The sequence below is a fragment of the Streptomyces sp. BBFR102 genome (genome assembly GCF_051397025.1).
Taxonomy (GTDB): Bacteria; Actinomycetota; Actinomycetes; order Streptomycetales; family Streptomycetaceae; genus Streptomyces.
In genome coordinates this window covers 1,512,029-1,569,398 of the sequence record NZ_CP195757.1, presented here as the reverse complement: position 1 = coordinate 1,569,398, position 57,370 = coordinate 1,512,029, and the positions used below count along the sequence as shown (strand labels likewise).

The following is a 57,370-nucleotide window of genomic DNA, read 5'->3' as shown; positions in this document are numbered from 1 at the left end:
TGCGCGAGTCGTCGCCCTGGTTCTGCTCGGCCGCGGGGGCCTGGGCCTGGGCCGGGAGGGCCACCTCGGCGGGGGCGTCCATCGGCTCGGGCACCGGGTACTTGGCGAGGGTGCGCTCGAAGTCCCGGGTGGAGAGCAGCAGCTTGTAGATGATGGCCAGCTCGAAGAGCATCAGCAGGACACCGCTGCCGATGGTGACGGGCAGGACCGAGCCGAAGAGCGGGCCGACGATGAAGACGCCCATCTGGAACTCGATGCCGCTGACGAGGTGGGCGCGGATGCGGTGGCGCAGCAGCAGGCTGCGGAACTTGCCGTACCAGGGGAAGCGGCTCTTGAACTCCTGGTGGAGGTCGACGACGACCTTCTCGCGGGCCGGGGCGGCCTCGCCGGCGGCGGTCTCCGGCTCGTCGGCCGTGGCGCTGACCTTGCCCGTGGCGACCTGCTCGGCCAGTTCGTCGTGGGTGTTGTCGATGTCGGCCGAGGGGTTGTCGCGGAGCAGGTCCTCCATGAAGTGCAGCTCGTCGCGCTGGTCCTGGCCGACGGCGTCGGGGTGCTGGTTCTCCATGCTGCGGCGGGCGGCGCGGGCGCGGGCCTTGATCTTCTTGCGCATGCTGTGGCGCACCTTGAAGATCTGGAGCGCGTCGATGTAGCGCAGCATGTCGAGGAAGACCACGACCAGGGCGAGCCACACGTAGACGACGTCACCGGTCTTGGAGTACTGGCCGCCCATCAGGGCGACGGCGCAGGCCAGTACGCGGATGCGGTCGAAGACGTAGTCCAGCCAGCCGCCGAACTCCGAGCCCCGGCCGGTGAGTCGGGCGAGCTTGCCGTCCATGCAGTCGAGGATGAAGCTGACGTGGTACAGGACGGCGCCGATGATCAGCCACATCCAGTCGGCCTGCGCGAAGCAGGCCGCCGCGCCGATTCCGAGGAAGAGGGCCGCCCAGGTGATCTGGTTGGGCGTCACCCAGCGGGCGTACTTGGCCGTCCAGCGGACCAGCGGGGTGGCGACCGGGTCGACCAGCAGCACCGTCCACCAGGCGTCGCGCTTCTTCTCGGTCAGGCGACGCACTTCGGAGAGCGGAGGTATTTCCATGAAGTCAGCAATCTTCCCGTGGGGTGGGTCCAGACGTGGCCGAGGGCCGTGGTCTTGCCGGAGGCCGTGCGGCTGCGGCGGACGGCGGCAGGGGCATCGGGACCGGCGGCGCTCAGTGGAGGAGGCCGCCGAAAGACTAGCCCAGCCGTGATCGAAGGCGTCGGCGCCGAGTTGACGCCCTTGGACCACTACGGATCTCGCCCGACAATTTATGAGGCTCTTTGTCCTGAATGGACTATTGGCTTCCGCTCAGGTTGCGTTTGGCCTTGGGTGACATAAGTCATATCCGAGATTGTTCACCGTCCTGACGGCGGGCGGAAGTGGACGCCTCCCCGCCGCTTGGGGTATTGGGGGCACTCGCGGGGCGTGCGGGGTCGTGGAAGAGCCAGTCCAGCTTCGGTTCCATCACGCACCGGAAGATCCGGCGGACCGGCGCGGTGGTGAGTACGACGGCGAGGGTGCCCGCCAGCGCGCTGATGGTGACCGCGCCGAGGACGGTTCCCGAGAAGGCGTTGTCGTACCAGCCCCAGAAGTGCGCGCCCTTCGCCAGGAAGCCGTGCAGCAGGTACGCGTAGAGGGTGCCGGCGCCGAGCGCGGTGAACCAGGTGCGGCGGCTGGGCACCAGGGCCAGGAAGGCGAAGCTGAGCAGGAGCGAGCAGACGAGCATGCCGACCGTCATCGAAACCCCGGCCCACCAGGGGGCGTTGAGGTCCTGGGCGGCGTCGCGGCGGTAGAACCAGTCCGGGTTCATGTGCAGCACGGCCCAGTACGCGACCAGCGCGCCGCCCGCGAGGACGGGGACGGCGGCGACCCGCACCCGGCGCTGCCGCAGCCGCGTGAAGTGCTCGGGGCGCATCTTCAGGCCGAGGACGAAGAACGGCAGGAACTGCAGGACCCGCTGGAGGCCGAGGTCCGGGCCGATGCCGGGGTCGATCGAGGCGAGCGCGGCGATGGCGGTGGAGAGCAGGACCGGGTGGCGGGCCAGCTGCCAGAGCGGCGCGGTCAGCCGCCAGATGAACAGGGCCATCAGGAACCAGGTCAGGTACCAGGGGTGGAGCAGGCTGATCTTCAGCTCCTCGCCGTCCGCCCAGGCCCGGAAGACGTTGAGGGCGATCTCGAAGACCGCGTACGGCACGAGGACGCTGCCGACCAGACGCTTGAGCTGGCGCGGCTCGTGGCGGAAGCTCCGCGAGAAGTAGCCGGATATGAGGGTGAAGGCAGGCATGTGGAAGGCGTAGAGCAGGAGGTAGCCGGCGGCCAGGGCGCGGCTGTCGTCGCGCAGCGCCTCCCAGGAGTGGCCGACCACGACCAGGACGATCGCGAGGAACTTGGCGTTGTCGAAGAAGGGGTCGCGGGGGGTGGCCGAGCGCTTCGGTGTGGGGGCGGTGCCGCCGGCCGGGGCGGTGGCGCCGGGGGCCGTGCCGAGGGAGTTGGGGGGCACGGGGGCTCCCTCCGTTCTGTTGTCGAGGGCCCGGCGCCGGATGCGCCGTCCGCGAGGACGTCAGTGTGGGCGGAGCTGCGGGGCCCTCGCAAATACGGCTGTCCTGTCCAGGCCGGGCCGAAGTTCCCCCGTGCGGCGGGAAGTCGGCCGGAGAAAACCCGGAGGGGCCCGGCGTTCACCGGGCCCCTCCGGGCGTGTGCAGTACGGCCTTTCGCTCAGCTCGGCGAGGGTGCCGTCCCCGCGGTGTCGGCGGTGTCGGCGGCCGCCGTGTGGTCGCGCTGGGTGGGGATGCCGGGGGCGGTGGCCTCCGGACGGGAGGCGCCGCGCAGCAGCACCTTCTGCTCCAGCGCCCGCGCCGCGTCCCGCAGCCGGCTGACCGACGGCGGGTCGGAGGGGCCGAGCAGGTGCAGCTTCAGCTCGGCCCGGTCCTTAACCAGGGTGTCCTGGGCGGGGTCGCGCACCGCGGCGAGCAGCGCCGGGACGCCGTCGGCGGCCGGGGTGAGGATGGTGGCCGCGCGCACCGTGGTGAAGGCGGTGCGGAACTCCTCCTCGCCCATTCCGCTGGTGTTGGCCACGGCGTACGGCTTCTCGCTGGCGAGCCAGTCGGAGACGACCGAGGAGACGTCGCTGATGAGGACGTCGGCCTGGTTGAAGCAGGAGAAGATGCCGGGGCGGGCGGCGGTGATGATCTGGTGCGCGGCCTCGTCGAAGGAGCCCCAGTAGGCGGCGTCCCAGGCGGCGGCGGCCCGCTCGACCTCGGCGGCCCGGCCGGAGTCGGGCCGGCCCTGGGCGAGCATGCGCTCCACATCGTCGGCGGCGGTGCGGAAGGCCGAGCTGGTGGCCTTTTCCAACTCTGCGGTGCGGCGGGCCAGTTCGGCACTGTCGACCACGGTCGCGCCGACCGGGCGGCGGCGGCCGGCCTCGCGGATCATGGCCTGGATGCGCTCGTTGGCGGCGCCGGCGCGCGGGTCGACCGAGCCGGTCATCGGGTGCGGCTTGTAGAGCAGCCGGACCTTGGGGTCGGCGAGCAGCGCGCGGACGATGTTCTCGCCCGCCAGGACCACCGAGGTGTTGCCCGGGTTGCCGTCCCAGCCCTCCCAGGTGGGCGCGTACAGCACGGTGGTGTACACGCCGGTGGGCGGGCCGGCGTAGGGCAGGACCGGGTCGAGCTGGGGGCGGCCGACCTCGACGATGTCGCGGTCGTCGATGCCGACGTCGGCGAGGGCGTACCGCTCGCGGGCGGCCGGGCCCGCCACCCAGACCTCGTCGTACGCCTTGGCGTAGGGGTTGCAGGAGGAGAGCTTGTCGCTCTCGCCGTGGTTGACGAAGGCGTGCTTGATGGTGGGCACGCGCAGGATCTGCGAGGTCTTCCCGGAGTTGGCCGGGTGGATCATCATCCGCAGGGTGGAGTGCTCCAGCCGCATCAAGGTGGCCACCTTCGGCAGGCAGATCACCGGGATGTCGGTGGCGGCGATCTTCTGCACCATGAAGCGCTCACGCAGCACGATCACCGGGCGTCCGTCCAGCGCGGCCAGCGGTTCCAGCCACATGTTCGCCTGGTACGCCGAGGTGGTACCGCCGGAGAAGTACATGCCGACGGTGGGCCGGTACTCCGCGAGCCAGGCGTCCAGCCACGCCAGCGCCTCCTCCTCGCGGACCGGGCGGCGCGAGGGCAGCAGCCGCAGCGTCAGGCTCACCAGGCCGACGGCCATCAGCGCCACCGAGACGCCCACGCCGACCGCGGCCGGCAGGCCGTCGTCGGCGATGGCGGTGATCAGCAGGCCGAGGGTGGCGGGCGCGCCGAAGGCGAGCAGCCGGTGTCCCGCGCGGCGGGTCAGCAGGCTCGGCGGGGCGGAGCTGAGGCGCAGGGCCGAGGCGTCGATGTTGCGGGTGACGAACGGCAGCGTGCGGCTCCGGCGGACCTTGACCGACACCGCCTGGACGGTGAAGTGCAGGGCGTAGAGGGCCAGCAGGCCGATCACCACGGGCAGGAAGACGGATTCCTGGCTCTGCCGCTCGATCCGCAGCAGGCCGACGACGAGGAGCAGGTCGCGCAGCAGCTGGCGGACGGTGACGTCGGCGTGGGCCTTCGCCAGCAGGGTCACCGTGCGGCGCTGCCACCGGTGCAGAGCGGCGTCGGTGGCCAGACCGACCGCGGTGGCGACGGCGAGCAGCAGGGTGTTGGGGAGCAGGGCTCCGACGACCTGGGCGACGAAGGCGCCGACCAGCACGGCGGGCGGCAGCAGCCGGGCCGACTTCCGCAGGGCTGCGGACGCGCGCGGGGCGGCGGGGGGGATCGTAGACAAGGTGCACTCTCTCCAGTCAGGTCCGGCACGCGACGGCTGAAGTGGGGGATGTCGGCGTGGCCTGGGCTTGCTGGTCAACGGCGAGGGTGAGTCCTCGGTAATGGGCTCGGTTCAGTCCACGCTACGGCCCGCGTGCGGCATACCTGTGCGTTATGCGTGAAGACGATGTGAGAGAAAGCTGACTGTTCGTGGCGGGTGTCGTGACCAGATCGTGTGCATGCCGTGGCGTGATCACGCTCTGTTGCGTGTGGGGGAGCTGATGTGGAGCGGCGTCACGGGATGGTTTGGGGGTGTTCTGGGGCTTCTGCCTGTGGCGCCGGTCACCCCGCGTCCGGTGGTGAGGTGAAGGGAGGGTGACGAAGGGTGGGTGAACGGCCGCCGCTCGGTGGCCGCGGAGCGCACGCGAAGGGTTGATGAAGATCACACCCGGTGGTGCCCCTGTGCGCCCAGGGTGTTCCGCCAGCCGGTCCGCGCGGTTCCGTCCTTCGGAACGCGAAGGCGGTGGCCCGTGGCTCTCGCGTAGATTGCCCACCGTCCGGGTGCCGGGCAGGTCAAGATCATTGGGGAAAGCGCGTGGCAGCGGCAAGGCAAGGTGTGGCTCAGGCCCGCAGGATCGTGGTGAAGGTCGGCTCCTCCTCGCTGACCACCGCGTCGGGAGGGCTCGACGCCGACCGCGTCGACGCCCTGGTGGACGTCCTCGCCAAGACCCGCTCCGGCGGCGCCCGCGAGATCGTCCTCGTCTCCTCCGGCGCCATCGCCGCCGGCCTCGCCCCGCTCGGCTTCCCACGCCGCCCCCGCGACCTCGCCCGCCAGCAGGCCGCCGCCAGCGTCGGACAGGGCCTCCTCGTCGCCCGCTACACCGCCTCCTTCGCCCGGTACGGCGTCCGTGTCGGCCAGGTGCTCCTCACCGGCGACGACACCAGCCGCCGCGCCCACTACCGCAACGCCTACCGCACCCTCGACCAGCTGCTGACCCTCGGCGCGCTCCCCGTCGTCAACGAGAACGACACCGTCGCCACCGACGAGATCCGCTTCGGCGACAACGACCGGCTCGCCGCCCTCGTCGCCCACCTGGTCCGCGCCGACCTGCTGGTCCTCCTCTCCGACGTGGACGGCCTCTACGACGGCGACCCGGCCCGCCCCACCAGCTCCCGCGTCCAGGACGTGTACGGACCCGAGGACCTCGAAGGCGTCGAGATCGGCAGCGCAGGCAAGGCCGGGGTCGGCACCGGCGGCATGGTCACCAAGGTCGAGGCGGCCCAGATCGCCGCCAACGCCGGCATCGACGTCGTCCTCACCTCCGCCAGCCAGGCCGCCGACGCCCTCGCCGGGCACCCCACCGGCACCCACTTCCACCAGCGCGGCCGCCGCTCCGCCGGCCGCCTCCTGTGGCTCCAGCACGCCTCCACGCCCAAGGGCGCGCTCACCCTCGACGGCGGAGCCGTCCGCGCCGTCGTCGAGCGGCGCACCTCGCTGCTGCCCGCCGGCGTCGTGGCGGTCGAGGGGGAGTTCACCGCCGGCGACCCCGTCGAGCTGCGCGACGGGACCGGACGCGCCGTCGCCCGCGGCCTCGTCAACTTCGACGCCTCCGAGATCCCCCGTCTGCTCGGCCGCTCCACCCGCGACCTCGGCCGTGAACTGGGGCCCGCCTACGAACGCGAGATCGTCCACCGCGACGACCTGGTCCTCCTCCAGCCCTGACGCGCTGACCTCCGCAGCCCCGCACGCCGGGGTGCGCCCCCGCGCCCGGCGTGCGCGGCGCACGCGCTCGACCGTACGGGAGGGCGGGGGCGGCCGAAACGCGTGCCCGCGCGCGGGGAGGTTCCGCAAAACCGCCACACGGGACCACCGCGCCTGTTCCACTTTGAAGCGGACAGACTCCGCGGCGGGCCGACACCGTCCCCAAAGCGGAGCGGAGAGCCGTCGGGACGTCGATGTGGCAGGAGGCCGCCGTGAGACGAGGGCGCCCGGGGCCGGGGTCCCGCGCGAACAGCACCTCCCCGCCCCGCCGGGGAGCCGGGGATCAGCGCGCGCTCAGCAGCGTCCGGCCCGGTGACCGCGCCGCTCCCGGCGCCGACGAGCAGGACGGCCGGCCGCGGCCCCGGCTCTGGCACGTCACTCTCAGCGCCGCCGGGGAGAGCACCCCGCTGGCCGAGGTGCGGGCCGGGCTCGAACAGCTCGCCCACGACCACCCCTTCCTGCTGACCAGCCGCTACGCCGAGGACCACGCCGAGATCCGGTACTGGGAGGAGGCGCGCGACCTCCACGACGCCGCCGCCGTCGCCCTGCGCCTGTGGGGCGAGCACCGGCAGACCGCCGGACTCCCGCCCTGGGAGATCGTCGGCCTGGAGGTCATCGACCGGGAGACCTACCACCAGCGGATCGCCGAGGGGTACGGCCCGCCCCCGGCCCGGCCGATCGGCGTCCACCCCTACTGAACACCGCCCCGCCCGGCCGCCGTCCAGGACGCCTCTCGCATCCTGAAACGTCCGGCGGGGCCGGCCTCGCGGCGACGTAGGCTCGCGGCCATGACGACGTATGACGCCACCAGCCCCGTCACACTCGCGGGGCGCCGCGCCCAGGAAGCCGCCGCCGGCCTCGCCACGCTGCCGCGCGCGGTCAAGGACGACGCCCTGCGCGCCGTCGCGGACGCCCTTGAGGCGCGGACCGAGGAGATCGTCCGGGCCAACGCGGGCGACGTGAAGCGCGCCGAGGAGGCCGGCACCGCCGCCTCCGTCGTGGACCGCCTCACCCTCACCGCCGACCGGGTCCGCGCCATCGCCGCCGACGTGCGCCACCTCGTCACCCTGCCCGACCCGGTCGGCGAGGTGGTCCGCGGTTCGACCCTCCCGAACGGGATCGACCTGCGCCAGGTCCGCGTGCCCCTCGGCGTGGTCGGCATCATCTACGAGGCCCGGCCCAACGTCACCGTCGACGCCGCCGCGCTCTGCCTCAAGTCCGGCAACGCGGTCCTGCTGCGCGGCTCCTCCTCCGCCAAGGAGTCCAACACCGCGCTGGTGGCCGTCCTGCGCGATGCCGTCGCCGCCGCCGGGCTGCCCGCCGACGCCGTGCAGCTCGTCCCCGGCGACACCCACGACTCGGTCCGCGAGCTGATGCGCGCCCGCGGTCTGGTCGACGTGCTGATCCCGCGCGGCGGCGCCGCCCTGATCCGCCGCACCGTCGAGGAGTCCACCGTCCCGGTCATCGAGACCGGCACCGGCAACTGCCACGTCTACGTCGACGCCGAGGCCGACCTGGACACCGCCGTCGACATCCTGGTCAACTCCAAGGCCCAGCGCCCCAGCGTCTGCAACAGCGCCGAGACCGTCCTGGTCCACCGCGACATCGCCGCCGCCTTCCTGCCCCGCGCCCTCGACGCCCTCGCCCGGGCGCAGGTCACCGTGCACGGCGACGCGCGCGTGCGGGCGCTCGCCGGGGACACCGAGGCCACCGTGGTCGAGGCCACCGACGAGGACTGGGCCACCGAGTACCTCAGCCACGACCTCGCCGCAGCCGTGGTCGACAGCCTCGACGAGGCCGTCGCCCACATCCGCCGCTGGAGTTCCGGCCACACCGAGGCGATCGTCACCACCTCGCAGGCGGCGGCCCGCCGGTTCACCCAGAGGGTCGATTCCACCACCGTCGCGGTGAACGCCTCCACCCGCTTCACCGACGGGGGTGAATTCGGCTTCGGCGCCGAGATCGGCATCTCCACGCAGAAGCTGCACGCCCGCGGCCCGATGGGCCTCCCCGAGCTGACCAGCACCAAGTACATCCTCACCGGGGACGGGCACATCCGCTGATGCCCTGACTTGCCCCACGGTCTGCCCAAAAGAGCCCTCCAGGTCTACTCTGGTCCCGTGCCGGAGGACGTGGGGGGCTCGCCGTTTCCGGACGGCCGACAGCCCGACGACGACCACGACCGCGGAGGCGCGGACGACGCGTTCGCCTCCGTGGTCTTCGACGAGGACTTCATCAGGGCCGCCGAGTTCCACGAAGCCACCGCCGTGGAGCGGCTCGTCGCCGCCGCCCACGCCCGGGCCGAGGCCGAGGCGCGCCGCGCCCGCACCAGGACCCGCGACGCCTACTACGAGGCCGCCCAGCCCTTCGGCCCCGACCCGGCGGTGAACGAGGACTACGACCCGAGCGAGGCCGACGACGCCGCGCTGCACCCCACCCGGGTCAGCTGGCACCGGCCCATCGCCTGGCTGCTCGCGCTGCTGATGGGCGTCGGCATGATCGCGCTCGCCTTCAGCGCCGTCTACCGGGGCTCCGCCGCCTCCGGCCAGGGCACCGCCCCGCCGCCCGCCACCACCGGCACCGACCCCGCGGCCGACACCGGGTTCACCCGTCCGGCGGCCTCGGTCGCGCCCCTGGACCCGTGACACGGGCGGCCGTACCGACGCGTGCCCCAACGGGGGCGTTTACGGTCGGCCGCCGCGACCCAACCTGAAGATATGAACAGGCCGGGGCAGCCTCCCGACGGACCCCCCGACAACCCCGGGGACGGCCCGTCCGGCAGCGACGACGACTACGGGTACGTCTTCGACGACTCCTTCGTCCGCGCCGCCCCGATCCAGGAGTACTCAGCCAGCGAACGCACCGCGAACCAGCACGCCCCCGCCGTCCGCGACCGCCCGCCGCAGGCCGCCGCCGAGCGCACCGGCCCCCGCCTCACCCGCCAGGTGCTCATTCTGGCCGCCCTGCTCGTCGTCGCCTTCCTGGCCGCCGTCTACCTCGGCATCAGCCCGCCCGGCCAGACCCGGTCCGGCCCGCCGCCCCGTCCCGCCCGGATGAGCCTGGTCCCGCTCGCCCCCGCGTACGCGGTCCGCCCCGCCGACCCCGACCGGCCCTTCGACGCCACCCCCGCCGCCCAGTACGCCACCGGCGCCGCCGGGATCAACCTGCCCGGCGCGCACGCCACCGCGCACTTCGACGAGGGGCAGGTCATCGCCGCCCTCAGCACCGCCAAGGAGTACCTGGTCCACTCCTCGCTCTCCCCGGAGGTCCTCGCCGGACGCGAGGAACGCGCCGTCCGCCTCCTGGTCGACCCCGCCCAGGCCGACCAGTTCGACGCCGCGCTGCGCCGCCCCGCCGCCGACGGACTGCACGCCGCCACCGGCTGGCTGGTCCGTCTCGACCCCGCCCACGCCGTGCTCGCCGCTCCCGACATCCGCGTCCAGGGCGTCCTGGACTACACCGAGACCGGCCCCGGCACCCTGGAGATCACCACCGACCACACCTTCGTCTACGCGGTCCGGCCCGCCGCCGCCCCCGAGGCCGACCCCTCGCTGCTGGTGGTCCGCCGGGCCCTGCGGTTCAGCTTCGACCGCGACGCCCTCCGCGCCCACCAGCTCGAACTGCTCAGCTCCCGCACCGAGGCCGGCCCCCTGCCGTGCGGCAGACCCGCCGCCGACCACCTCCGCCCCCTCCTCGCCGGCGAGAAGGCCCCCGCGGCCCGCCCGCCCGCCACCGACCCGTACGCCCGCGAGGGCGGCGGCGCCGTCTGCGGAACCCTCGCCGAGTCCCGGCCCGCCGGGAGCGGCGGAGCGGGGAGGCACGCGGACGCCTCGGGCGGACCGGCGCCAGGGGCCGCTGCCGGGGACCCGGGCGCGGTGCGCTGACCGGACGAGGCTCCCGGTGCCCGCGCACCGGGGGCCCTCGCCGTGGCCGGGGTCAGCCCCTGCCGTCACCCTCCGGCGAGCCGTCCGTACCGGTGGAGCCGTCCGGGCGGGGGCCGGGGTTCCCGTTCGGCCGCGTCCCGCCCGTGAAGCGGTCCCGGAGCTTGCCGCCGAGGTCGCCCGCGCCGCCGGCCAGGTCGCTCACCAGCTTCATCAGCGGGTCCTTGCTGGTCCTGACCTCCTCGGCATAGCCGGAGGCCGACTGCCGGAAGGACTCGCCGACCTTGGTCTCCTTGTCCTCCTCGCGCCGCGGGTAGTGGCCGTCCAGCAGGCGCTGGTGATCGCGGCTCTCGGACCACCGCTTCAGCTCGGCCGCCCGGACGGTGGTGAAGGGGTGGGTGCGCGGCAGCACGTTGAGGATCTTCAGCACCGAGTCGCGCAGGTCGCCCCCGGCCTCGTACTCCTCGGCCTGGGCGAGGAACGCGTCGGTGTTCATCTCGTGCAGGTGGTTGCCGCCCGCCAACTTCATCAGGCCGCGCAGCGAGGCCGAGAGGTCCTGCCCGACCAGCAGGCCGGCGCGGTCCGCGGACAGCTCCGACTTGCGGAACCACTCGCGCAGCGCCGTCACGATCGCCATGATCGCGACGTTCCCCAGCGGAACCCAGGCGACCTTCACGGCCAGGCCGGTCAGGAAGAGCAGCACCGTGCGGTAGACGGAGTGGCCGGAGAGGGCGTGCCCCACCTCGTGGCCGACGACCGCCCGCATCTCCTCCTCGTCCAGCAGCTCCACCAGTCCCGTGGTGAGCACGATGACCGGCTCGTCCAGGCCGACGCACATCGCGTTGGGAACCGGGTTCTGCGTGACGTACATCGGCGGGACCTTCTCCAGGTCCAGGATGTAGCAGGCGTCCACCAGCATCGTGTGCAGGTGGGCGAACTGCGCCTCGCAGACCCGCACCGAGTCCGAGAGGAAGAGCAGTCTGAGGCTCCGCTCGGGCAGCAGTCCGCTGAGCGCCTTGAAGACCGTGTCGAACCCGCTGAGCTTGCGCAGCGCCACCAGCGCCGAGCGGTCCGCCGGATGCTCGTACGCCCGCGAGGAGATCCCCGGGAAGCGGCGCCTGCTGCGTGCCGGCCGCTTCTCCGTCCCGTACGCGCCGTCCCTGTCCTGGTCGGTCATCCGACTCCTCCGCCTCGCCTCGTACCGGCCGTCCCCCGGGGACGGTGCGCGCTGGCCGCGACGGGGCCAGCCTACGGCCGCCCCTCTGAACAGGACCGTGGGCCGGGCTGGTTGGTTGCGTGGCCGTCCGCGCGGGCGGGGCGCCCCGGACGGGCGGGAGCGGCGGGCCTACAGTGGGACGGCACCGCAAGCAAGGAGCCTTCCCATGGACCACGCCGCCCACCTCGCCCTGCTGCTCGCGGCGGACCAGCCGCCCGCCAACGGCATCCCCTTCCGGGTCTTCATCGTCGTCTCGGTCGTCGGCGCCGTCCTCCTCGCCTGGTTCCTGCTGCGCGGCTACCGCGACAACGGCTGACCGCACGCCGCACGCCGCACCCCGCACCGCGCCCCGGCACCCGAACACCGAGTCGGCGTGGGCCTCCCGCACGCCCCCGCATACGATGTCGGCAGATCACCCGCCCGCCCCACCACCGGATAGGTCATGCCGACGATGAGCCTCCACAGCACCGCTGCCCAGCTGGTCACCCTCGCCTCCGAGGGCGGCGGGCACGAGAACCTCAACCCGTACCTCACCGGCGGCGGAGCGCTCGTCGTGCTGCTCGTGCTGCTCTGGATCACCACGCGCTTCAACCGCGACCGCTGAGTACCCCGCCCCACCACCGCACCGCGGTGACCAGCCCTCAGGGGCGTCCGTCAGGGGGTGTCCGGAGCGGGTCCGCCGGGCCAGTAGGCTCTGCTCGCATGGGAGAGCAGGACATGCCTACGGGCCCGGCCGCCGCGGCGGCACCCGAGCGTCCGCGCAGGCGTCTGGGCGTCATGGGCGGCACGTTCGACCCGATCCACCACGGCCACCTCGTCGCCGCCAGTGAGGTCGCCGCGCAGTTCCACCTCGACGAGGTGGTCTTCGTCCCGACCGGTGAGCCCTGGCAGAAGAGCCACAAAGAGGTCACCCCGGCCGAGGACCGCTATCTGATGACGGTCATCGCGACCGCCGAGAACCCGCAGTTCTCCGTCAGCCGCATCGACATCGACCGCGGCGGGCCCACCTACACCACGGACACCCTGCGCGACCTCGCCGTGCTCAACGCCGAGACGGACCTGTTCTTCATCACCGGCGCCGACGCGCTCGGACAGATCCTCACCTGGCGCCACACGGACGAGCTCTTCTCCCTCGCCCACTTCATCGGCGTCACCCGGCCCGGCCACACCCTGGCCAACCCCGGGCTGCCCGAAGGCCGGGTCTCCCTGGTCGAGGTCCCGGCGCTGGCCATCTCCTCCACGGACTGCCGCGCCCGGGTCGCCGAGGGAAACCCCGTCTGGTACCTGGTGCCTGACGGAGTGGTGCGTTACATCGACAAGCGCGAGCTGTACCGCGGCGACTGAGCCGAGAGGGGCACCGGTGAACGACCGACGACACGCGTCCGACCCGTACGGCGGGGAGTACGCGTCCGAGCAGTACGGCCCCGTGAGCTACGACGAGTACGGCCGGCCCATCCCGCAGCAGCAGGTCCCCCAGCAGCCCCCCCAGGGCTACGACCCGTACGCCGGCCGTCAGCAGGGCTACGCCTACGACCCGTACGGCCAGGGCGGTCCGGGCACGGGCCAGCAGCCGCCGGTGCCGGCCGATCCGTACGCGGGGCAGCAGCAGGGGTACGGGTACGAGCAGGGCTACGACCCCTACGGCCAAGGCGGCCCCGGCACGGGCCAGCAGCCGCCGGTGCCGGCCGATCCGTACGCGGGGCAGCAGCAGGGGTACGGGTACGAGCAGGGCTACGACCCCTACGGCCAGGGCGGCCCCGGCACCGGTCAGCAGCCGCGCGTGCCCCCGCAGCAGCCGCACCAGGACGACGGCGGCGGTGAAGGCGGTGAGGGCGCTCCCGACTACAAGACCGAGCAGTTCTCCTTCATCGAGGAGCCGGACGAGGAGTCCGAGGACGTCATCGACTGGCTCGCCTTCACGGAGAGCCGCACCGAGCGCCGCGAGGAGGCCAAGCGGCGCGGCCGCAGCCGGATGATCGCGCTGGTCGTCGTCGTGGCCGTCCTGCTGGCCGGCGGCGTCGGCTACCTCTGGTACGCCGGGAAGCTGCCCGGCACCTCCTCCGCCGGCTCCTCCGGCGGCGCGGCGGACACGGCCGGGCCGCAGAAGCGCGACGTGGTCATGGTCCACCTGCACGACACCCGGACCGAGCACACCTCCACCCTGCTCCTGGTCGACAACACCACCAGTAAGCGCGGCGCCACCGTGCTGCTGCCCAACTCCCTGGCCCTGACCGGCGAGGACGGCAACGCCACCACTCTGGACAAGTCCGTGGACGACGACGGCTCCACCGGCACCCGGGAGGCCGTCGACCAACTGCTCGGCACCAGCGTCGAGGGCACCTGGCGGCTCGACACCCCTTACCTCAACAACCTCGTCGAACTGGTCGGCAACATCGAGCTGGACGCCGACGCCACCGTCCCCGCCTCCAAGAAGGGCGAGTCGCCGCTGGTCACCAAGGGCGCCGACCGCACCCTCGGCGGCCCCGCGGCCGTCGCCTACGCCACCTACCGGGCCGAGGGCGAGCCGCAGACCGCCCAGCTCCAGCGGTTCGGCCAGGTCTTCCACGGCGTGCTGCGCAAGCTCTCCTCGGACCCGCAGGCGGCCACCGTCACCGTCGAGACCCTCGCCCAGATCCTGGACCCCTCGCTGAAGGAGAAGGACCTCGGCGCCTTCCTCGCCCGGCTCGCCGACCGCGCCAAGGGCGGCGACCACACCACCGAACTGCTCCCGGTCGGACAGGACGGGCGGCCCGCCCAGGAGGCGACCGACAAGATCGTCAAGCAGATCCTCGGCGGCTCGGTGAGCGGCGGCGCCCAGGGCGACGCGGCCCGCGTCGGCGTCCAGGACGCCACCGGCGCCGAGGGCCGCGCCGAGAAGGCCCGGGCCTCCCTGGTCAACGGCGGTTACGCCTACGTCGGCCGGGGCAGCGGCGACACCGCCCGGGCCACCTCCTCGGTGACGTACGAGAAGGCCGGTGGCAAGGCCGAGGCCGTCGAGGTCGCCCGCACCCTGGGTCTGCCGGACAGCGCCGTCACCAAGGGCGGCACGCCGGGGAACGTCGACGTCTCGGTGGTGCTCGGCGGGGACTACCGGCCCAGCGAGTGAGCGCGGGCCGGTCCGGTGAGGCGTGCTTCGGGCGCCTCACCGGACCGGCGAAAACTCCCGGCGGCCGGCCGTGCGGTCCGTGAGACCCTGGGGGCAGCCCCCATCGGGGTTCTCGACCGCCTACCGAAAGCCCAGCAGTGACCGCGACCGACCGTTCCACCGAGCTGATCACCGTTGCCGCCCAGGCGGCAGCCGACAAGCTCGCCCACGACATCATCGCCTACGACGTGAGCGATGTGCTGTCGATCACCGACGCCTTCCTCCTCGCGTCGGCCCCCAACGACCGCCAGGTCAAGTCCATCGTGGACGAGATCGAGGAGCGGCTGAACCAGCAGCTCGGCGCCAAGCCCGTCCGCCGCGAGGGCGACCGCGACGCGCGCTGGATCCTCCTCGACTACGTCGACATCGTCGTCCACGTCCAGCACAGCGAGGAGCGCGTCTTCTACGCGCTGGAGCGGCTGTGGAAGGACTGCCCGGAGATCGAGCTGCCCGAGGAGGCCAAGGCCACCCGCGGCAAGGCCGAGGCCCACGCCCGGCAGCAGGCCGACGAGGCCGGTGAGGCGATGTGAACAGCCCGCGGCAGGGGCGCCGCCTCATCCTGTGGCGGCACGGCCAGACCCCGTGGAACCTGGAGCGCCGGTTCCAGGGCACCACGGACATCGACCTGACCGAGGTCGGCCGGGGCCAGGCGCGCCGGGCCGCGCGGCTGCTCGCCTCGCTCGAGCCGGACGCGATCATCGCCTCCGACCTCCGGCGGGCACGGGACACCGCGGCCGAGCTGTCCGCCCTCACGGGGCTGGCGGCCCACCACGACCCCGCGCTGCGCGAGACGTACGCGGGGGACTGGCAGGGGCTGACCCACGAGGAGATCATCGCGGTCCACGGCGAGCAGTACGCGGCGTGGAAGCGCGGCGAGCCGGTGCGGCGCGGTGGTGGCGAACTGGAGACAGAGGTCGCCGACCGGGCCGCCCCGGTGGTCCTCGCGCACGCCGAGAAGCTGCCGGAGAACGGCACCCTGGTCGTCGCCTCGCACGGCGGCACCATCCGCACCACCATCGGGCGTCTGCTCGGCCTCGACTCCCGCCACTGGGAGAGCCTCGGCGGCCTCAGCAACTGCTGCTGGTCGATCCTGGGCGAGGGGGCGCGCGGCTGGCGGCTCCTGGAGCACAACGCCGGCACCCTGCCGGAGCCGGTTCTCGGCGACGACGACTGACGCCGGGCGGGCCCCAGCACCCGGATTTCACTTTCTGGCTGGTCACGGGCTAGAGTTCTTCTTGTTCGCACCGCGGGAGCGGGAAGAACACCAGGGGCTATAGCTCAGTTGGTAGAGCGCCTGCATGGCATGCAGGAGGTCAGGAGTTCAATTCTCCTTAGCTCCACAGTCCGAAAGATCCCATCCCCCACGGGGATGGGATCTTTCGTATGTCCGGCCGCCGTCCTCCCCCGGGGCGGCGAGACGCGCCGGGCCGTCGGCCGGAAGATCCGTACGTGCGGGTAACCGCTGGCCAGACCGGACGCGGAGACCCATCCGGTACCTTCGCGCCACTGACCGGAGGCCCTCCGTGGCAGAATCGGACGGCCGGAAGGGGGACGCGGTCCGACGGGAGGGAGAGGGATGCCTGCGCGCATCGTCGAGGAGGCGGACCACCTGCTCGGCCAGGTGCCGGACCAGCTCACGGGGGGCCGAGTGGCCCCCGCCGCCCGGTGTGCGGCCCGTACCGCCGCTGCGAACGACGGGGGCTGAGGGATGGGTGCGCACAGGAGGAAGTGCGACTGGTGCGGCGGTGGCACGCCGATCGTCCGCGACATGGAGCCGGTCAATCCGCGCTACCAGTACTGGTGCGAGGAGTGCGCCAGGGCGCTGATCATAAAGGGCGACCCGATCGAGACCTACCGCGAGCTGGAGGGCGAGCCCATCTACGGGCGGCTCCTCGACGAGCACTGCACCCTCAAGCGGTTCTACTCCTTCGCCACGGCCTGACGCCCCGCCCCGGCCGCCGCCGGCTCCCGCTGCTCCGGCACCTGCCCGGCGGGCGGCGCCGCCTCGGCCGTGGCCTCGGCGGCGGAGCGCAGAGCCACTCCCAGCGCCACCGCGAGGAAGCCGAGCGCGGCCAGCGGATAGAGCGCCGACAGCGCGAACTCGGCCGGCCCCTGGTGGAGTTCGGGCCGCTCGGGGCCGTGCGGCACCCACCACAGGGCGTACGTGAAGAAGACCCCGGTCAGCGCGGCCGAGGCCGCCCGGCGCCACCGGCCGCCGACGCGTACCGCCTCCGCGATCACCAGGACCGCCGCGGGGACGCACCACACCCAGTGGTGCGACCAGGAGACCGGGCTGACCAGCAGCGCCGTCATCCCGCACGCGGTCGCCGCCCAGGCCGGCCGGGAGCGCAGCGTGGCCAGCACCGCCACGCCGAGCCCGGCCGCGCCGACCAGCAGGGCCGCCGCCAGCCACCACAGGCCCGGGTCGGCGGTGTGCAGCAGGCGGGCGATCAGGCCGCGCAGCGACTGGTTGGCGGTCTGCTCGGGGTGTCCCGCGCGGTCCGCCGCGAGGAAGGTGCCCGACCAGAACCGCCACGAGTCGCGGGGCAGCAGGGCCGCCGCCAGCGCGGTGGCGGCCAGGAACCAGAGCACCGCGTTCCGCGCCAGGGCCAGCCACGGCCGGGCCCCGCGCCCGCGCACCGCCGCGAGGGCCCCGGCCAGCAGCAGGAAGGCGATGAACAGCCCGGGCGTCAGCTTCACGGCGGCCGCCAGGCCGATCCCCGCCCCCGCCCAGCGGCGCCCCCGCGCGGGCCCGGCGCCCGGGAGGTACCGCATGTCCCACAGCACCAGGACCGTCACCAGCAGGTTGATCTGCCCGTACCGCAGCGTCGTCCAGACCGGTTCCGACCAGACCGCCACGGCGGCCAGCGCCGGGACGCCGAGCCAGGTCAGGGGGCGCGGCAGCGGGCGCCCGCCATGGCCCCCGGTCGCCAGGCGGAGCGTCAGCAGGGCCAGCGCGAGCACGAGCAGCAGGTTGCCCGCGGTGGCCAGGGTGCGCATCAGGCCGGTGCCCAGCAGCGGGAGCGGGGTGAACAGCAGCGCGGCGAAGGGCGGGTAGGTGGCGGGCAGGTCGTTCTCGGTGGCCCGCAGCGCGTACAGGTCGGCGCCGTCCAGGACGGCCTGGCCCTCCGCCCGGTAGACCATCAGGTCCACCATCGTCACCCCGGCCAGCCGCTGGGCAACCCAGAACGCGGCGAAGGAGAGAAGGCAGAGCGCGGTGGCCCGGACCGGGAAGGTGCGCCCGAGACGGGAGAGCGAGGCGGCAGTCACGCTCGGCGAGGCTACCCGCCGGGGCCCCTCGGGGAGAGGGGCGGGCGCCGTCGGGAAAGGATTTGGTGGAAACCCGTGGAGCCCGCTAATGTTGTCGACGTCGCCGGGGGAACCGGAAAGACAGCAGCAAGGGGCTATAGCTCAGTTGGTAGAGCGCCTGCATGGCATGCAGGAGGTCAGGAGTTCAATTCTCCTTAGCTCCACAGGAGAGAGATCCGGAAACGGACTCTCATCCACCGAAGTCGAAGCGGGCCACCCGGACAGGGTGGCCCGCTTCTTCGTGTGCCCGCCCCCCCCGCGAGCCGTGCGGGCCCGGTGACCGCTGCGGTACCCTGACGCCATGCGTGCTGTACGCCTTCTGCTTACCGAGCCGCGCTGATCAAGAGCCGGACCCCGGACGACGGGGCCGGAACCAGCGCGGCCACCCCCTCCTGTGCGAGGGGTTTTTTCATTGGGCGGCGGCTCCGGTTCCGGGGCACGGCCGCCGGGCGGAGCCTCGGGGGCCCGCCCCGCCGGAAGCGTGAGCAGAGACGACCGATGGAGCTTGAGGATCATGAGCGAGACGAATTCCCCCGCGTCCTCCGCGGAGGGTGCCACCGCGCCGCACCGCTACACGGCGGCGATGGCCGCCGAGATCGAGGCACGCTGGCAGGACTTCTGGGACGCCGAGGGCACCTACGAGGCGCCGAACCCCACCGGTGACCTGGCCGGGGACCCGGAGCTGGCGGCCCGCCCCAAGAAGTTCATCATGGACATGTTCCCGTACCCCTCCGGTGCTGGCCTGCACGTCGGCCACCCGCTGGGCTACATCGCGACCGACGTCTACGCCCGCTTCCAGCGGATGACCGGCCACAACGTCCTGCACACCCTCGGCTTCGACGCCTTCGGCCTGCCCGCCGAGCAGTACGCCGTACAGACCGGCACGCACCCGCGCACCTCCACCGAGGCCAACATGGCCAACATGCGCGCGCAGCTGCGCCGCCTGGGCCTGGGCCACGACAACCGCCGCTCGTTCGCCACGATCGACCCCGAGTACTACAAGTGGACGCAGTGGATCTTCCTGAAGATCTTCAACTCCTGGTACGACGAGGAGGCCGGCCGCGCCCGGCCCATCGAGGAGCTGATCGCCCAGTTCGCCAACGGTGAGCGCGTCGCCGTCGAGGGCCGTGACTGGGCCGGTCTGGACGCCCGCGAGCGCGCCGAGGTGCTGGGCCGGTACCGGCTGGCCTACGCCTCCGACGCGCCCGTCAACTGGGCGCCGGGCCTGGGTACCGTGCTGGCCAACGAGGAGGTCACCTCCGAGGGCCGCTCCGAGCGCGGCAACTTCCCCGTCTTCAAGGCGAAGCTGCGCCAGTGGAACATGCGCATCACCGCCTACGCCGACCGCCTGCTGGACGACCTGGACGGGCTGGACTGGCCCGAGGCGATCAAGCTGCAGCAGCGGAACTGGATCGGCCGCTCCGAGGGCGCCCGCGTCGACTTCCCCTTCGACGGGGAGCACACGGGCAAGGCCGTCACCGTCTTCACCACCCGCCAGGACACGCTGTTCGGCGCCACCTACATGGTGCTGGCGCCCGAGCACGAGCTGGTCGACGAGATCGTCCCGGCCGCCTGGCCCGACGGCACCCGCGAGAGCTGGACCGGCGGCCACGCCACCCCGGCCGAGGCGGTGGAGAAGTACCGCGCCTTCGCCGCCGGCAAGTCCGACGTGGAGCGGCAGGCCGACGCCAAGGAGAAGACCGGCGTCTTCACCGGCGCGTACGCGGTCAACCCGGTCAGCGGCGAGCACGTCCCGGTCTTCATCGCCGACTACGTCCTGATGGGGTACGGCACCGGCGCGATCATGGCCGTCCCGGCGCACGACAGCCGCGACTTCGCCTTCGCCCGCGCCTTCGACCTGCCGATCCGCTGCGTCGTCGAGCCCACGGACGGCCGCTCGGCCGACCCGATCACCTGGGACGACGCCTTCAACTCGTACGACGCGAAGCTGAGGGCCTCCGCCAACGCCGAGATCAGCCTGGACGGGCTGGACGTCACCACCGCCAAGGCCCGCATCACCGGCTGGCTGCGCGAGCGCGGCATCGGCGAGGGCACTGTCAACTACCGCCTGCGCGACTGGCTGTTCAGCCGCCAGCGGTACTGGGGCGAGCCCTTCCCGATCGTCTACGACGAGGACGGCGTCGCCCACGCGCTGCCCGAGTCGATGCTGCCGCTGGAGCTGCCCGAGGTCGAGGACTACAGCCCGCGCACCTTCGACCCGGACGACGCCGACACCCAGCCGGAGACCCCGCTCTCCCGCAACGAGGACTGGGTCAACGTCACCCTGGACCTGGGTGACGGCCCGAAGAAGTACCGCCGCGAGACCAACACCATGCCCAACTGGGCCGGCTCCTGCTGGTACGAGCTGCGCTACCTGGACCCGCACAACGACCAGCGGCTGGTCGACCCGGAGACCGAGAAGTACTGGATGGGCCCGCGCGAGGGCATGCCCGGCGGCGGTGTCGACCTGTACATCGGCGGCGCCGAGCACGCCGTGCTGCACCTGCTGTACGCCCGCTTCTGGTCCAAGGTGCTGTTCGACCTGGGGTACATCTCCTCCTCGGAGCCGTTCCACAAGCTCTACAACCAGGGCATGATCCAGGCGTACGTCTACCGCGACAGCCGGGGCATCCCGGTCCCGGCCGCCGAGGTCGAGGAGCGCGACGGCACCTTCTGGTACCAGGGCGAGCAGGTCTCCCGGCTGCTGGGCAAGATGGGCAAGTCCCTGAAGAACGCCGTCACCCCGGACGAGATCTGCGCCGAGTACGGCGCCGACACGCTGCGGCTGTACGAGATGGCCATGGGGCCGCTGGACGTCTCCCGGCCGTGGGACACCCGCGCCGTGGTCGGCCAGTACCGGCTGCTGCAGCGGCTGTGGCGGAACGTCGTCGACGAGGCGTCCGGTGAGGTGTCGGTGGCGGACGTGGCCGAGCCGGAGGTCGGCACCGACACGCTGCGCGCCCTGAACAAGGCGATCGACGGCGTCACCCAGGACATGGCGGCGCTGCGGTTCAACACCGCCATCGCCAAGGTCACGGAGCTGAACAACTTCCTGACCAAGGCCGACGGGCCGGTGCCGCGCCCGGTGGCGGAGAAGCTGGTGCTGCTGATCGCTCCGCTCGCCCCGCACATCGCCGAGGAGCTGTGGCGGCGCCTGGGCCACCAGGACTCCGTCGTCCACCAGGAGCTGCCGGCCGCCGACCCCGCGTACCTGGTCGACGAGGCGGTCACCTGTGTCGTCCAGATCAAGGGCAAGGTCAAGGCCCGCCTGGAGGTCTCCCCGTCCATCTCCGAGGCCGACCTGGAGCAGACCGCCCTCGCCGACGAGCGGGTCCGGGCCGCGCTGGGCGGGGCCGGTGTCCGCAAGGTCATCGTCCGCGCCCCCAAGCTGGTCAACATCGTCCCCGCCTGACGACGACCCGGAGCCCGGCGCCCTCCCCGACACGGGAGAGCGCCGGGCTCCGGCGCGCCCGCCCCGGGAATCTCTCTCCCCTCGGGGGAAGGCCACGGAACCGGCGAAGGCTCCTTTGCGTTTACGGTGGGAGGGGGCGGCCCGGAGCGGACGGCAGGCCGCGCGACCCCCGCAGCCAGGCCCGCGCGTCCACTGGAGGATCACCCCATGGAGACCATCACCATCATGGCGCTGATCTTCTTCCTGCTGGTCGCCGTCGCGGTGTACGCCACGGTGAAGGCGGTCAAGGCCGCCAAGCGGGGCGTCGACCGCACCATCGACCAGGCCCGCCGCTCCGTAGAGGACACCGCCCTGCGCGCCCGCACCTTCGCCCGGCCGGGACCGGCGGGCGAGGCGGCCCAGCTCCGGCTCACCCTGCGCACCTCGATGCGCGTCACCCAGGACGCCCTGGCCGCCCGGCGGGCCGAGGACGCCTCGCTGAAGGAGACGGCCGCCCTCTTCGACCGGCTCAGCTCCCACGGCCACCAGCTCGACGACGAACTGCGCCGCCTCGAACAGGACCCGGACCGCGACGAGATCGCCCGCCGCCTGCCCGCCCTGCGCCGCCGCACCGAGCAGATCACCGAAGCCGCCACCTCACTCCGCTCGGCCCTGCGCGACCGTGCCCACCACGACAGCGAGGACGACCTCGGCGAACTGGCCGAGCAGATCCGCGTCGAGTCCGGCGCGCTGCGCCACTGGACCGCCGAACCGGCGCCCGCCGCCCACCAGAAGCCCGAGCCGTGGCCCGAGCCGGAGCGTACCGAGGGCGGCACGCCCATGCAGACCTGGCCGGAAACACCCGGCTCGCACACCGCGCCGACCCCCACCGCCATCGACCCCGCCACCCAGCGCACGCCCTACCCGTGGGAGCGGCAGAGGCGGCGGGACGCCGAGCGGGAGCGGTGAGGAGCCTTCCGGTTCGCCGCTGAGCTGGGGGTACGCGGTCCCTGTGGGGGTTCCGTGGCCGACGTGAAGATGATCTTGTCGAGGTGGTCCGGGGCTGCCGGGGCGGGCCCCCGGCGGGTAACCTCCAGGCCATGTCCCGCCATGTCGCGATCGTCACCGATTCCACGGCCTACCTGCCCCACCGGGAGTCGGAGCGGCACCGGATCACCTCCGTCCCGCTGACCGTCGTCCTGGGCGAGGAGGTGCTGGAGGAAGGCACGGAGTCCTCCGCCCGGGCGCTGGAGCAGGCGATGCGCAAGCGGCTTCCGGTGACCACCTCCCGGCCCGCGCCCGAGCAGTTCGCCCGCGCCTACGCGGCGCTCGCCGCCGACGGAGCCGACGAGATCGTCTCGCTCCACCTCTCCGCCGAGCTCTCCGGGACCTACGACGCGGCCGTCCTCGCCGCGCGGGAGTCACCCGTCCCGGTCCGGGTGGTCGACACCGGGATGGTCGCCATGGCGCTGGGCTTCTGCGCGCTGGCCGCAGCCGAGGCGACCGCGAAGGGCGCGGGCGCCGACGAGGCGGTGGCGGCGGTCCGTGCACGCGCCGCCGGAAGTACGGCGCTGTTCTGCGTCGACACCCTCGAACACCTGCGGCGGGGTGGCCGTATCGGCGCCGCCCAGGCGTTGCTCGGCTCGGCGCTCGCCGTCAAGCCGATCCTCCAACTGGCGGACGGTGTGATCCAGCTGAAGGAGAAGGTGCGGACCTCGGGGAAGGCCCTGGCCCGGCTGGAGGAACTGGTCGCCGAACGGGCGGCTGAGGCGGGCATGGTCGACGTCGCCGTCCACCACCTGGCGGCCGGGGAGAAGGCCACGGCACTCGCGGAGCGGCTGGCGGAACGTCTCGGCGGGGTCGGCGAGCTGTACGTGAGCGAGGTCGGCGCGGTGATCGGGGCGCACACCGGGCCGGGGCTGGTGGGGGTCGTGGTGTCCCCCCGGTAGCCCGGTAGCCCGGCAGAGAAGGCACCCCTGGTGCCCCTGGCGGCCGGAGTGAGCCCTGTGGGTGACGGAGTTGTCCACAAGCGTCGCGTTCTCCCCTGAAAACGACCAAGATCCACTTCTTCGCGCGGCCTTCTCTACGGTCGCCGCATGGTGCTGAGAACTTCGCTCTTCGGGGTGGGTGTCCGGGATGGGCAGGGCAGAGACGGCGAGCGCGCCCGGGAGGGCGCGGACGACGCGGTACGGGTGCGCGCGCAGGCCCTGTTGGGGGCGGGCGGGCCTGCCGGGGAGCGGCCGGAACGCGAGGAGCCGCCCGACCGGGCCCCGGAGGAGGTCGGGTGGGACGACGACCGGCGGATCGTGGGACACCCGTGGTGGCGGCCGGACCCGGAGGAGGTCGGGCGGGACGCTCGGCACGAGGTGACGGGCGGCGCCGGTGCGGCGGAACGGGAGCCCGGCCAGGAGACCGGACCCCGGCCTCGCACGGAAGAGGGCCCCTCCGACCCTGACGGGACCTCCTCCGGGCCGGGAGGAACTGCCGCGTTGCGCGAGCGGCTCCCCGCCGAGTCGGCCGAGCGGCCCCGCCCGGTCTCCGGGCGACCGCCGTTCGGCAAGCGCGGCTGGGGCGGGCTGCCGGTGCTGCTGCGGGCCCGCTGCGGGATGGAGTGGCGCAGCGTCGCGGCGCTGGTGGTCGTCGTGGTGGTGGCGGTGGTGTGGGCCGCCCAGCACTTCTGGACGGGGCGCCCGGAGCCCGTGCGGGTGCCCGAGGCCGTCTCGCGGAAGGCCTCCGAGACCCCGGGAGCGGCCGAGGGGCCTCCGGCGCCGGAGTCGACGCCGGCTCCGGCGCCGCCCTCGCCGGGGGCCGGTCCGCTCGTGGTCGACGTGAGCGGGAAGGTGGCACGGCCCGGGGTGCACCGGTTGCCCGCCGGTTCCCGGGTGGAGGACGCGCTGGAGGCGGCGGGCGGGGTCCGCCCGGGGACGGACACCTCCGGGCTCAACCGGGCCAGGCTCCTGACCGACGGGGAGCAGGTGGCGGTGGGCGTCGACCCGGCTCCCGGTCCTGGCCCGGTGGCCGGGGCGGTACCGGGTGCGCCCGGTACCGCCGCCGGGCCGATCAGCCTGGGGACGGCCACCGCCGAGCAGTTGGAGACGCTGCCCGGCGTGGGCCCCGTGCTCGCGGCGGCGATCATCGCCTACCGCACCGAGAACGGCGGCTTCCGGTCGGTGGATCAGCTGCGCGACGTACGCGGCATCGGCGACCGGCGCTTCGAGGACCTGCGGGAGCTGGTGCGGCCATGAGGAGTGGGGGCGAGCGGGGCGCCCGGGACGGACTGGACGACCGGGACGGCCTGGCGGCCGGGGGAGGGCCGGAGGGGCTGGGCGGTGGGGACGAGCCGACTGGCGGGGGCGAGTTGTCCGGTCGGGAGTGGTCCGCCTGGCGGTGTGGGTGGGCCGGGGGCGGTGAGCTGGGGGCCGAGGAGGAGCGGGGTGCCCGGGGCGGGCCGGAGGTCGGGGGCGAGCCGGTTGTCCGGGGCGAGCCGGTTGTCCGGGGTGAGCCGACGGCCGGGGGCCGGGCGAGCGGCCGAGGCGGGCCGGGCGGCCGAGGGGGCGCCCGCGCGCGGGGCCATGGCGCAGCGGGCGGGCCGTCCGGTCGGGGAGAGCCGGACCGTCGGCATCCGGGCGTGGGGAGAGCCGCCGGCGGTGCGGGGGAGCGGGGGCCGGTGGATCTGCGGCTGGCGGTGCCCGCGCTGGCCGCTTGGGCCGCTGCCGCGTTGCTGGTCGGGGCGGGGCCCGGGTGGGCGTGGGGCGTGGCGGGGGTGGCGCTGTCGGGGGCCGGGTGGGTACTGGCCGGGACGGGGGGTCGGCGGGCCGCGCGTGGACGTGGCCGGTTCAGGGAGCGGGGCGGGGCGGAAGTGGGCGGGGACAAGGAGGCCGGACAGGGTGGGCTCGGGCAGGGAAGGCCAGCGCCGTTCGGCAGGGGTGGCCTTCGGGGGAGTGGGGCGCCCGGGAGGTGGCTCACGCCGGGGATGCGGGGGCGCGGGAGACGCGGGGCGGGGACGCCGGAGGTTTCCGGTGGAGCGCGGGCACCGCTGTCCGCCGTGGAGAAGGCGCCGGTGCCGGGGCCCCGGCGGACCAGGCTCTGTGTCGCGGCGGCCCTGATCTGTGCGACGGCCGGTGCCGCGTCGGCCGGGCTGCACGGGGCCGACCGCCACCGGGGGCCCGTGCCCGAGCTGGCCGAGCGGCACGCGCGGGTGACTGCCGAGGTGGAGGTGACGGGGGACGCCCGCCCGATGCGGCAGCCCGGGGGGACGGCCGGGGACGAGTCGGGGAGGCCGCCCTCGCTGCTGATCGACGGCCGCATCGTCGAAGTGGCGGCGGCCGGCGGCACACGGGTGCGGACGCGGACGCCGGTGCTGCTGGTCGTGCCCGTCCCCGACCGGGCGGACGGCGGCCGGTGGCGCGAGCTGCTGCCGTCGACGCGCCTGCGGCTGACCGGACGGCTCGCCCCGCCGTTCGACGCGGGCGGGCCCCACGCCGCCGTCCTGAGACCGGCCAGGCCGGGCCCGCCCGAGGTGACCGGCGCGCCCAGCCGCCTCCAACGGATCGCGGGGGAGCTGCGCGCCGGTCTCCGTACCGCCTCCGACGGACTGGAGGCGGACGCCCGGGCGCTGCTGCCCGCCCTCGTCGTCGGAGACACCGGGCGGGTCCCGGACGACCTGCGGGAGGCTTTCCGGGCCACCGACCTGACCCACCTCATGGCGGTCAGCGGCTCCAACCTCACCATCGTGCTGGCCCTGCTCATCGGGCCGCCGGGCCGCGCCCACCGGGCCGAACGCGGCGGGCTGGCCCCGCTGCTCGGGCTCGGACTGCGCACCACGGCCGTCGCGGGCGGGGCGCTGACCCTCGCCTTCGTCGTGGTCTGCCGCCCGGAACCCAGCGTGGTGCGGGCCGCCGCCTGCGGAGCCGTGACCCTGCTGGCCGTCGCCACCGGACGGCGCCGGAGCCTGGTCCCGGCGCTCGCCGCCGCGGTGCTGCTGCTCTCCCTGTGGGACCCGTGGCTGGCGCGCGGGTACGGCTTCCTGCTGTCCGTCCTCGCCACGGGGGCGCTGTTGCTGCTCGCACCCCGCTGGAGCCAGGCGCTCCGCGAGCGGGGCATGCCGGCCCGGATCGCCGAGGCGGTGGGGGCGGCCGCGGCGGCACAGGCGGTCTGCGCCCCGGTCGTCGCCGTGCTGTCGGCGCGCGTCGGGCTGGTCGCGGTCCCCTGCAACCTGCTCGCCGAGTTCGCCGTGGCCCCGGCCACCGTGCTCGGCTTCGCCGCCCTGGCCCTTGCTCCCGTGTTCCCCGGCGCCGCCGAACCGGTCGCCCGGGCCGCGGGCTGGCCCACCGGGTGGATCGCCGAGGTGGCGCGTACGGGGGCGGCGCTGCCGGGGGCCGGGCTCGACTGGCCCGGCGGCTGGAGAGGCGGGGCGCTGCTGGCCGCCGTGACGGTGGCCGTGGTTCTGGCGGCCCGGCGCATGCTGCGAGGGCGGCGCCTGGTCGCGGTCGCCGTCGCGGTACTGCTGGTGCTGTTCGTGGTACAGCCGCCCGGCGTGACCCGCCTCGTCACCGGGTGGCCTCCTGCGGGGTGGCGGATGGTCCTCTGCGACGTGGGGCAGGGCGACGCGCTGGTCCTGTCCGCCGGGCCGGGCGCGGCCGTCGTCGTCGACACGGGCCCCGATCCGCTGGCGGTCGACCGGTGCCTGCGGGTGCTCGGGATCAGCCGCGTGCCCCTGGTCGTCCTGACCCACCACCACGCCGACCACACCGGCGGCCTGGCCGGGGTCCTGCGCGGCCGTTCGGTCGGCCTGGTCGAGACGACCGCCCTGGCCGAGCCGCCGGCGCAGGCAGCGCTGGTCCGCCGCACCGCGGCCGGAGCCGGCGTCCCGGTGCGGGTCGCCGCCGCGGGGGAGGCGCGCCGGGCGGAGGGCGGGCTCGGCTGGGAAGTGCTCTGGCCGCCCGCCCGGCCCGCCAGGCCGCCGGACGGGGCCAACGACGCGAGCCTCACCCTGCTGGTCCGCACCGCCGGGCTCACCCTGCTGCTCCTCGGGGACCTGGAGCCGCCGGGGCAGCGGGCACTGGCCCGGACCGGGCGGGTTCCGGCGGACGTCGACGTGCTCAAGGTCGCGCACCACGGCTCCGCGCACCAGGACCCCGGGCTCCTGGAGGCCGCCTCGCCCCGCCTCGCCCTGGTCTCGGTCGGTGCGGACAACGGCTACGGCCACCCGGCACCGAGCACGCTCGCCGCCTTCCGCGAGCGGGGCGTCCCGGTCCACCGGACCGACCGGCAGGGCGACATCGCGGTGCTGGGCGGCGGCGACGGCGGCGAGGCCGCCCGGCCCGGGGCCCGCACCACGGGCGACGCACCCCCGCTGCGAGTCGCCACCCGCGCCGGGAACGCCGTCGAAGCCGGCCCGGTCGAAGCCAGGACGGGAAGCGGAGGGGAGGCGTCTGCCGGGGCCGGGGGCCCCAGCGCGAGTTCAGCCGTGGACGAACGGCCGCCGGGCGCGCCGGGCCGGGCCGACCGCCCCGGGCGCGCCGGAGAACCGGCCCATGGACGCCACCTCGACCGGCCCCTGCCGCCGCCGTCCGCGCGCCGACCGTCCGGCCCGTCCCGGCGCCTCCGCCCCGCACGGCCTGCCCCGGGCCACAACTGCCGGCGGTGCCGTTCGAGAACCTCTCCGTCCACCTCGGCGAGGAGATCCGGCTCGACGGGGGCGGCCTCACGGAGAAGACCACCACGCGCCGCCGGGGAGGCTTCTGCCGCGAACTCGACGCGACTTCGGCATGGAACTCGTCGGCGTCCCCGCCCCGCCCCGGTGCCGGGCGGGGCGGACCGACGGGCGGCTGGTGGCCGGTACGGGTGTCCCGCACCGTCAAGTACCTTTAGTTCGACGGAAGTTGGGAGAGCGGGGGTGGTTGCTGGTGATTCGGACAGTGAGGAGTGGGTTGCCCCGAAAGTAGGGGCGATGATCGAATGGGTGAGCTAAACGGCAGTTGTTCCGCGGCGTTGGAGGGTGGTCCTCATGTTCGGCTTCGGTGCGAAGCGGCGGGCTCGGCAGGCGGCGGGGCCGCTCTCCACCGTCGGGGTGCCGCCCACGGCCGGTGTGCTCAGCGGGCGGATCGTGGACGGTGAACAGCGGGACGAGCCCGTGCGGCACGCCGAGTTCACCCTCTCCGATTCGCTGGGGCGGACCGCGATCGAGGGCGGGCTCGACCCGTACGGCTCGTTCGTGGCGACCGTGCCGGCGGGGGAGTACCGGTTCGCGGTCTCGGCGCAGGGCCGCCGTCCCTTCCGGTCCTCGATCGTGGTGGAGGAGGGCGGCCACACGGACCTCGGCGACCTCCCGATGGACCACGTCGCGCCGCCGATGCTGCCGGCTCCCGGCGAGTGGGACGTCGAGCCGGCGCACTCCTCGATCGCGTTCACCGCCCGGCACATCGGGATGGCCCGGGTGCACGGCCGGTTCAACGTCTTCGCGGGCGCGGTGCGGATAGCCGAGCGGATGGAGGAGTCGGCGCTGCACGTCGTCATCGACGCCGCCTCGATCGACACCAACGTCCCCGCCCGCGACAAGCACCTGCGCTCGCCCGACTTCCTCGACGCGGCGCGCTTCCCGACGCTGGAGTTCTACGGCGACCGGTTCGTCCACCGGGGCGGCAGCCACTGGGCCGTCACCGGTGCCCTCTCCCTGCACGGTGTCACCCGCACGGTCACGCTGGACACCGAGTACCTCGGGCTCGGCCACGGCGTGGAGGGCGAGACCCGTGCAGCCTGCCGGGCCGTCACCGAACTCCACCGGGACGACTTCACCATCAGCTGGCAGACCATGCTGGCCAAGGGCATCGCGGTCGTCGGGCCCAGCATCTCCATCGAGCTGGACATGCAGATCGTGCCCAAACCCGTCGGCTGACCCGCACGGCCGGGGAGGGGGCTCCGGCCGGTTTCGCCGGGCGGCCGGGCGCCGGTGAGAATGGTCCGGTGAGCCGAGAGAACACCGCCGCCGTCCCCGCCGACGAGGAGCCCCGTCACCTCCTGGTCCTCCCGGACCGCGACGCGGCCGAGGAGGCCGCCGCCGAACTCGCCGACCGCTTCGGCCTCGCCGAGGAACCCCAGCTCGTCCGCGACGCCCTGGCCGGTGAGGACGACGCCGAGGACGCCCAGTGGCTGCTGGTCCTCACCGCCGCCGCCGGCGATCTCGACGCGGCGGGACTGGACGCCTTCGCGGGCGAGTGGGGCGGCTGGCGCGAGGAGCCGTAGGGGGCCCGGCGCTCGGCAGCGGCCTTGTCCTTCCCGCCGACGGTGCGGGGGCTCCTCCGGGCGGGAGGTCGCCCTGCCTCCTCCCGTCAGCGGTCCCGAAGGGCCGATACGCGCGCTGCCCTCCACCGGGGGGTGCCGCCACTGCGCGCCGCCCTCTCCGGTTTCTCCGGCACGCCCCTCCCGAAGGCGCCCCCACGCGGACCGCAGCCGCCCGGCGCTCCGTGTCGGTGGCCCGTGGGATGCTGGACGACGATGCCCAGGAAGACTGCCAACGACGATCCGCTCGCCCCGCTCACCCTCGCCGTGGGCCAGGAGGATCTGCTTCTCGACCGCGCCGTGCAGCAGGTGGTGGCCGCCGCCCGTGCCGCCGACGCCGACACCGACGTGCGCGACCTCACCTCGGACCAGCTCCAGCCCGGCACCCTCGCCGAGCTGACCAGTCCCTCGCTCTTCGCCGAGCGCAAGGTGGTGGTGGTACGCAACGCCCAGGACCTGTCGGCGGACTCGGTCAAGGACGTCAAGGGGTACCTCGGGGCGCCGGTCGAGGAGATCACCCTCGTCCTGCTGCACGCCGGGGGCGCCAAGGGCAAGGGGCTGCTCGACGCGGCCCGCAAGGCGGGGGCCCGCGAGGTCGCCTGCCCGAAGATGACCAAGCCCGCCGACCGGCTGGCGTTCGTCAGGAGCGAGTTCCGGGCGCTGGGGCGGACCGCCACCCCGGAGGCGTCGCAGACGCTGGTCGACGCGATCGGCAGTGACCTGCGGGAGCTGGCCAGCGCGGTGACGCAGCTCGTCGCGGACGTCGAGGGGACCATCGACGAGGCGGTCGTCGGGCGCTACTACACCGGGCGGGCGGAGGCGTCGAGCTTCACCGTGGCCGACCGGGCCGTGGAGGGGCGGACGGCGGAGGCGCTGGAGGCGTTGCGCTGGTCGCTGTCGACCGGGGTGGCGCCGGTGCTCATCACCAGCGCGCTGGCGCAGGGGGTGCGGGCGATCGGGAAGCTCAGCTCCGCACGCGGGGGGCGCCCGGCCGACCTCGCCCGGGAGCTGGGGATGCCGCCCTGGAAGATCGACCGGGTCCGGCAGCAGATGCGGGGCTGGACCCCCGACGGGGTCGCCGCCGCCCTGCGCGCGGTCGCCGCGGCCGACGCCGGGGTCAAGGGGGGCGGGGACGACCCCGAGTACGCCCTGGAGAAGGCGGTCGTCGCCATCGCCACGGCCGCCCGCGCCCGACAGGGGCGTTGAGCCGCCTCCTGGCGGGGGCCCCGCTCGGCCGCCTGCCCGGAGTGGCCTCACCCACCGGCCGGGCTGGTTCTCGGCCCGACGGCGATCGAGGCCGGGCAGTGACCGGCACGCACACCGGCGGTCGGCCGAAGGCAAGCACCCAGCGTCACCCCGGCCCCCGGGGCCGGACCCCGCTCAGGGACACCCCCGGCCGGAAGACAGGCGGCCCGGAACGCCGAAACCCCCGGCCCGCCCTGGGGAAGGGCGGAACGGGGGTTCCGGTCACTGCTGTGCTGGGTCCCGCACCCGCGTGGCGAACGCAGGCCGCGTGCGGGAACCGGGGTGCCGGCCGGGGAGCGGATGAGAGGGCCCGCTGTGGTCCCTGGCCGACGGTCAGGTCAGATCCGGTCAGCCCTTGAGGGCGGCAGTCTGGGTGGCCAGGGCCGACTTCTTGTTGGCGGCCTGGTTCTTGTGGATGACACCCTTGGAGACGGCCTTGTCGAGCTGGCGCGACGCGGCGCGCGTGTACTCGGTGGCCTTCGCCACGTCACCCGCGGCCACGGCCTCACGGGCCTTGCGGACAGCGGTCTTGAGCGACGACTTGACGGCCTTGTTGCGCAGGCGCGCCTTCTCGTTGGTCTTGTTCCGCTTGATCTGGGACTTGATGTTCGCCACGAAAGAGCCCTTACAGGTTCAGGTTGGGTGTTTCCGGTCGTGTCCCGATGCTGAGAGGGCTACGAGACACATCGGGCCAGGCTACCAGCGGCCCCTCCGGCGGCCCAAACCGGTCGCCGGTCCCCGCGCATGGGACGATGGGGGGCCGCGGACCCTGGGGGTCGTGTGCCGGCCCGGTGGGCGCGCCCAGGCGGCGTGAGCCCACCCGAGGTGAGGCGCGTACTGCCCCCGTCCGGCTCCGCGCAGCCCGCCCGCCTCGACGTCTCGACGTCTCAAGAACCAGGACCACGCGTGCCCGCGACCCCCAGCCACGTTCCCGAGCCGAGTCGCACGGACCCGGCGCTGATCCGTAACTTCTGCATCATCGCTCACATCGACCACGGCAAGTCCACGCTGGCCGACCGGATGCTCCAGCTGACCGGTGTCGTCGAGCAGCGTGCGATGCGCGCGCAGTACCTCGACCGGATGGACATCGAGCGCGAGCGCGGCATCACGATCAAGTCGCAGGCCGTGCGCCTGCCCTGGGCGCCCTCCGAGGGCCCCGACCAGGGCAGCACGCACATCCTCAACATGATCGACACCCCGGGCCACGTCGACTTCACCTACGAGGTCTCCCGGTCGCTCGCCGCCTGCGAGGGCACGGTCCTGCTGGTCGACGCGGCACAGGGCATCGAGGCGCAGACCCTCGCCAACCTCTACCTGGCGATGGAGAACGACCTCACGATCATCCCGGTCCTCAACAAGATCGACCTGCCGGCCGCCCAGCCGGAGAAGTTCTCCGAGGAGCTGGCCAACCTCATCGGCTGCGACCCCTCCGACGTGCTCAAGGTCTCCGCCAAGACCGGGCTGGGCGTCGAGGCCCTGCTCGACAAGGTGGTCGCCGAGGTCCCGGCCCCGGTCGGCGTCAAGGACGCCCCGGCCCGCGCGATGATCTTCGACTCGGTCTACGACTCGTACCGCGGCGTGGTCACCTACGTCCGGGTCGTCGACGGGCAGCTCAACAAGCGTGAGCGCATCCGGATGATGTCCACCGGCGCCACCCACGAGCTGCTGGAGATCGGTACCAACTCCCCGGAGATGCTGCCCGCCGACGGGCTCGGCGTGGGTGAGGTCGGCTACCTCATCACCGGGGTGAAGGACGTCCGCCAGTCGAAGGTCGGTGACACGATCACCTCGCTGGCCAAGGGCGCGGAGGAGGCGCTCGGCGGCTACAAGGACCCCAAGCCGATGGTCTTCTCGGGGCTCTACCCGCTGGACGGTTCGGACTACCCGCTGCTGCGCGACGCCCTCGACAAGCTCCAGCTCAACGACGCCGCCCTGGTCTACGAGCCGGAGACCTCCGCCGCGCTCGGCTTCGGCTTCCGCGTCGGCTTCCTCGGCCTGCTCCACCTCGACGTGATCCGCGAGCGGCTGGAGCGGGAGTTCAACCTCGACCTCATCGCCACCGCGCCCAACGTGGTCTACCGGGTCAACATGGAGGACGGCACCGAGCACCAGGTGACCAACCCCAGCGAGTTCCCCGAGGGCAAGATCGCCGAGGTGTACGAGCCGGTGGTGCGCGCCACCATCCTCGCGCCCAGCGAGTTCATCGGCGCGATCATGGAGCTGTGCCAGTCGCGGCGCGGCGTGCTGCTCGGCATGGACTACCTCTCCGAGGACCGGGTCGAGATCCGCTACACCCTGCCGCTGGCCGAGATCGTCTTCGACTTCTTCGACCAGCTGAAGTCCAAGACCCGCGGCTACGCCTCGCTGGACTACGAGCCCACCGGCGAGCAGAGCGCCCACCTGGTGAAGGTCGACATCCTGCTGCACGGCGACAAGGTCGACGCCTTCTCCGCCATCACCCACCGCGACCAGGCGTACGCCTACGGGGTGCGGCTGGTCGCGAAGCTGAAGGAACTGATCCCGCGGCAGGCGTTCGAGGTGCCGGTGCAGGCGGCGATCGGCTCCCGGGTGATCGCCCGCGAGACGATCCGCGCCATCCGCAAGGACGTCCTCGCCAAGTGCTACGGCGGCGACATCTCGCGTAAGCGCAAGCTGCTGGAGAAGCAGAAGGAGGGCAAGAAGCGGATGAAGATGGTGGGCTCGGTCGAGGTCCCGCAGGATGCCTTCATCGCGGTGCTGTCCAGCGACGAGAGTGGTGGCGGCAAGGCCAAGAAGTAACCCCTCGCGGGGGCGAGGCGGAGCGCGGAGGCGCCCGTCCGGCGGTCTGCCGGGCGGGCGCCTCCGCGCGTTCGGGGACGGCGCCCCCAGTAGGCCGGTGGCCGGAATTCGCCGCCCGGACGGTGGGTTCCGCGTGCGGAGCACCGCCCGTGCGCGCCCCGTACGCGGATCGCGGGCGGCGCGCGGCGCGGTGTGGCCGGGCGCGCGGTGTGGCCGGGCGGCGGAGCCGGTGCCGTGTGTGACCGGACGCACGGGGTGCTCCCGGGTTCCCCGGCGGCGGTCGGGGGGATAGTGCCAGGACCAGCAGTTGGTGGAAAGTGACAGGTCGCAGCCTCTTACGTGACGGGCGGTAGCGCTCTACCCTGATCACTGCTCGATGGTTACTCGCAAGTTAAACAACAGCCGCACCACTCAGCAGCACGCACTGTCGCGGGCCCGGAGGATGTCGTGAGCGACGCACAGACCATGATCGAGAACCGGCCGCCCTCTGTGGCCACGCTTTTCCTTGAGCGCGTGGAGGCCACCCCCGACGCCGAGGCGTACCGCTACCCGGTGCCGCCCGCCCAGGACGGCCCGGACGACTGGAAGTCGCTGAGCTGGCAGCAGGCCGCGACCAGGGTCTTCGCCATCGCGGCCGGCCTGATCGAACTCGGCGTCGAGGCCGAGCAGCGGGTCGCCCTCGCCTCCGCCACCCGGGTCGAGTGGGTCCTCGCCGACCTCGGCATCCTCTGCGCCGGAGCCGCGACCACCACCGTCTACCCCTCCACCAACGTCGACGAGGCCGCCTTCATCCTGGCCGACTCCGAGAGCCGCGTGCTCATCGCCGAGGACGCCGAGCAGCTCGCCAAGGCCCGTGAGAAGCGTGCCGAGCTGCCCCACCTCGCCCACGTCGTCGTCCTGGACCAGGCGGGCGTCGAGGCGGCCGACGACGACCCCGAGGGCTGGGTGCTCAGCCTCGCCGACCTGGAGAAGCGCGGCGCCGCCCGGCTGGAGCGGGAGCCCGAGCTGATCAAGGAGCGGGTCGCGGCGATCACCGCCGACCAGCTCGCCACCGTCATCTACACCTCCGGCACCACCGGCCGCCCCAAGGGCGTCCGCCTGCCGCACGACAACTGGTCGTACATGGCGAAGGCCATCGCCGCCACCGGCCTGATCGGCCCCGACGACGTGCAGTACCTGTGGCTGCCGCTCGCCCACGTCTTCGGCAAGGTGCTGACCTCCGGCCAGATCGAGGTCGGCCACGTCACCGCCGTCGACGGCCGCGTCGACAAGATCATCGAGAACCTGCCGGTCGTCCAGCCCACCTACATGGCGGCCGTCCCGCGCATCTTCGAGAAGGTCTACAACGGCGTCGCCGCCAAGGCCCGCGCGGGCGGCGCGGTCAAGTACAAGATCTTCCAGTGGGCCGCCGGGGTCTCCCGCGAGTGGGCCAGGGCCACCCAGGACAACTTCCGCCGCACCGGCAAGGCGTCCGCCCCCGCCGGGCTCGCCGCCCAGCACGCCGTCGCCGACAAGCTCGTCTACGCCAAGATCCGCGAGGCGTTCGGCGGCCGGCTGCGGGCCTGCATCTCCGGTTCCGCCGCGCTCGCCCCCGACATCGGCTTCTTCTTCGCCGGCGCCGGCGTGCACATCCTGGAGGGGTACGGCCTCACCGAGACCAGCGCCGCCTCCTTCGTCAACCCGGGCGAGGCGTACCGCACCGGCACCGTCGGCAAGCCGCTGCCCGGCACCGAGGTCCGGATCGCCGACGACGGCGAGATCCTGCTGCGCGGCCCCGGTGTCATGGAGGGCTACCACCAGCTCCCCGAGAAGACCGCCGAGGTGCTGGAGGGCGACGGCTGGTTCCACACCGGCGACATCGGCGAACTCTCCGCCGACGGCTACCTCAAGATCACCGACCGCAAGAAGGACCTGATCAAGACCTCGGGCGGCAAGTACATCGCCCCCGCCGAGGTCGAGGGCCAGTTCAAGGCGATCTGCCCGTTCGTCTCCAACATCCTGGTGCACGGAGCCGACCGGAACTTCTGCACCGCCCTGATCGCCCTGGACGAGCCGACCCTGCTCGGCTGGGCCAAGGAGCAGCACCTCCCCGCCACCACCTACGCCGAGATCGTCGCCCGCCCCGAGACGCGCAAGCTCGTCGAGGGGTACGTCAACCGCCTCAACGAGGGCCTCCAGCGGTGGCAGACGATCAAGAAGTTCACGCTCCTGCCGCGCGACCTCGACATCGAGCACGGCGAGCTGACCCCCAGCCTCAAGCTGAAGCGGCCCGCCGTCGAGCGTGAGTTCGGGCACCTCATCGACGAGATGTACGCGGGCACCCGCGAAGCCTGATCCGGCCACGCGCCCGCAGAAGCACCCCGCCGGACCCCGGCCGGCCGGTCCCGCGACCGCCCGGCCGAGGTCCGGCCGCGCGTGCGGGACAATGGACCCCATGCCTTCCGCCCTCCCCGACGGTGAGCCCGTGCCCGCAGACGGCACGCTGCCCGCGTCCGCCCTCCACGGTGCGGCCGACCGCCCCCTCGGCTTCTACCTGCACGTGCCGTACTGCGCCACGCGCTGCGGCTACTGCGACTTCAACACCTACACCGCGACCGAGCTGCGCTCCTCCGGCGGCGTCCTCGCCTCCCGCGACAACTACGCCGACACCCTCGCCGGCGAGGTCCGCCTCGCCCGCGAGGTCCTCGGCGACGACCCGCGCGAGGTCCGCACCGTCTTCGTCGGCGGCGGCACCCCCACGCTGCTGGCCGCCCGCGACCTGGTCCGGATGCTGGACGCGGTCCGCTCCGAGTTCGGACTCGCCCCCGACGCGGAGATCACCACCGAGGCCAACCCGGAGTCCGTCGACCCCGCCTACCTCGCCGAACTGCGCGAAGGCGGCTTCAACCGGATCTCCTTCGGCATGCAGAGCGCCCGGCAGCACGTCCTGAAGGTCCTCGACCGGCAGCACACCCCCGGCCGCCCCGAGGCGTGCGTCGCCGAGGCCCGCGCCGCCGGGTTCGACCACGTCAACCTCGACCTGATCTACGGCACCCCCGGCGAGAGCGACGAAGACTGGCGCGCCTCGCTGGGGGCGGCCATCGGCGCCGGGCCCGACCACGTCTCCGCGTACGCCCTGATCGTGGAGGAGGGCACCGGCCTCGCCCGCCGCATCCGGCGCGGCGAGGTCGCCCCCACCGACGACGACGAGCACGCCGACCGCTACCTGATCGCCGACACGATGCTCGCCGAGGCCGGGTACCACTGGTACGAGGTCTCCAACTGGGCCACCACCGAGGCGGGCCGCTGCCTCCACAACGAGCTGTACTGGCGCGGCGCCGACTGGTGGGGCGCGGGCCCCGGCGCCCACAGCCACGTCGGCGGCGTCCGCTGGTGGAACGTCAAGCACCCCGGCGCCTACGCCGCCGCCCTCGCCGACTCCCGCTCACCCGGCGCCGGACGCGAACTCCTCACCCCCGAGGACCGCCGCGTCGAGCGCGTCCTCCTGGAACTCCGCCTCGCCGACGGCTGCCCCCTCGGCCTCCTGAACCCGGCCGGTCTGGCCGCCGCCCGCCGCGCCCTGTCCGACGGCCTCCTCGCCGAGGCCCCCTACGCCGAGGGCCGCGCCGTCCTCACCCTGCGTGGTCGCCTGCTGGCGGACGCGGTGGTGCGGGACCTGGTGGACTGAGGGCGACCTCGCTCGCACGGGTGGCATCCGGCGAACAGGTCCCGTGATGCCCGCGCTGTCCGTACCGCGCCGTCGTACCCGGCGATGGCGAAGCGGGGGCGACCGCTGTGGACGACCGGCCGATCACTGGCGTCGTGGAGAACAGCGAGCCGCAGCCCGATCTGGTCGTCCTGGAACGCGGCGGAGGACCGGGCCATGGCCGCCTGCTCCCGGCCGAGCTGGTCACCTTGCTCGTCGGGGCCGTCTCCCGCTCCAGCATCGACCGGGACTACGGCGACAAGCGGTCGATCTACGCGGCCGGGGGCGTCCCCGGTTACCGGATCGTCGACCCCGCGGCCGCCCAGCGCGTGCTGCGCACCGAGCCGTACGGCGAGGGTGAGCAGGCCGACCACGGGGTCGAGCGGACCCCTCTCCTTCGGGCGGGACGTGCCCGTGCCGCTGCTCGGTGCCGTGCTGGAGACGGCGGAGTTCCCGACGCTGCCGCCGGTCAAGCGGCACCGGCGTCCCTGAGGCCCGCCTATCCGGCCCCGGCCGGGGCCGTGACGAAGTCGATCAGTTCCTCGACGCGGCCCAGCAGGGCGGGCTCCAGGTCCTTGTAGCTGCGGACGGCGGGGAGGACGCGGCGGTGCCAGGCCGCGCCCGTGTCGGTGGGCCAGCCCAGCGCGCGGCAGGTGCCGGTCTTCCAGTCCTGGCCGCGCGGGACGTCGGGCCAGGCGTCGATGCCGACCGAGGCGGGCTTCACGGCCTGCCAGACGTCGATGTACGGGTGGCCGACGACCAGGGCGTGCGGGCTGCCGACGGCGGCCGCGATACGGGACTCCTTGGAGCCGGGGACCAGGTGGTCGACGAGGACGCCGAGACGGGCGTCCGGGCCCGGCGCGAAGGCGTCCACCAGGGCGGGGAGGTCGTCCACACCCTCCAGGTACTCCACGACGACGCCCTCGACGCGCAGGTCGTCGCCCCAGACCCGCTCGACCAGTTCGGCGTCGTGGCGGCCTTCCACATAGATCCGGCCGGCCCGTGCCACCCGGGCCCGCGCGCCGGGCACCGCCACCGACCCCGAGGCGGTCCGCGAGGGCGCGGCCGGGGCCCGCCCGGCCTTCGGGCGGACCAGGGTGACCGGGCGGCCCTCCAGCAGGAAACCGCGCTCCACCATGGGGAAGACCCGGTGCTTGCCGAACCGGTCCTCCAGGGTGACCACCGGCCCCTCGGCCGACTTCTCGCAGCGGATCACCGCGCCGCAGAAGCCGCTGGCGGGCTCCTCCACGACGAGGCCGGGCACCGCCTCGGCCTCGGGGGCGGGATTCCGCTTCTTCCACGGCGGGGTCAGGTCCGGCTGGTAGCTGCGCATGGGCAGACGTTATGACAGGGCGAACCGGCGGGCCAGCTCATCGCGTTGGGCCCGGACGAACGCGGCGTCCACCACCGCCCCGTGCCCCGGCACGTAGACCGCGTCGGGGCCGCCGAGCGCCAGCAGCCGGTCCAGCGCCTCGGGCCAGCGCGCGGGCACCGCGTCCGGTCCGGCCTGCGGCTGTCCGGACTCCTCGACCAGGTCGCCGCAGAACACCACGTCGGGCGTGCCGGGGACCAGGACCGCCAGGTCGTGCGCGGTGTGTCCGGGGCCCAGGCCCGCGAGGAGTGCCCGGCGCCCGCCGCCCAGCTCCACCACGGCCTCGCCGGAGACCGGGTGCCGGGGGACCACCAGCGTGCCGGCGGCCTCCCCGGCCTCGCGGGAGGCGAGCCCGTGGCGTACCGCGTCGGCCTCCAGCGCGTCGGTGCGGGTGAGGGCGGTGTCCAGGCCGACGGCTCCGTGCACCCGGGCGCCGGCGAAGGCGGCGGCGCCGAAGACGTGGTCGAAGTGGGCGTGGGTCAGTGCCAGATGCGTCACACGGCGGGGCCCGCCCCGCTCGCGCAGGGCCCGCTCGGCCGCGCGACGCAGCCAGGCGCCCTCGCGCAGGGACGCGCCCGCGTCGACCAGCAGGGCGCCGGCCGGGCCCACGACCAGCCCGGCCGTCGCGTCCCAGCGGGGCAGCCGCACCCGCCCGACGCCGGGGGCCACCCACTCCCAGCGCGGCTGCGGCCCGGTCCCGTTCGCGTTCATCGCCTCATCACGGCTCCACCCTCTCAGGCGCCGCGCGGCATACCCGGCGGTACCGGGTGACTTCGCCACGGCGTCCCGGGCCGGGGCGCCCCGGCCTTGCCGCGGACGCACCGGTCAGCCGTACACTGGTCCGCGACGTGGTTGGCACTCGCGCGAGGTGAGTGCCAGCAGAGGCCCGCGGGGGACGCGGGGGCGTGGCAGGCGACTGGGAGGTGCGCGGTGCTCAGTGAACGAAGGCTGGAGGTCCTGCGCGCGATCGTCCAGGACTACGTCGGCACCGAGGAGCCGGTCGGCTCGAAGGCGCTCACCGAGCGCCATCGGCTCGGCGTCTCCCCGGCCACGGTCCGCAACGACATGGCCGCACTGGAGGACGAGGGGTACATCGCCCAGCCGCACACCAGCGCGGGGCGCATCCCGACCGACAAGGGGTACCGCCTCTTCGTCGACCGGCTCGCCGACGTGAAGCCGATGACGGCGCCCGAGCGGCGTGCTATTCATCACTTCCTCGGCCAGGCCGTCGACCTCGACGACGTGGTGGCCCGCACGGTGCGGCTGCTCGCGCAGCTCACCCGGCAGGTCGCGGTCGTGCAGTACCCGTCCCTGACCCGGTCCACGGTCCGGCACGTGGAGCTGCTGTCGATGGCCCCGGCCCGGCTGATGCTGGTGCTGATCACCGACACCGGCCGGGTCGAGCAGCGGATGATCGACTGCCCGGCGCCGTTCGGCGAGGCCTCCGTGGCCGACCTGCGGGCCCGGCTGAACAGCCAGGTCGCGGGGCGCCGGTTCGCCGACGTGCCGCAGCTGGTGCAGGACCTTCCCGAGTCCTTCGAGAGCGAGGACCGGCCCACCGTCTCGACGGTGCTGTCCACGCTCCTGGAGACCCTGGTCGAGGAGACCGAGGAGCGGCTGATGATCGGCGGCACCGCCAACCTCACGCGCTTCGGGCATGACTTCCCTCTCACCATCCGCCCCGTCCTGGAGGCGTTGGAGGAACAGGTCGTCCTGCTCAAACTCCTCGGTGAGGCGAAGGATTCGGCCATGACCGTACGGATCGGTCATGAGAACGCCCATGAGGGCCTCAGCTCCACGTCGGTCGTCTCGGTCGGCTACGGTTCGGGACGCGAGGCAGTCGCCAAACTCGGCGTGGTCGGACCGACCCGCATGGATTACCCCGGAACGATGGGAGCGGTACGCGCAGTGGCACGTTACGTCGGACAGATCCTGGCGGAGTCGTAAGTGGCCACGGACTACTACGCCGTACTCGGCGTGCGCCGCGACGCTTCCCAGGACGAGATCAAGAAGGCGTTCCGCAGACTCGCCCGCGAGCTGCACCCGGACGTCAATCCGGACCCGAAGACGCAGGAGCGCTTCAAAGAGATCAACGCCGCCTACGAGGTCCTCTCCGACCCGCAGAAGAAGCAGGTCTACGACCTCGGCGGCGACCCCCTGTCGCAGAACGGCGGCGGAGGCGGAGCGGGCGGCTTCGGCCAGGGTGGCTTCGGCAACTTCTCCGACATCATGGACGCCTTCTTCGGCACCGCGTCCCAGCGCGGCCCCCGCTCGCGCACCCGGCGCGGTCAGGACGCCATGATCCGGCTCGACATCGAGCTGGACGAGGCCGCCTTCGGCACCACCAAGGACATCCAGGTCGACACGGCCGTCGTCTGCAACACCTGCAACGGCGAGGGCGCCGCCCCCGGCACCTCCGCGCAGACCTGCGACATGTGCCGCGGCCGCGGTGAGGTCTCCCAGGTGACCCGGTCCTTCCTCGGCCAGGTCATGACCTCCCGCCCGTGCCCCCAGTGCCAGGGTTTCGGCACCGTGGTGCCCACCCCCTGCCCCGAGTGCGCCGGGGACGGCCGGGTCCGCTCGCGCCGCACGCTGACGGTGAAGATCCCGGCCGGCGTCGACAACGGCACCCGCATCCAGCTCGCGGGCGAGGGCGAGGTCGGCCCCGGCGGCGGCCCCGCCGGCGACCTCTACGTCGAGATCCACGAGCTGCCGCACTCCGTCTTCCAGCGGCGCGGCGACGACCTGCACTGCACGGTCACCATCCCGATGACGGCCGCGGCCCTCGGCACCAAGGTGCCGCTGGAGACGCTGGACGGCATGGAGGAGATCGACATCCGGCCCGGCACCCAGTCCGGCCAGTCGGTGCCGCTGCACGGCCGGGGCGTCACGCACCTGCGCGGCGGCGGCCGGGGCGACCTGATCGTGCACGTCGAGGTGACCACGCCCGGCAAGCTCGACGCCGAGCAGGAACGCCTGCTGCGCGAACTGGCCCAGCTGCGCGGCGAGGAGCGGCCCACCGGCCAGTTCCAGCCCGGCCAGCAGGGCCTGTTCTCCCGCCTGAAGGACGCGTTCAACGGCCGTTCCTGAGCCGCCAGAACCCGTACGCACCGGGGCCCGGCACCGCCTGACGGCGGGGCCGGGCCCCGGTGCATCGGCGGGGGAGCCCACCTCTGCGGGTCGGCCCGCGTCGCCGGGGGGACCCGGCGGATGCGGAGGAGTCGAGATTCGGCGGGATGCGGGGGACATGGCACGATGCGGTCATGTCCCGTGCGCTGACCGACCTCTGCGATGTCCCGATCGTGCAGGCCCCGATGGCCGGCGGGGGCTCCTGCCCCCCTCTCGCGGCGGCCGTCAGCGACGCCGGGGGCCTCGGGTTCCTCGCCGCCGGCTACAAGACCGCCGACGGCATGTACCAGGAGATCACCCAGCTCAGGGCCCTCACCTCGCGCCCGTTCGGTGTCAACCTCTTCCTCCCCCAGCCCGAGCTGGCCGACTCCGCCACCATCGAGGTCTACCGCCACCAGCTCGCGGGCGAGGCCGCCTGGTACGAGACCCCGCTCGGCGACAGCGATCAGGGCCAGGACGACAATTGGGACGCCAAGCTCGCCATCCTCCTCGACGATCCCGTACCGCTGGTCTCCTTCACCTTCGGCTGCCCCACCGCCGAGGTGATCGACTCCTTCCACCGGGTCGGTACCCGTACCGCCGTCACCGTCACCACTCCCGAGGAGGCCCGCGCCGCGGAGGAGGCGGGCGCCGACGCGCTCTGCGTCCAGGGCGTCGAGGCCGGCGGCCACCAGGGCACCCACCGCGACGACCCCGAACGGGACGGCGCGGGCATCGGCCTGCTCACCCTCCTCACCCTGGTCCGCGAGGCGGTGCACCTGCCGATGATCGCGGCCGGCGGCATCATGCGCGGCGAGCAGATCGCGGCCGCCGTCGCCGCCGGGGCGCAGGCCGCACAGCTCGGCACCGCCTTCCTGGTCTGCCCCGAGTCCGGCGCCCCGCTGCTCCACAAGCACTCCCTGACCAACCCCCTGTTCACCCGCACCGAGCTGACCCGGGCCTTCTCCGGGCGCCCGGCCCGCGGCCTCGTCAACCGCTTCCTGCGCGAACACGGCCCCTACGCCCCGGCGGCCTACCCGCAGGTCCACCACGTCACCTCCCCGCTGCGCAAGGCCGCCGCCCGTACCGGCGACGCGCAGGGCATGGCGCTCTGGGCCGGGCAGGGCCACCGGCTCGCCCGCGAGATGCCCGCCGCGCAGCTGGTGGAGGTCCTCGCCGCCGAGACGGCAGCCGCCGTCCTCGCCCTCGGTGGCCCGTCGTCCCCTGGAGGAGTCCGATGACCGCACCCGTCTTCCTCGTCGACGAGGTGTCCGCCGGCACCGTCGTCCTCGACGGGCCCGAGGGCAGGCACGCCGTCTCCGTGCGGCGGCTCAAGCCCGGTGAGCCCGTGGTCCTCACGGACGGGGCGGGGAGCGGCGCCTTCGGGACGGTCACCTCGGTGGAGGGCAAGGACACGCTGTACGTCGCCGTGGACGAGGTCCGCGAGGAGCCCGCGCCCCGGCCGCGGATCACCGTGGTGCAGGCGCTTCCCAAGGGCGACCGGGGTGAACTCGCCGTCGAGACGATGACCGAGACCGGCGTCGACGCGATCGTGCCGTGGGCGGCCTCGCGCTGCATCACCCAGTGGAAGGGGGAGCGGGGGGTCAAGTCGCTGGGCAAGTGGCGGGCGACCGCGCGGGAGGCCGGTAAGCAGTCGCGGCGGTTGCGGTTCCCCGAGGTCGCTGAGGTGCATTCCACGCGGCAGGTGGCGGCGCTGCTCGCCGGGGCTGAGTTCGCCGCCGTCCTCCACGAGGAGGGGAGTGCGCCGCTGGCGCGGGCCTCGTTGCCTGCCGAGGGGTCGGTCGTGCTCGTCGTCGGGCCCGAAGGGGGGGTCTCTCCCGAGGAGTTGGCCGCCTTCGGGCAGGCCGGGGCCGGGGCCTACCGGCTGGGGCCCAGCGTGTTGCGGACCTCCACCGCCGGGACCGCCGGGGTGGCGTTGCTGCTGGGGCGGTCCGGGCGCTGGGGGTGAGCCCTCCCGGGCCGGGCCGGGGGCGGGGGGTGCCCGTGGCCGGGCCGGCCTTTCGGTGCTCGTCCGGCGGGCGTGCCCGTCACCGATGGCCTCAAGCGCCGACCGGGCTGGTTGTGGCCTCAAGTGCCGGCCGGGCTGGGTTTTGGCCGGGCTGGAGTTTGGCGCTGTGCGTGGTGACCGTGGCGGTCGAGGACCGGCCTCCAGTGCCGGCCCGGGTGGCTTCGGGGGCGGGTGGGGGTGGCGTGGTGGCCGGGGTCGGAGTGGGGGATGAGATCCGGGCAAGTGATCCAAGGGCCTCCCGGAGGGGCGGGTCGGCTGCATAGGCTGATCGGGTGACACAGCCTGCGTACCTCCGGTTTCCGCATGTCCACGGCGAGTTGGTCGCCTTCGCCGCAGAGGACGACGTCTGGGTGGCGCCGCTAGACGGCGGGCGCGCCTGGCGGGTGAGCGCCGACAACATGCCGGTCGACCATCCCCGTTTCTCGCCCGACGGCACCACGGTCGCCTGGACCTCCACCCGCGACGGTGCCCCCGAGGTGCACGTCGCCCCCACCGACGGCGGTCCCTCCCGCCGTCTGACCCACTGGGGCAGCAACCGCACCTCCGTGCGCGGCTGGACCCCCGGGGGCGAGGTCCTCGCCCTCACCACCTACGGCGAGGCCTCCCTGCGCCGCAGCTGGGCCCGGGCCGTGCCGCTCGACGGCGGCCCCGCCCCCGCCCTGCCCTTCGGCCCCGTCGGCGGCGTCGCGTACGGGCCCGACGGCCAGGTGCTGCTCCTGTCGGTGTCGATGGGCCGCGAGGCCGCCTGGTGGAAGCGGTACCGGGGCGGCACCGCAGGAAAGCTCTGGACCGGCACCGAGGGCGGCGAGTTCACCCGTCTCCACGCCGGCCTCGACGGCAACGTCGAGTACCCGCTGTGGGTCGGCGGCCGTATCGCCTTCCTCAGCGACCACGAGGGCGTCGGCGCGCTCTACTCCTCGCTCCCGGACGGCACGGACCTGCGCCGCCACACCCCGCTCACCGACCCGGACACCGGACTGCCCGCCTTCTACGCCCGGCACGCCGCCACCGACGGCACCCGCGTCGTGTACGCCTCGGCCGGACGCCTGTGGATGCTCGACAGCCTCGAAGCCTTTGACGGGCAGGACGCCCCGGGACCGCGCCCGCTCGACATCCGTCTCGGCGGCCAGCGCGCCGACCTCCAGCCCCGGCCCGTCGAACCGGGCCGCGACCTCGGCGGCGCCTCGCCCGACCACACCGGCCGGGGCAGCGCCGTCACCGTGCGCGGCGCCGTCCACTGGGTCACCCACCGTTCGGGCCCCGCCCGTCTGCTCTCCGGCGAACCCGGCGTCCGGCACCGCCTGCCGCGCACCTTCCGGGTCGACGGCGAGGAGTACGTCGCCTGGGTCACCGACGCCGAGGGCGAGGACGCCCTGGAGTTCGCCCCCGCCACCGGCACCGCCCCCGGCTCCACCCCGCGCCGGGTCGCCGCCGGGCAGCTCGGCCGCGTCCTCCAGCTGCGGATGGCGCCCGACGGCAGCCGGGCCGCCGTCGCCTCGCACGACGGCCGGGTGCTGCTCGTAGACCGGGAGACCGGCGAGGTCCGCGAGGTCGACCGCAGCGAGGACGGCGACGCCACCGGCCTCGTCTTCTCCCCGGACTCCTCCTGGCTCGCCTGGTCCCACCCGGGCCCGGAGCCGCTGCGCCAGCTCAAACTGGCCAACACCACCGACCTCACCGTCTCCGAGGCGACCCCCCTGCGGTTCAACGACCACAGCCCCGCGTTCACCCTCGACGGCAAGCACCTCGCCTTCCTCTCCGAGCGCTCCTTCGATCCGGTCTACGACGACCACGTCTTCGACCTGGCCTTCCTCGACAGCAGCAGGCCGCATCTGATCACCCTGGCCGCCACCACGCCCTCGCCCTTCGGCCCGCAGCGGCACGGGCGGCCCTTCGAGGCGCCCGACAAGGACGAGACGCCCGACAGCGAGGGCGCCCCCGCCACCCGCATCGACCTGGACGGACTGGCCGACCGGATCGTGCCGTTCCCCGTCGACGCCGGGCGCTACTCGGGGCTGCGCGCCGCCAAGGACGGCGTCCTGTGGCTCAGCCACCCGCTGCGCGGCGTCCTCGGCGCCGCCCACGCCGGTTCGGACAGCCCGCGTCCGCGCTCGGTCCTGGAACGGTACGACTTCGCCCAGCGCCGGATCGAGGAACTCGCCTCCCCGGCCGACGGGTACGCCGTCACCGGCGACGGCAAGCGGGTCCTGCTCCGGGTCGACGGCGAGCTGCGGCTGGTCCCCAGCGACCGCCGCGCCCCGCACGAGGACGACGGCGAGCACCGCGTCACCGTCGACCTCGGCCGCGTCCGGCAGACCGTCGACCCGGCCGCCGAGTGGCGCCAGATGTACGAGGAGGCCGGCCGCCTCACCCGGGACCACTTCTGGCGCCCCGACCTCGGCGGCCTCGACTGGGACGGCGTGCTCGACCGCTACCGCCCGGTGCTGGAGCGCGTCGCCACCCACAGCGACCTGGTCGACCTGCTCTGGGAGGTGCAGGGCGAACTCGGCACCTCGCACGCCTACGTCACCCCGCACGGCACCTGGGTCGGCCCCCGGCTGCGGCAGGGCCTGCTCGGCGCCGACCTCGCCCGGGACGAGGAGGGCGTCTGGCGCGTCGAGCGGGTGCTTCCCTCGGAGACCTCCGACCCGCACGCCCACTCCCCGCTCGCCGCCCCCGGCGTCGCGGTCCGGGCGGGTGACGCGATCCTCGCCGTCGACGGACAGCCCGTCGACCCGGTGACCGGTCCCGGCCCGCTGCTCGTCGGTACGGCCGGCAAGCCGGTGGAGCTGACCGTCTCCCCGGCCGGCGGCGGCGACCCGCGTCACACCGTCGTCGTCCCGCTCGCCGACGAGGAGCCGCTGCGCTACCACGCCTGGGTCGCCGACCGCCGCGCCCACGTCCACGCCCTCTCCGAGGGCCGCCTCGGCTACCTGCACGTCCCCGACATGCAGGCGCCGGGCTGGGCCCAGATCCACCGCGACCTGCGGATCGAGGCGGCCCGTGAGGGCCTGGTCGTCGACGTCCGGGAGAACCGGGGCGGCCACACCTCGCAGCTCGTGGTGGAGAAGCTGGCCCGCCGGATCGTCGGCTGGGACGTGCCGCGCGGCATGCGGGCCTCCAGCTACCCGCTGGACGCGCCGCGCGGCCCGGTCGTCGCCGTCGCCAACGAGTTCTCCGGCTCGGACGGCGACATCGTCAACGCCGCGATCAAGGCGCGCGGCATCGGCCCGGTCGTCGGCGTCCGCACCTGGGGCGGTGTCATCGGCATCGACAGCCGCTACAGCCTGGTCGACGGCACCGCCGTCACCCAGCCCAAGTACGCCTTCTGGCTGGAGGGCCAGGGCTGGGACGTGGAGAACCACGGCGTCGACCCCGACATCGAGGTGGTCCACGCCCCGCACGACCACGCGGCCGGCCGCGACCCCCAGCTCGACGAGGCGGTACGGGTGGCGCTGGCGGCCCTGGAGGAGAACCCGGCCCTGACCCCGCCCGAACTCCCGGAGCCGAAGCGGCCGGCGGGGGGCCAGTACCTAGCCTGACCGGTGGAGGTGGAGGGTGCGCCCGTGCACGTACACCGGCGCACCCTTCCCGGCCGCCGACGCCTACAGCACCCGCAGCGCCTGCCCGTCGTCCCGTTCGCGCCGGGCCAGCGCGTGCAGCACCGCCTGGTCGCCGTGGCGTTCCCGCGCGGCCGCGACCAGCACGTCGACCGCGACGGCGAGGGCGGCGACGGGCACCGGGCGGGACACGCCCGCGCTCCGCGCCAAGTCCTCCAGGTGTACGGCCAGTTCGACGCAGCGGGTCGTGAGGTAGCCGTCGAGTGCCATCTCCTCCCCGGGCCGGTGCAGGACGGCCACCCGGCGGCCGGGCGGCTCCTGCGCCAGTCGTCGGGTCAGCCGCTGCCAGGCGGCCCGCGCCTGCTCGGCCACGACGGCCGGCCCCTCGGCGGCCGTCTCCGCACTACGGGCCCGCACCCCGGTGTTGAGCGCGGAACCGTGCTGGTCGGTGCCGGTCAGCCGCGCGTAGTAGTGCACCGCCGAGACCGTCTCCGCCCCGGTCACCCGCCCGTCGAGAAACCACTCGACCTGGAGGACGCTCCGCGCCAGATGCCCGGCCAGCGCGCCGACCGACATCGCCGGCAGCACGGACTCGTCCTCCCACGCCTCCGCCACCTCCGCCAACGCCAGCAGTTCCACGGCCTGTTCGGCCGCCTCCAGGTAGGTGTCGCGTATCCCTGTGGTCATGTGCCACATCCTGCGCGCGCGAGGACTCCGGCGGCGGGAGCGTTCGTCCGGCGAGACGCGTGCGGGGGAACGCCCGGCTTGTCCCGGCCGCTCCCCGGCCCGTCCGGCCGCCAGGACCGCCACGAGGACCGGAGCGTTACGATGCCGGTCACCGATCAAGAGGGAGCGCCCCAGTGACGGACCAGCCCAGCCCGCCGCACCAGCCAGACTGCCTGTTCTGCAAGATCGTCTCGGGCGACGTCCCGGCCACCATCGTCCGGGAGACGGACACCACCGTCGCCTTCCGCGACATCAACCCCCACGCGCCCACGCACGTCCTGGTGATCCCCCGCGCCCACTACCCGGACGCCGCCGCGCTCAGCGCGGCCGAGCCCGCGATCGCCGCCGACGTGCTGCGCGAGGCCGGCGAGGTCGCCGCCGAGGAGGGCATCGCGGAGACCGGGTACCGGATCGTCTTCAACACCGGTTCCGGAGCCGGGCAGACCGTCTTCCACGCCCACGCCCACGTGCTCGGCGGCCGCGGCCTCCAGTGGCCCCCCGGCTGAGCGGCCGCCGTGTCCGTGCGTGAGCTGGTGGTGCTGGGCACCGCCAGCCAGGTCCCGACCCGCCACCGCAACCACAACGGCTACCTGCTGCGGTGGGACGGCGAGGGCGTCCTGTTCGACCCCGGCGAGGGCACCCAGCGCCAGATGGTGCGCGCCGGGGTCTCCGCGCACGACCTGAACCGGATCTGCGTCACCCACTTCCACGGCGACCACAGCCTCGGCCTCGCCGGCGTGATCCAGCGGATCAACCTCGACCGTGTACCGCACCCGGTCACCGCGCACTACCCGGCGAGCGGGCAGCGCTTCTTCGAGCGGCTGCGCTACTCCACCGCGTACCGCGAGAGCGTCGGCGTCACCGAGGCACCGGTCACCGCCGACGGCCCGCTCGCCGCCGGCCCCTCGTACACGCTGGAGGCGCACAGGCTGTCGCACCCGGTGGAGGCGTTCGGCTACCGGCTGGTGGAGCCGGACGGGGTGCGGATGGTGCCCGAGAAGCTGGCCGCGCACGGGATCGGCGGGCCCGAGGTGGGCGTGCTCCAGCGGGAGGGGAAGCTCGGCGGGGTGACGCTGGCCGAGGTCAGCGAGGTGCGGCGCGGGCAGCGGTTCGGCTTCGTGATGGACACCCGGCTCTGCGACGGGGTGCACGCCCTGGCCGACGGCTGCGACCTGCTCGTCATCGAGTCGACCTTCCTCGACGAGGACGAGCGCCTCGCCACCGAGCACGGCCACCTGACCGCGGGCCAGGCCGCCCGCGCCGCCGCCGACGCCGGGGTGCGCCACCTCGTGCTGACCCACTTCTCCCAGCGCTACACCGATCCCGCCGCGTTCGAGCGGCAGGCCCGCGCCGCCGGGTACGAGGGCGAGCTGACCATCGCCCGCGACCTGGACCGGATTCCGGTGCCGAAGCGGCGCTGAGACCTCCGTCCGTACCGGCCTACTTGGACTCGACCCGTCCGAGCGGCCCGGAAGCGGCGGCCAGTTCGGCGCAGGCCGTCTGCCAGGCGGTCTGCCAGGCCGGGTCGCCGGGGTGGAGAGCGCCGCGCAGGTAGGCGGCGGTGAGCCGCGCGACCGCTGTGGCCCTGGCCGGGTTCTCGTCGGTGGTCTCGGCCACGTCGTACCCGGAGACGCCGCCGAGCCCGTGTTCCGCGTCGAACAGGGTGAGCAGGGACTTGGGGCCGGGGGCGAGGGTGTACGGGTCGGTGTGCCACTCCGGTCCCCGGACGGTCAGGAACGTGGAGGCGTCCTTGTCCCCGGCGACCACCAGCGCGGGCGTGGTCATCCGGGAGAAGTCGGTGGTCAGGAAGAAGGGGTAGTGCTCCACCGTGAAGTCGGTGAGGGCGTCGCCGCCCCGGCCGGGCGCCGCCAGCAGCACCCCCGCCGTGATCCGGGAGTCGGCCAGGTCCACCTCGGTTCCGTCGTCCGGGTCGGTGAGCCGGGCGCCGAGGAGCAGGCTCGCGGTGTGGCCGCCCATCGAATGCCCGGCCACCGCGACCTTGCTCCGGTCCAGGCGCCCGGCGAGCTGCGGCACGGCGGCCTCGACCTCGTCGAGCCGGTCGAGGATGTGCCGCATGTCCTCGGCCCGGGAGCGCCAGTGCGGGACGCCGCCGGCGCGGGAGCCGCGGTCCGGCCCCAGGGTCCGGGAGTCCAGGTGGGTCGGCTGGATCACCACGAACCCGTGGGACGCCCAGAAGTCGGCGAGGGGCGCGTAGCCGTGCAGCGAGGAGAGGTGGTTCGAGAAGCCGAGGCCGTGCGAGAGGAGGATGACCGGAAGCCCGCTCCCGGTCACGGGGCCACAGACGCGCAGGTGGAGGTGGACGGCCCGGTCGGGGGACGGCAGGACGACGGGGCTGACGGCGAGGACGGGGACGGGCGGGCCGAGGAGGTCGGCCGAAGAGGTCGGTGCACTCATGACAGGTGAGTCCTTTCGAAAACCCCCGGCCGGCGGACGCGCGGCAGGACAGGGGGCGGGCGGGGCGGGCAGCACGGGATGTCGGCTACCCTGAAAGCGGAACGCCGTTCGGTTTCGACAATACGGAACAGCGTTCCGTTTCGTCAACAACGGCCGGAAGGGGAGCGCGTTGCCCAGCGCGAGCGAGTCCAAGGGGGCGTCGGCCCGCAGCACACGGGCCGACGCGGTACGCAACCGGCAAGTGCTGCTCGACGCCGCCGCCGAGGTGTTCGTCGCCTCCGGTGTCGACGCGCCGATCCGGGAGATCGCCGCCCGGGCGGGCGTCGGGACGGGGACCGTCTACCGTCACTTCCCGACCCGGGCGGACCTCGTCGTCGCCGTCTACCGCCACCAGGTCGAGGCGTGCGCCGAGGCGGGCCCCGCTCTGCTCGCCACCGCCGGCTCCCCGTTCGCCGCACTCCGGCAGTGGGCCGGCCTCTTCGTCGACTTCCTGGTTACCAAGCACGGCCTCGCCCACGCCATGCGCGCGGACGGCGGCGGCTTCGACGCCCTCCACGCCTACTTCCTCGACCGCCTGGTGCCCGTCTGCGCGGAGCTCCTCGACAGCGCCGCCCGCGCCGGCCAGATCGGGTCCGGCGTGCAGGCGTACGAGCTCATGCGCGGCATCGGCAACCTCTGCGCCGGGTACGACGACGACCCCCGCTACGACCCCCGCCGCCTGGTCGAACTGCTCCTTCAGGGACTGCGGCAGCCCGAGGCGCCCTGAACCCGGCGCCTTCGGCGCGCACGGCCCGTCCCTCGCACCCCTCTTGACGGGAGGGCGAGCGGCGGCGTGCAATATATTGCATGCCGGTTCCGGAGAGTCGCGGACTCGTCAGCAGATCACTCCTGCGGGAGGAGGCGTACCGGGCCATCCGGGACGCCATCGTCGACGGCACCCTCGCCCCCGGCGAGCGCCTGCACGACGCCGCCCTCGTCGCCTGGCTGGGCGTCAGCCGCACCCCCGTCCGCGAGGCGCTGGCCCGGCTGGAGCAGGCCGGTCTGGTGCGGACCACGCCGGGGCGGCACACCCTGGTCAGCCCGCTGGACGTACGTGCGGCCCGGGACGCCCAGTCGGTCACCGCCGCCCTGCACGAACTCGTCGTCCGCCAGGCCGCCCCCTGCCTCTCCGGCGCAGAGCTGGACGCCATGCGCGAGGCCAACGCCCGCTTCGCCAGGGCCCTGCGGGAGAACGACGTGCCCGGAGCCGTCGCCGCCGACGACGCCTTCCACCGTGTGGCCGTCACCGCCGCCGCCAACACCGCCGCGCGCACCGTGCTGGACCAGTTCACCCCGGTCCTGCGCCGGGTCGAGCGGCTCCGGTTCTCCTCGCTGAGCGGCCGCGCCTCGGTCGCCCAGCACGCCCGGATCATCGAGAGGTGCGCGGCCGGTGACGCGGAGGGCGCTGCCGCCGCCACCCGCGAGAACTGGCAGACCCTCGTCCCGCTCCTCGACCGGCTCCACGACGAGAGCGACGCCGACACCCCCTGACCCCGCCCGCCCCGGAGGTACCCGTGTCCCTGGACGACTTCGACCGCCATCCGCTGCTCTTCGGCCCGAGCCCCATCCACCCGCTCGACCGGCTCACCGCGCACCTCGGCGGCGCCCGCGTCTGGGCCAAGCGGGAGGACGTCAACAGCCCGCTGGCCTTCGGCGGCAACAAGACCCGCAAGCTCGAATACCTGATACCGGACGCGCTGAAGCGGGGCGCGGACACTCTCGTCACCATCGGCGGCGTGCAGTCCAACCACACCCGCCAGGTCGCCGCCGTCGCCGCCAGGCTCGGCCTCAAGGCGGTCCTCGTCCAGGAGAGCTGGGTCGACTGGCCCGACCCGGTCAACGACAAGGTCGGCAACATCCTGCTCTCCCGCCTGATGGGCGCCGACGTCCGCCTGGTCGAGGCCGGGTTCGGCATCGGCTTCAAGGAGAGCTGGAACCAGGCGCTGGAGGACGTCCGCCGGGCCGGCGGCACCCCGTACGCCATCCCGGCCGGCGCCTCCGACCACCCGCTCGGCGGGCTCGGGTTCGCCCGCTGGGCCGAGGAGGTGCGCGAGCAGGAACGGCAGCTCGGCGTCTTCTTCGACACCGTGGTGGTCTGCGGGGTCACCGGCTCCACCCACGCCGGGATGATCGCCGGGTTCGCCGGGCAGGACCGGCCCCGCCGCGTGCTCGGCGTCGACGCCTCCGCGAAGCCCGCCGAGACCCGCGCCCAGATCGAGAAGATCGCCCGCGACACCGCCGCCCGCATCGGCCTCGGCCGCGACCTGCGCGACGAGGAGATCACCCTCCTCGAAGGCTGGGCGGGGGAGCGGTACGGCATCCCCGACCGTTCCACGCTCGACGCCATCCGGCTCACCGGCAGCCTGGAGGGCGTCATCCTCGACCCGGTCTACGAGGGCAAGTCGATGGCGGCCCTCATCGACCTGGTCCGCGACGGCGACATCCCGAAGGACGCCAACGTCCTCTACGCCCACCTCGGCGGGCAGCCCGCCCTCAACGCCTACAGTGGCGCCTTCGCCTGACCACCCGCCAGGACCCGGCCGGGGGCAGATCCGGCACAGGACGTACGGACACCGAAACGGTCAGAGGCCCCCTTTCGCCCACCGCGCCCTGCGGGACCGTACGCTTCCCTGCATGGCGCGGCCCGCGACCCGGGCCCGCCCGAACCACCCGCACCAGCCGAGAGAGCCCCCCATGCCCCTGCCCAAGGCCGAACTCCATCTCCACATCGAAGGCACCCTCGAACCGGAACTCGCCTTCGAACTGGCCGCGCGGAACGGCGTGACGCTGCCCTACGCCTCCACCGAGGAACTGCGCCGGGCGTACCTCTTCACCGATCTGCAGTCCTTCCTCGACCTCTACTACGGCCTGATGGCGGTCCTGCGCACCGAGCAGGACTTCGCCGACCTCGCCGACGCCTACCTCGCCCGCGCCGCCGGACAGGGCGTGCGGCACGCGGAGATCTTCTTCGACCCGCAGGCGCACATGGCCCGGGGCGTGTCGATGGAGACGGTGGTCGGCGGGCTGAGCCGGGCACTCGCCACCAGCGAGGAGCGGTTCGGCATCTCCACGCTGCTGATCATGTGCTTCCTGCGCGACCAGAGCGCCGAGTCGGCCCTGGAGACGCTGAAGGCCGCCGAGCCCTACCTCGACCGGATCACCGGCGTCGGCCTGGACTCCGCCGAGGTCGGCCACCCGCCGGCCAAGTTCCGCGAGGTGTACGAGGAGGCCGGGCGGCTCGGCCTGCGCAAGGTGGCGCACGCGGGTGAGGAGGGCCCGCCCGCGTACATCACCGAGGCGCTGGACGTGCTGGGGGCGGAGCGGATCGACCACGGGCTGACCGCCATGCAGGACCCGGCCGTCGTGGAGCGGCTGGTCCGCGACCAGATCCCGCTGACGCTCTGCCCGCTCTCCAACGTCCGGCTGCGCGCCATCGACATCCTGGAGGAGCACCCGCTGCGCCAGATGATGGCCGCCGGGCTGCTCTGCACGGTCAACTCCGACGACCCCTCCTACTTCGGCGGTTACGTCGGCGACACCTTCCACGCCGTGCAGGAGGCGCTGGGCCTGGACCACGAGGCCCTGCGGACCCTGGCCCGCAACTCCTTCCAGGCGTCCTTCCTGGAGGACGACGAGGAGCGCCGCGCCCGCTACCTCGCCGAGGTGGAGGCTTACACCTTCGACTGAGGCGGGCGGAGCCCGGCCCGCCGACTCCCGGTGAAAACCGGTTGCCGGTGGCCGCACCGCCGGGCTACGTTGCCGCCATGAGTTCCTTCCTGCAGATCTACGGCTGACGGCCCCTCCGGTCCGGGGCGCGGCGCGAGCCCCCCGGACCACCGCCGCGACCGCGCCCGCCCCCACCGGGGCCGGGGCGCGGTCCGGCGACGCCGTCATCCGTGACCACCGCCGCGGCGGGCCGCCCCTCGGGCGGCACCCCGTGGCCTCGCAGGAAGAGTTCCCCATGCGACGCACCACACATCCGCGCGCCCACATCGCCATGGTCGGCACGCCGATGGTCAGTCACCTCCTCCCCAGCCTGGAGATCATCCGGGAACTGGTCGCCCGCGGCCACCGGCTCACCTACGCCGTCGACCCGGCCGTCGCCGACCTGATCGAGCCGACCGGTGCCGAACTGGTCCCGGTCCCCTCCACCCTCCCGTTCGCCGACAACGTCTGGCCCGAGGACGGCGTCGAGGCGATGCGCCTCTTCGTCGCCGACGCCGCCCAGGCCCTCCCGCGCCTGCGCGCCTTCTACGACGCCGACCCGGCCGACCTCTACCTGTACGACATCGGCGGCTACGCGGCCCGCGCCCTCGCCGAGTCCCAGTCCCGCCCCTACGTCCAGCTCTCCCCGACGTACGTGGCGTGGCAGGGGTACGAGGAGACCGTCGGCGCCGCCGTCCGCGCCCTGCCCGGCTACGAGGTGTACGCCCGCGAGGGCAACGCCTGGCTCGCCACGAGCGGTGCGACCAGCCGCGACTTCGAGGAGTTCGCGGGGCTGCCCGGCCGTGCGGTGGCGACCATTCCGCGCGCCATGCAGCCCTTCGCCGACCAGGTCGACCCGGAGGTCGCCTCCTTCGTCGGGCCCTGCTTCACCGACCGCGCGGACCAGGGCACCTGGCACCGCCCGGCCGGGGCCGAGAAGGTCGTCCTGGTCTCGCTCGGCTCCTCCTACACCCAGCAGCCCGACTTCTACCGGGCGTGCGTCGCGGCGTTCGGCGGTGACGCCCTGCCGGGCTGGCACACCGTGCTCCAGATCGGCAAGCACACCGATCCGGCGGTGCTCGGGCCGCTCCCGGACGACGTGGAGGTGCACCGCTGGGTGCCGCAGCTCTCCGTCCTGGCGCAGGCGGACGCCTTCGTCACCCACGCCGGAATGGGCAGCTCCAGCGAGGGGCTGTACTTCGGGCTGCCGATGATCGCGGTGCCGCAGGGCGCCGAGCAGTTCGCCAACGCCGACCAGCTGGCCGCCCTCGGGGTGGCCCGGCGGATCGACACGGCCGACGCCACCCCCGAGGCGCTCCGCTCCGCGCTGGGCGCGCTCACCACCGACCCGGAGGTCGCCGCCCGCTCCGCGAAGCTGCGCGCGGACCTGCGGGCCGAGGGCGGCACGGCCCGCGCGGCGGATCTGCTGGAAGCCGAACTCCCTGGCTGACAGCCGGAGTTCCGGGCCGCCTCCAGGTCCCGCGCGGGACCTGGCGGCGGTCAGGCCGCCTCCTCCTCCGCGACCTGGATCACGTGCTTGCCGCGTACCCCGCCGGACTCCAGAGCGCGGTGGGCGCCGGCCAGTTCGGCGAGCGGGCGCACCGTGTCGACCACCGGGCGCAGGGCGCCGCTGTCCACGTACCCGGTGAGTTCGTCGAGGAGGGCGGTGCGGGGGTTGCCGCTGAAGAAGCGGACGCGGCCCTTGCCGTGGACGGTGGAGGCGAGGAGGTAGCCGAGGCTCGACGCGATGTGGTCGAGGTCGAAGCTGATCGCGACCATCCGCCCGCCCGGCGCCAGCCGGCGCCGCCAGAGGCGGTGGTCGGTCCCGGCGGTGTCCATGATGACGTCGAAGGGGCCGAGCTCGCCGGGCCCGTACTCGGTGTAGCTGTACGCCTCGTCGCCGCCCAGTTCCTTCACGAAGTCCAGCAGGCGGGGACCGGCCACCGCCGTGACATGGGCGCCCAGCGCCTTGCCGAGCTGGACGGCGACGCTGCCGACGCCGCCCGCCGCGCCGCGCACCAGCAGCCGTTCGCCGGGGCGCAGGCCCGCGTGGTCCTTCAGCGCGGTCAGGCCGGTCGCGCCGCCGGCGAGCAGCGAGGCGGCCTCGGTGAGGCCGACCGTCCGGGGGGCCCGCGCGATCCGGTCGGGGCGGACCGCGACGTACTCGGCGGCGCTGCCCATGGTCCGGCCCAGCGCGCCCCACACCCGGTCGCCGACGGCCGGACCGCGAACCCCCGGAGGGACCTCCGCCACCACGCCGGTGAAGTCGATGCCGGTGCGCTGCGGGAAGCGGCGGCCGGTCACCAGCCGGACCCGGCCCGCGCGCCCGGCCAGCTCACCGCCGTTGACGCTGATGGCGTGCACCCTGACCAGCACCTCGCCGGGCTTCGGTACGGGGACGGGAAGGCGCCCCTCGTAGAGGACCTCGGGCGGTCCGTAGCGGTCGAAGAGGGCGGCTCGCATCGTGGTCATGGCGGGTCCTTGAGAGGGAGGAGGGAGCGGAGTGGGGACCCTTTGCCGGGCCCGTCCTCCACGCTAACCGGCTGAACGGAGGAGCCCTTCCACTTGGCCTAAAGTGAGAGACATGCCTGCTCAGCCCTCTCGGAACAGCCCCGCCGACAGCCTGCGCGCCGACGCCCGCCACAACCGGGCCCGCATCCTGGAGGCGGCCCGCGCCGCCTACGCCGCCCACGGCCTCGACGTCCCCGTCACCGCCATCGCGCGGCGCGCAGGCGTCGGCGTCGCCACGCTCTACCGGCGCTTCCCGACCCGGGACGCGCTGGTCGCCGAGGCGTTCACCGAGCAGTTCCAGGCGTGCGCGGCCGTCCTCGACGAGGCGCTGGCCGACCCCGACCCGTGGCGCGGGTTCCGCTCGCTGGTGGAGAAGGTCTGCGCCATGCAGG

General features: G+C 74.0%; 49 protein-coding genes, 2 tRNA genes and 2 pseudogenes (2 of these 53 cut by a window edge). 42 read left to right on the top strand and 11 right to left on the bottom strand.

Annotated elements, in window-relative coordinates:
- The 3 genes from ACSLIC_RS07135 to ACSLIC_RS07125 form a co-directional block, all read right to left on the bottom strand.
- Positions 1-1,096, bottom strand: partial view of a CDP-alcohol phosphatidyltransferase family protein gene (locus ACSLIC_RS07135; RefSeq protein WP_436736833.1) — the 5' portion only. Its footprint begins 5 nt before the window's first position; only the first 1,096 of its 1,101 coding nucleotides appear in the window; the start codon lies at positions 1,094-1,096; its stop codon lies off the left edge, out of view.
- A 280-nt stretch (positions 1,097-1,376) separates the two neighbouring features.
- The gene (locus ACSLIC_RS07130) at positions 1,377-2,537 is read right to left on the bottom strand and encodes an acyltransferase family protein (RefSeq protein WP_436736832.1); all 1,161 of its coding nucleotides are present in this window, start codon (positions 2,535-2,537) and stop codon (positions 1,377-1,379) included.
- Between the two features lie 215 nt (positions 2,538-2,752).
- A complete protein-coding gene (locus ACSLIC_RS07125; RefSeq protein WP_436740300.1) occupies positions 2,753-4,768 on the bottom strand; it encodes a hypothetical protein in 2,016 nt (671 codons plus the stop codon).
- Between the two features lie 648 nt (positions 4,769-5,416).
- Here ACSLIC_RS07125 and proB point away from each other — a divergent pair.
- From proB to ACSLIC_RS07100, 5 genes are all read left to right on the top strand, one after another.
- Positions 5,417-6,544, top strand: a complete 1,128-nt coding sequence (gene proB, locus ACSLIC_RS07120; protein WP_436736831.1) for a glutamate 5-kinase — start codon at positions 5,417-5,419, stop codon at positions 6,542-6,544.
- A gap of 233 nt (positions 6,545-6,777) precedes the next feature.
- Entirely contained in the window at positions 6,778-7,281 is a 504-nt protein-coding gene (locus ACSLIC_RS07115) for a hypothetical protein (RefSeq protein WP_436736830.1), read from the top strand.
- A gap of 90 nt (positions 7,282-7,371) precedes the next feature.
- Positions 7,372-8,646: a glutamate-5-semialdehyde dehydrogenase gene (locus tag ACSLIC_RS07110; protein WP_436736829.1), complete on the top strand. Its 1,275-nt coding sequence runs from the start codon at positions 7,372-7,374 to the stop codon at positions 8,644-8,646.
- A 57-nt stretch (positions 8,647-8,703) separates the two neighbouring features.
- Entirely contained in the window at positions 8,704-9,228 is a 525-nt protein-coding gene (locus ACSLIC_RS07105) for a hypothetical protein (protein ID WP_436736828.1), read from the top strand.
- A gap of 72 nt (positions 9,229-9,300) precedes the next feature.
- Entirely contained in the window at positions 9,301-10,467 is a 1,167-nt protein-coding gene (locus tag ACSLIC_RS07100; RefSeq protein ID WP_436736827.1) for a hypothetical protein, read from the top strand.
- A gap of 52 nt (positions 10,468-10,519) precedes the next feature.
- Here the strand turns inward: ACSLIC_RS07100 and ACSLIC_RS07095 are convergent, their stop codons facing one another.
- The gene (locus tag ACSLIC_RS07095; protein WP_436736826.1) at positions 10,520-11,641 is read right to left on the bottom strand and encodes a M48 family metallopeptidase; all 1,122 of its coding nucleotides are present in this window, start codon (positions 11,639-11,641) and stop codon (positions 10,520-10,522) included.
- Positions 11,642-11,846: 205 nt separating this feature from the next.
- On the opposite strand from ACSLIC_RS07095, the gene ACSLIC_RS07090 reads away from it, so the two are divergent.
- The 9 genes from ACSLIC_RS07090 to ACSLIC_RS07050 all read left to right on the top strand — a co-directional run bounded on the left by ACSLIC_RS07090 (position 11,847) and on the right by ACSLIC_RS07050 (position 16,767).
- The gene (locus tag ACSLIC_RS07090; RefSeq protein WP_436736825.1) at positions 11,847-11,996 is read left to right on the top strand and encodes a hypothetical protein; all 150 of its coding nucleotides are present in this window, start codon (positions 11,847-11,849) and stop codon (positions 11,994-11,996) included.
- A gap of 126 nt (positions 11,997-12,122) precedes the next feature.
- Positions 12,123-12,284, top strand: coding sequence for a hypothetical protein (locus tag ACSLIC_RS07085; RefSeq protein WP_436740489.1), 162 nt, complete (start codon positions 12,123-12,125; stop codon positions 12,282-12,284).
- 98 nt (positions 12,285-12,382) lie between these two features.
- A complete protein-coding gene (gene nadD, locus ACSLIC_RS07080) occupies positions 12,383-13,024 on the top strand; it encodes a nicotinate-nucleotide adenylyltransferase (protein ID WP_003948015.1) in 642 nt (213 codons plus the stop codon).
- Positions 13,025-13,040: 16 nt separating this feature from the next.
- Positions 13,041-14,786, top strand: a complete 1,746-nt coding sequence (locus tag ACSLIC_RS07075) for a LytR C-terminal domain-containing protein (protein ID WP_436736824.1) — start codon at positions 13,041-13,043, stop codon at positions 14,784-14,786.
- Positions 14,787-14,923: 137 nt separating this feature from the next.
- Positions 14,924-15,355, top strand: a complete 432-nt coding sequence (gene rsfS / locus ACSLIC_RS07070) for a ribosome silencing factor (RefSeq protein ID WP_436736823.1) — start codon at positions 14,924-14,926, stop codon at positions 15,353-15,355.
- A complete protein-coding gene (locus ACSLIC_RS07065; RefSeq protein WP_436736822.1) occupies positions 15,352-15,999 on the top strand; it encodes a histidine phosphatase family protein in 648 nt (215 codons plus the stop codon). The genes rsfS and ACSLIC_RS07065 overlap by 4 nt, the downstream gene beginning before the upstream one ends.
- 93 nt (positions 16,000-16,092) lie before the next feature.
- Positions 16,093-16,165, top strand: a tRNA-Ala gene (locus tag ACSLIC_RS07060).
- A 236-nt stretch (positions 16,166-16,401) separates the two neighbouring features.
- On the top strand, positions 16,402-16,530 hold the full coding sequence (locus tag ACSLIC_RS07055; RefSeq protein ID WP_436736821.1) for a hypothetical protein: 129 nt from the start codon (positions 16,402-16,404) through the stop codon (positions 16,528-16,530).
- A 3-nt stretch (positions 16,531-16,533) separates the two neighbouring features.
- Positions 16,534-16,767 (top strand): hypothetical protein, encoded by a 234-nt coding sequence (locus ACSLIC_RS07050; protein ID WP_018468100.1) that lies wholly within the window; start codon positions 16,534-16,536, stop codon positions 16,765-16,767.
- Here the strand turns inward: ACSLIC_RS07050 and ACSLIC_RS07045 are convergent.
- On the bottom strand, positions 16,746-18,095 hold the full coding sequence (locus ACSLIC_RS07045; RefSeq protein ID WP_436736820.1) for a glycosyltransferase 87 family protein: 1,350 nt from the start codon (positions 18,093-18,095) through the stop codon (positions 16,746-16,748). The two genes, ACSLIC_RS07050 and ACSLIC_RS07045, sit on opposite strands and share 22 nt — an antisense overlap.
- A gap of 130 nt (positions 18,096-18,225) precedes the next feature.
- On the opposite strand from ACSLIC_RS07045, the gene ACSLIC_RS07040 reads away from it, so the two are divergent.
- From ACSLIC_RS07040 to holA, 10 genes and pseudogenes are all read left to right on the top strand, one after another.
- Positions 18,226-18,298 (top strand) — tRNA-Ala (locus ACSLIC_RS07040).
- A gap of 350 nt (positions 18,299-18,648) precedes the next feature.
- Complete coding sequence (gene leuS / locus ACSLIC_RS07035) at positions 18,649-21,546, top strand: leucine--tRNA ligase (RefSeq protein WP_436736819.1); 2,898 nt, start codon at positions 18,649-18,651, stop codon at positions 21,544-21,546.
- A gap of 207 nt (positions 21,547-21,753) precedes the next feature.
- Complete coding sequence (locus ACSLIC_RS07030; protein WP_436736818.1) at positions 21,754-22,494, top strand: hypothetical protein; 741 nt, start codon at positions 21,754-21,756, stop codon at positions 22,492-22,494.
- Between the two features lie 131 nt (positions 22,495-22,625).
- Positions 22,626-23,474: a DegV family protein gene (locus tag ACSLIC_RS07025; protein WP_436736817.1), complete on the top strand. Its 849-nt coding sequence runs from the start codon at positions 22,626-22,628 to the stop codon at positions 23,472-23,474.
- A 147-nt stretch (positions 23,475-23,621) separates the two neighbouring features.
- The gene (locus tag ACSLIC_RS07020) at positions 23,622-24,770 is read left to right on the top strand and encodes a helix-hairpin-helix domain-containing protein (RefSeq protein WP_436736816.1); all 1,149 of its coding nucleotides are present in this window, start codon (positions 23,622-23,624) and stop codon (positions 24,768-24,770) included.
- Between the two features lie 383 nt (positions 24,771-25,153).
- Positions 25,154-27,850: pseudogene (locus ACSLIC_RS07015) on the top strand (ComEC/Rec2 family competence protein); the annotation flags it as partial.
- 320 nt (positions 27,851-28,170) lie between these two features.
- Positions 28,171-28,398, top strand: a complete 228-nt coding sequence (locus tag ACSLIC_RS07010; RefSeq protein ID WP_436740299.1) for an arylamine N-acetyltransferase — start codon at positions 28,171-28,173, stop codon at positions 28,396-28,398.
- Positions 28,399-28,534: 136 nt separating this feature from the next.
- The gene (locus ACSLIC_RS07005) at positions 28,535-29,422 is read left to right on the top strand and encodes a YceI family protein (protein WP_436736815.1); all 888 of its coding nucleotides are present in this window, start codon (positions 28,535-28,537) and stop codon (positions 29,420-29,422) included.
- Between the two features lie 68 nt (positions 29,423-29,490).
- Positions 29,491-29,769 (top strand): hypothetical protein, encoded by a 279-nt coding sequence (locus ACSLIC_RS07000; RefSeq protein WP_436736814.1) that lies wholly within the window; start codon positions 29,491-29,493, stop codon positions 29,767-29,769.
- 252 nt (positions 29,770-30,021) lie between these two features.
- Positions 30,022-31,011 (top strand): DNA polymerase III subunit delta, encoded by a 990-nt coding sequence (gene holA, locus ACSLIC_RS06995; protein WP_436736813.1) that lies wholly within the window; start codon positions 30,022-30,024, stop codon positions 31,009-31,011.
- Positions 31,012-31,398: 387 nt separating this feature from the next.
- Here holA and rpsT read toward each other — a convergent pair whose 3' ends face one another.
- Positions 31,399-31,665, bottom strand: a complete 267-nt coding sequence (rpsT, locus tag ACSLIC_RS06990; RefSeq protein ID WP_436736812.1) for a 30S ribosomal protein S20 — start codon at positions 31,663-31,665, stop codon at positions 31,399-31,401.
- Positions 31,666-31,956: 291 nt separating this feature from the next.
- Here rpsT and lepA point away from each other — a divergent pair, with 291 nt between their 5' ends.
- The 5 genes and pseudogenes from lepA to ACSLIC_RS06965 all read left to right on the top strand — a co-directional run bounded on the left by lepA (position 31,957) and on the right by ACSLIC_RS06965 (position 38,005).
- Positions 31,957-33,828: a translation elongation factor 4 gene (gene lepA / locus ACSLIC_RS06985; protein ID WP_436736811.1), complete on the top strand. Its 1,872-nt coding sequence runs from the start codon at positions 31,957-31,959 to the stop codon at positions 33,826-33,828.
- Positions 33,829-34,275: 447 nt separating this feature from the next.
- Positions 34,276-36,162, top strand: coding sequence for an AMP-dependent synthetase/ligase (locus tag ACSLIC_RS06980; protein ID WP_436736810.1), 1,887 nt, complete (start codon positions 34,276-34,278; stop codon positions 36,160-36,162).
- 100 nt (positions 36,163-36,262) lie between these two features.
- Positions 36,263-37,495: a radical SAM family heme chaperone HemW gene (hemW, locus tag ACSLIC_RS06975; protein ID WP_436736809.1), complete on the top strand. Its 1,233-nt coding sequence runs from the start codon at positions 36,263-36,265 to the stop codon at positions 37,493-37,495.
- Positions 37,496-37,602: 107 nt separating this feature from the next.
- Positions 37,603-37,800 (top strand): annotated as a pseudogene (locus ACSLIC_RS06970) (Uma2 family endonuclease); the annotation flags it as partial.
- Between the two features lie 70 nt (positions 37,801-37,870).
- Positions 37,871-38,005, top strand: coding sequence for a hypothetical protein (locus ACSLIC_RS06965; protein ID WP_436740488.1), 135 nt, complete (start codon positions 37,871-37,873; stop codon positions 38,003-38,005).
- Between the two features lie 7 nt (positions 38,006-38,012).
- Here ACSLIC_RS06965 and ACSLIC_RS06960 read toward each other — a convergent pair whose 3' ends face one another.
- Together ACSLIC_RS06960 and ACSLIC_RS06955 are read right to left on the bottom strand one after the other, a co-directional pair.
- Positions 38,013-38,846, bottom strand: coding sequence for a DUF3097 domain-containing protein (locus tag ACSLIC_RS06960; protein WP_436736808.1), 834 nt, complete (start codon positions 38,844-38,846; stop codon positions 38,013-38,015).
- Between the two features lie 9 nt (positions 38,847-38,855).
- Positions 38,856-39,596, bottom strand: a complete 741-nt coding sequence (locus tag ACSLIC_RS06955; protein ID WP_436736807.1) for an MBL fold metallo-hydrolase — start codon at positions 39,594-39,596, stop codon at positions 38,856-38,858.
- 219 nt (positions 39,597-39,815) lie between these two features.
- On the opposite strand from ACSLIC_RS06955, the gene hrcA reads away from it, so the two are divergent.
- From hrcA to ACSLIC_RS06930, 5 genes are all read left to right on the top strand, one after another.
- A complete protein-coding gene (gene hrcA / locus ACSLIC_RS06950) occupies positions 39,816-40,832 on the top strand; it encodes a heat-inducible transcriptional repressor HrcA (RefSeq protein ID WP_436736806.1) in 1,017 nt (338 codons plus the stop codon).
- Positions 40,833-41,975, top strand: coding sequence for a molecular chaperone DnaJ (gene dnaJ / locus ACSLIC_RS06945; protein WP_436736805.1), 1,143 nt, complete (start codon positions 40,833-40,835; stop codon positions 41,973-41,975). It abuts the gene before it with no gap.
- Positions 41,976-42,148: 173 nt separating this feature from the next.
- On the top strand, positions 42,149-43,234 hold the full coding sequence (locus tag ACSLIC_RS06940) for a nitronate monooxygenase (protein ID WP_436736804.1): 1,086 nt from the start codon (positions 42,149-42,151) through the stop codon (positions 43,232-43,234).
- Positions 43,231-43,962: a 16S rRNA (uracil(1498)-N(3))-methyltransferase gene (locus tag ACSLIC_RS06935; RefSeq protein WP_436736803.1), complete on the top strand. Its 732-nt coding sequence runs from the start codon at positions 43,231-43,233 to the stop codon at positions 43,960-43,962. Before ACSLIC_RS06940 ends, ACSLIC_RS06935 begins: the two co-directional genes overlap by 4 nt.
- Before the next feature lie 332 nt (positions 43,963-44,294).
- Positions 44,295-47,564: a S41 family peptidase gene (locus tag ACSLIC_RS06930; protein WP_436736802.1), complete on the top strand. Its 3,270-nt coding sequence runs from the start codon at positions 44,295-44,297 to the stop codon at positions 47,562-47,564.
- A 63-nt stretch (positions 47,565-47,627) separates the two neighbouring features.
- Here the strand turns inward: ACSLIC_RS06930 and ACSLIC_RS06925 are convergent, their stop codons facing one another.
- Positions 47,628-48,269 carry a maleylpyruvate isomerase N-terminal domain-containing protein gene (locus ACSLIC_RS06925; RefSeq protein ID WP_436736801.1) on the bottom strand — a complete coding sequence of 214 codons (642 nt, stop codon included), beginning with the start codon at positions 48,267-48,269 and terminating at the stop codon, positions 47,628-47,630.
- 173 nt (positions 48,270-48,442) lie between these two features.
- Here ACSLIC_RS06925 and ACSLIC_RS06920 point away from each other — a divergent pair, with 173 nt between their 5' ends.
- Both ACSLIC_RS06920 and ACSLIC_RS06915 read left to right on the top strand, forming a co-directional pair.
- Positions 48,443-48,814: a histidine triad nucleotide-binding protein gene (locus ACSLIC_RS06920; RefSeq protein WP_436736800.1), complete on the top strand. Its 372-nt coding sequence runs from the start codon at positions 48,443-48,445 to the stop codon at positions 48,812-48,814.
- A gap of 9 nt (positions 48,815-48,823) precedes the next feature.
- Entirely contained in the window at positions 48,824-49,729 is a 906-nt protein-coding gene (locus ACSLIC_RS06915) for a ribonuclease Z (protein ID WP_436736799.1), read from the top strand.
- A gap of 19 nt (positions 49,730-49,748) precedes the next feature.
- Here the strand turns inward: ACSLIC_RS06915 and ACSLIC_RS06910 are convergent, their stop codons facing one another.
- Positions 49,749-50,723 (bottom strand): alpha/beta hydrolase family protein, encoded by a 975-nt coding sequence (locus ACSLIC_RS06910; RefSeq protein WP_436736798.1) that lies wholly within the window; start codon positions 50,721-50,723, stop codon positions 49,749-49,751.
- A gap of 169 nt (positions 50,724-50,892) precedes the next feature.
- Here ACSLIC_RS06910 and ACSLIC_RS06905 point away from each other — a divergent pair, with 169 nt between their 5' ends.
- The 5 genes from ACSLIC_RS06905 (at position 50,893) to ACSLIC_RS06885 (ending at position 55,917) form a co-directional block, all read left to right on the top strand.
- Entirely contained in the window at positions 50,893-51,489 is a 597-nt protein-coding gene (locus tag ACSLIC_RS06905) for a TetR/AcrR family transcriptional regulator (RefSeq protein ID WP_436736797.1), read from the top strand.
- A gap of 80 nt (positions 51,490-51,569) precedes the next feature.
- Positions 51,570-52,253 (top strand): GntR family transcriptional regulator, encoded by a 684-nt coding sequence (locus ACSLIC_RS06900; RefSeq protein WP_436736796.1) that lies wholly within the window; start codon positions 51,570-51,572, stop codon positions 52,251-52,253.
- A gap of 23 nt (positions 52,254-52,276) precedes the next feature.
- A complete protein-coding gene (locus ACSLIC_RS06895; RefSeq protein WP_436736795.1) occupies positions 52,277-53,284 on the top strand; it encodes a 1-aminocyclopropane-1-carboxylate deaminase in 1,008 nt (335 codons plus the stop codon).
- 172 nt (positions 53,285-53,456) lie between these two features.
- On the top strand, positions 53,457-54,449 hold the full coding sequence (locus tag ACSLIC_RS06890) for an adenosine deaminase (protein WP_436736794.1): 993 nt from the start codon (positions 53,457-53,459) through the stop codon (positions 54,447-54,449).
- Positions 54,450-54,723: 274 nt separating this feature from the next.
- Positions 54,724-55,917, top strand: a complete 1,194-nt coding sequence (locus ACSLIC_RS06885) for a macrolide family glycosyltransferase (RefSeq protein ID WP_436736793.1) — start codon at positions 54,724-54,726, stop codon at positions 55,915-55,917.
- Positions 55,918-55,967: 50 nt separating this feature from the next.
- On the opposite strand, the gene ACSLIC_RS06880 is transcribed toward ACSLIC_RS06885, so the two are convergent.
- The gene (locus tag ACSLIC_RS06880; RefSeq protein WP_436736792.1) at positions 55,968-56,939 is read right to left on the bottom strand and encodes an NAD(P)-dependent alcohol dehydrogenase; all 972 of its coding nucleotides are present in this window, start codon (positions 56,937-56,939) and stop codon (positions 55,968-55,970) included.
- A 112-nt stretch (positions 56,940-57,051) separates the two neighbouring features.
- Between ACSLIC_RS06880 and ACSLIC_RS06875 the strand changes: the two genes are divergently transcribed.
- Positions 57,052-57,370: the beginning of a TetR/AcrR family transcriptional regulator gene (locus ACSLIC_RS06875; protein WP_436736791.1), read on the top strand. 347 nt of this gene lie beyond the right edge of the window; only the first 319 of its 666 coding nucleotides appear in the window; its start codon is at positions 57,052-57,054; its stop codon lies off the right edge, out of view.

Bases quoted from the DNA above. Each gene is read 5' to 3' on its own strand.
- ACSLIC_RS07090 (WP_436736825.1), top strand. From the start codon at position 11,847: ATGGACCACGCCGCCCACCTCGCCCTGCTGCTCGCGGCGGACCAGCCG.
- ACSLIC_RS06900 (WP_436736796.1), top strand. From the start codon at position 51,570: ATGCCGGTTCCGGAGAGTCGCGGACTCGTCAGCAGATCACTCCTGCGG.
- ACSLIC_RS07030 (WP_436736818.1), top strand. From the start codon at position 21,754: ATGGAGACCATCACCATCATGGCGCTGATCTTCTTCCTGCTGGTCGCC.
- ACSLIC_RS07025 (WP_436736817.1), top strand. From the start codon at position 22,626: ATGTCCCGCCATGTCGCGATCGTCACCGATTCCACGGCCTACCTGCCC.
- ACSLIC_RS06940 (WP_436736804.1), top strand. From the start codon at position 42,149: ATGTCCCGTGCGCTGACCGACCTCTGCGATGTCCCGATCGTGCAGGCC.
- ACSLIC_RS06935 (WP_436736803.1), top strand. From the start codon at position 43,231: ATGACCGCACCCGTCTTCCTCGTCGACGAGGTGTCCGCCGGCACCGTC.
- ACSLIC_RS06890 (WP_436736794.1), top strand. From the start codon at position 53,457: ATGCCCCTGCCCAAGGCCGAACTCCATCTCCACATCGAAGGCACCCTC.
- nadD (WP_003948015.1), top strand. From the start codon at position 12,383: ATGGGAGAGCAGGACATGCCTACGGGCCCGGCCGCCGCGGCGGCACCC.
- ACSLIC_RS06955 (WP_436736807.1), bottom strand. From the start codon at position 39,596: ATGAACGCGAACGGGACCGGGCCGCAGCCGCGCTGGGAGTGGGTGGCC.
- ACSLIC_RS07020 (WP_436736816.1), top strand. From the start codon at position 23,622: ATGGTGCTGAGAACTTCGCTCTTCGGGGTGGGTGTCCGGGATGGGCAG.
- leuS (WP_436736819.1), top strand. From the start codon at position 18,649: ATGAGCGAGACGAATTCCCCCGCGTCCTCCGCGGAGGGTGCCACCGCG.
- ACSLIC_RS07095 (WP_436736826.1), bottom strand. From the start codon at position 11,641: ATGACCGACCAGGACAGGGACGGCGCGTACGGGACGGAGAAGCGGCCG.
- ACSLIC_RS07100 (WP_436736827.1), top strand. From the start codon at position 9,301: ATGAACAGGCCGGGGCAGCCTCCCGACGGACCCCCCGACAACCCCGGG.
- ACSLIC_RS07050 (WP_018468100.1), top strand. From the start codon at position 16,534: ATGGGTGCGCACAGGAGGAAGTGCGACTGGTGCGGCGGTGGCACGCCG.
- ACSLIC_RS06880 (WP_436736792.1), bottom strand. From the start codon at position 56,939: ATGACCACGATGCGAGCCGCCCTCTTCGACCGCTACGGACCGCCCGAG.
- holA (WP_436736813.1), top strand. From the start codon at position 30,022: ATGCCCAGGAAGACTGCCAACGACGATCCGCTCGCCCCGCTCACCCTC.
- ACSLIC_RS06925 (WP_436736801.1), bottom strand. From the start codon at position 48,269: ATGACCACAGGGATACGCGACACCTACCTGGAGGCGGCCGAACAGGCC.
- ACSLIC_RS07110 (WP_436736829.1), top strand. From the start codon at position 7,372: ATGACGACGTATGACGCCACCAGCCCCGTCACACTCGCGGGGCGCCGC.
- ACSLIC_RS07005 (WP_436736815.1), top strand. From the start codon at position 28,535: ATGTTCGGCTTCGGTGCGAAGCGGCGGGCTCGGCAGGCGGCGGGGCCG.
- ACSLIC_RS07085 (WP_436740489.1), top strand. From the start codon at position 12,123: ATGCCGACGATGAGCCTCCACAGCACCGCTGCCCAGCTGGTCACCCTC.
- ACSLIC_RS06885 (WP_436736793.1), top strand. From the start codon at position 54,724: ATGCGACGCACCACACATCCGCGCGCCCACATCGCCATGGTCGGCACG.
- ACSLIC_RS06960 (WP_436736808.1), bottom strand. From the start codon at position 38,846: ATGCGCAGCTACCAGCCGGACCTGACCCCGCCGTGGAAGAAGCGGAAT.
- ACSLIC_RS07115 (WP_436736830.1), top strand. From the start codon at position 6,778: ATGTGGCAGGAGGCCGCCGTGAGACGAGGGCGCCCGGGGCCGGGGTCC.
- ACSLIC_RS07055 (WP_436736821.1), top strand. From the start codon at position 16,402: ATGCCTGCGCGCATCGTCGAGGAGGCGGACCACCTGCTCGGCCAGGTG.
- hemW (WP_436736809.1), top strand. From the start codon at position 36,263: ATGCCTTCCGCCCTCCCCGACGGTGAGCCCGTGCCCGCAGACGGCACG.
- ACSLIC_RS06910 (WP_436736798.1), bottom strand. From the start codon at position 50,723: ATGAGTGCACCGACCTCTTCGGCCGACCTCCTCGGCCCGCCCGTCCCC.